Annotated in this window: 47 protein-coding genes; 29 read left to right on the top strand and 18 right to left on the bottom strand. The window is 56.8% G+C overall.

Annotated elements, in window-relative coordinates:
• The first annotated feature begins 369 nt into the window (after nucleotides 1–369).
• Together IBX51_RS05485 and IBX51_RS05480 are read left to right on the top strand one after the other, a co-directional pair.
• The gene (locus IBX51_RS05485) at nucleotides 370–918 is read left to right on the top strand and encodes a cytochrome b (RefSeq protein WP_291829492.1); all 549 of its coding nucleotides are present in this window, start codon (nucleotides 370–372) and stop codon (nucleotides 916–918) included.
• Nucleotides 919–985: 67 nt separating this feature from the next.
• Complete coding sequence (locus IBX51_RS05480; RefSeq protein WP_291829490.1) at nucleotides 986–1,567, top strand: YceI family protein; 582 nt, start codon at nucleotides 986–988, stop codon at nucleotides 1,565–1,567.
• A gap of 113 nt (nucleotides 1,568–1,680) precedes the next feature.
• Here the strand turns inward: IBX51_RS05480 and IBX51_RS05475 are convergent, their stop codons facing one another.
• On the bottom strand, nucleotides 1,681–1,917 hold the full coding sequence (locus IBX51_RS05475) for a hypothetical protein (protein WP_291829488.1): 237 nt from the start codon (nucleotides 1,915–1,917) through the stop codon (nucleotides 1,681–1,683).
• 220 nt (nucleotides 1,918–2,137) lie between these two features.
• On the opposite strand from IBX51_RS05475, the gene parC reads away from it, so the two are divergent.
• Both parC and serB read left to right on the top strand, forming a co-directional pair.
• Nucleotides 2,138–4,432, top strand: a complete 2,295-nt coding sequence (gene parC, locus IBX51_RS05470) for a DNA topoisomerase IV subunit A (protein WP_291829486.1) — start codon at nucleotides 2,138–2,140, stop codon at nucleotides 4,430–4,432.
• Nucleotides 4,425–5,657: a phosphoserine phosphatase SerB gene (gene serB, locus IBX51_RS05465; protein ID WP_291829483.1), complete on the top strand. Its 1,233-nt coding sequence runs from the start codon at nucleotides 4,425–4,427 to the stop codon at nucleotides 5,655–5,657. The genes parC and serB overlap by 8 nt, the downstream gene beginning before the upstream one ends.
• Nucleotides 5,658–5,715: 58 nt before the next feature.
• On the opposite strand, the gene IBX51_RS05460 is transcribed toward serB, so the two are convergent.
• The 3 genes from IBX51_RS05460 to epmB all read right to left on the bottom strand — a co-directional run bounded on the left by IBX51_RS05460 (nucleotide 5,716) and on the right by epmB (nucleotide 11,094).
• A complete protein-coding gene (locus IBX51_RS05460) occupies nucleotides 5,716–7,800 on the bottom strand; it encodes an EAL domain-containing protein (RefSeq protein ID WP_291829482.1) in 2,085 nt (694 codons plus the stop codon).
• Nucleotides 7,801–7,997: 197 nt separating this feature from the next.
• Complete coding sequence (locus IBX51_RS05455; RefSeq protein ID WP_291829480.1) at nucleotides 7,998–9,812, bottom strand: GTPase; 1,815 nt, start codon at nucleotides 9,810–9,812, stop codon at nucleotides 7,998–8,000.
• Nucleotides 9,813–9,990: 178 nt separating this feature from the next.
• Nucleotides 9,991–11,094: an EF-P beta-lysylation protein EpmB gene (epmB, locus tag IBX51_RS05450; RefSeq protein WP_291829477.1), complete on the bottom strand. Its 1,104-nt coding sequence runs from the start codon at nucleotides 11,092–11,094 to the stop codon at nucleotides 9,991–9,993.
• Nucleotides 11,095–11,139: 45 nt separating this feature from the next.
• On the opposite strand from epmB, the gene efp reads away from it, so the two are divergent.
• Nucleotides 11,140–11,715: an elongation factor P gene (gene efp, locus IBX51_RS05445; protein ID WP_291829476.1), complete on the top strand. Its 576-nt coding sequence runs from the start codon at nucleotides 11,140–11,142 to the stop codon at nucleotides 11,713–11,715.
• A gap of 7 nt (nucleotides 11,716–11,722) precedes the next feature.
• A complete protein-coding gene (epmA, locus tag IBX51_RS05440) occupies nucleotides 11,723–12,691 on the top strand; it encodes an EF-P lysine aminoacylase EpmA (RefSeq protein ID WP_291829475.1) in 969 nt (322 codons plus the stop codon).
• A gap of 9 nt (nucleotides 12,692–12,700) precedes the next feature.
• On the opposite strand, the gene asd is transcribed toward epmA, so the two are convergent.
• A complete protein-coding gene (gene asd, locus IBX51_RS05435) occupies nucleotides 12,701–13,567 on the bottom strand; it encodes an archaetidylserine decarboxylase (protein WP_291829473.1) in 867 nt (288 codons plus the stop codon).
• Between the two features lie 189 nt (nucleotides 13,568–13,756).
• On the opposite strand from asd, the gene motA reads away from it, so the two are divergent.
• Both motA and motB read left to right on the top strand, forming a co-directional pair.
• On the top strand, nucleotides 13,757–14,608 hold the full coding sequence (motA, locus tag IBX51_RS05430; RefSeq protein WP_291829472.1) for a flagellar motor stator protein MotA: 852 nt from the start codon (nucleotides 13,757–13,759) through the stop codon (nucleotides 14,606–14,608).
• A gap of 31 nt (nucleotides 14,609–14,639) precedes the next feature.
• Nucleotides 14,640–15,599, top strand: a complete 960-nt coding sequence (motB, locus tag IBX51_RS05425) for a flagellar motor protein MotB (RefSeq protein WP_291829470.1) — start codon at nucleotides 14,640–14,642, stop codon at nucleotides 15,597–15,599.
• A 29-nt stretch (nucleotides 15,600–15,628) separates the two neighbouring features.
• On the opposite strand, the gene rsgA is transcribed toward motB, so the two are convergent.
• Complete coding sequence (rsgA, locus tag IBX51_RS05420) at nucleotides 15,629–16,684, bottom strand: small ribosomal subunit biogenesis GTPase RsgA (RefSeq protein ID WP_291829467.1); 1,056 nt, start codon at nucleotides 16,682–16,684, stop codon at nucleotides 15,629–15,631.
• Between the two features lie 116 nt (nucleotides 16,685–16,800).
• Between rsgA and orn the strand changes: the two genes are divergently transcribed.
• Nucleotides 16,801–17,343 carry an oligoribonuclease gene (gene orn / locus IBX51_RS05415; RefSeq protein WP_291829465.1) on the top strand — a complete coding sequence of 181 codons (543 nt, stop codon included), beginning with the start codon at nucleotides 16,801–16,803 and terminating at the stop codon, nucleotides 17,341–17,343.
• A gap of 14 nt (nucleotides 17,344–17,357) precedes the next feature.
• Here orn and queG read toward each other — a convergent pair whose 3' ends face one another.
• On the bottom strand, nucleotides 17,358–18,446 hold the full coding sequence (gene queG, locus IBX51_RS05410) for a tRNA epoxyqueuosine(34) reductase QueG (protein WP_291829463.1): 1,089 nt from the start codon (nucleotides 18,444–18,446) through the stop codon (nucleotides 17,358–17,360).
• Between the two features lie 132 nt (nucleotides 18,447–18,578).
• On the opposite strand from queG, the gene IBX51_RS05405 reads away from it, so the two are divergent.
• From IBX51_RS05405 to IBX51_RS05355, 11 genes are all read left to right on the top strand, one after another.
• Nucleotides 18,579–20,141, top strand: a complete 1,563-nt coding sequence (locus tag IBX51_RS05405; RefSeq protein WP_291829461.1) for an NAD(P)H-hydrate dehydratase — start codon at nucleotides 18,579–18,581, stop codon at nucleotides 20,139–20,141.
• Nucleotides 20,138–20,635: a tRNA (adenosine(37)-N6)-threonylcarbamoyltransferase complex ATPase subunit type 1 TsaE gene (gene tsaE / locus IBX51_RS05400; RefSeq protein WP_291829460.1), complete on the top strand. Its 498-nt coding sequence runs from the start codon at nucleotides 20,138–20,140 to the stop codon at nucleotides 20,633–20,635. Before IBX51_RS05405 ends, tsaE begins: the two co-directional genes overlap by 4 nt.
• Complete coding sequence (locus tag IBX51_RS05395; RefSeq protein WP_291829459.1) at nucleotides 20,632–21,963, top strand: N-acetylmuramoyl-L-alanine amidase; 1,332 nt, start codon at nucleotides 20,632–20,634, stop codon at nucleotides 21,961–21,963. Before tsaE ends, IBX51_RS05395 begins: the two co-directional genes overlap by 4 nt.
• Nucleotides 21,964–21,983: 20 nt before the next feature.
• Complete coding sequence (mutL, locus tag IBX51_RS05390) at nucleotides 21,984–23,873, top strand: DNA mismatch repair endonuclease MutL (protein ID WP_291829457.1); 1,890 nt, start codon at nucleotides 21,984–21,986, stop codon at nucleotides 23,871–23,873.
• A 7-nt stretch (nucleotides 23,874–23,880) separates the two neighbouring features.
• Complete coding sequence (miaA, locus tag IBX51_RS05385; protein WP_291829456.1) at nucleotides 23,881–24,927, top strand: tRNA (adenosine(37)-N6)-dimethylallyltransferase MiaA; 1,047 nt, start codon at nucleotides 23,881–23,883, stop codon at nucleotides 24,925–24,927.
• A gap of 34 nt (nucleotides 24,928–24,961) precedes the next feature.
• Nucleotides 24,962–25,210, top strand: coding sequence for an RNA chaperone Hfq (gene hfq, locus IBX51_RS05380; protein ID WP_044384232.1), 249 nt, complete (start codon nucleotides 24,962–24,964; stop codon nucleotides 25,208–25,210).
• 92 nt (nucleotides 25,211–25,302) lie between these two features.
• The gene (gene hflX, locus IBX51_RS05375) at nucleotides 25,303–26,604 is read left to right on the top strand and encodes a ribosome rescue GTPase HflX (protein ID WP_291829494.1); all 1,302 of its coding nucleotides are present in this window, start codon (nucleotides 25,303–25,305) and stop codon (nucleotides 26,602–26,604) included.
• 78 nt (nucleotides 26,605–26,682) lie between these two features.
• Nucleotides 26,683–27,879: an FtsH protease activity modulator HflK gene (hflK, locus tag IBX51_RS05370; RefSeq protein WP_291829451.1), complete on the top strand. Its 1,197-nt coding sequence runs from the start codon at nucleotides 26,683–26,685 to the stop codon at nucleotides 27,877–27,879.
• A gap of 1 nt (nucleotide 27,880) precedes the next feature.
• Nucleotides 27,881–28,756 carry a protease modulator HflC gene (gene hflC / locus IBX51_RS05365; RefSeq protein WP_291829448.1) on the top strand — a complete coding sequence of 292 codons (876 nt, stop codon included), beginning with the start codon at nucleotides 27,881–27,883 and terminating at the stop codon, nucleotides 28,754–28,756.
• 174 nt (nucleotides 28,757–28,930) lie between these two features.
• Nucleotides 28,931–30,112, top strand: coding sequence for an ATP phosphoribosyltransferase regulatory subunit (locus tag IBX51_RS05360; RefSeq protein WP_291829446.1), 1,182 nt, complete (start codon nucleotides 28,931–28,933; stop codon nucleotides 30,110–30,112).
• A 75-nt stretch (nucleotides 30,113–30,187) separates the two neighbouring features.
• Entirely contained in the window at nucleotides 30,188–31,483 is a 1,296-nt protein-coding gene (locus IBX51_RS05355; RefSeq protein WP_291829443.1) for an adenylosuccinate synthase, read from the top strand.
• A gap of 86 nt (nucleotides 31,484–31,569) precedes the next feature.
• Here IBX51_RS05355 and cmoB read toward each other — a convergent pair whose 3' ends face one another.
• The 5 genes from cmoB to IBX51_RS05330 are packed head-to-tail and all read right to left on the bottom strand — an operon-like array spanning nucleotide 31,570 to nucleotide 35,159.
• A complete protein-coding gene (gene cmoB, locus IBX51_RS05350) occupies nucleotides 31,570–32,562 on the bottom strand; it encodes a tRNA 5-methoxyuridine(34)/uridine 5-oxyacetic acid(34) synthase CmoB (protein WP_291829441.1) in 993 nt (330 codons plus the stop codon).
• A gap of 20 nt (nucleotides 32,563–32,582) precedes the next feature.
• The gene (gene cmoA, locus IBX51_RS05345; protein ID WP_291829439.1) at nucleotides 32,583–33,341 is read right to left on the bottom strand and encodes a carboxy-S-adenosyl-L-methionine synthase CmoA; all 759 of its coding nucleotides are present in this window, start codon (nucleotides 33,339–33,341) and stop codon (nucleotides 32,583–32,585) included.
• On the bottom strand, nucleotides 33,334–33,690 hold the full coding sequence (locus tag IBX51_RS05340) for a kinase (RefSeq protein WP_291829437.1): 357 nt from the start codon (nucleotides 33,688–33,690) through the stop codon (nucleotides 33,334–33,336). The genes cmoA and IBX51_RS05340 overlap by 8 nt, the downstream gene beginning before the upstream one ends.
• A 21-nt stretch (nucleotides 33,691–33,711) precedes the next feature.
• Nucleotides 33,712–34,731 carry a serine/threonine protein kinase gene (locus IBX51_RS05335; RefSeq protein ID WP_291829435.1) on the bottom strand — a complete coding sequence of 340 codons (1,020 nt, stop codon included), beginning with the start codon at nucleotides 34,729–34,731 and terminating at the stop codon, nucleotides 33,712–33,714.
• Nucleotides 34,732–34,736: 5 nt separating this feature from the next.
• Complete coding sequence (locus tag IBX51_RS05330) at nucleotides 34,737–35,159, bottom strand: hypothetical protein (protein ID WP_291829433.1); 423 nt, start codon at nucleotides 35,157–35,159, stop codon at nucleotides 34,737–34,739.
• Nucleotides 35,160–35,283: 124 nt separating this feature from the next.
• Between IBX51_RS05330 and IBX51_RS05325 the strand changes: the two genes are divergently transcribed.
• Entirely contained in the window at nucleotides 35,284–36,399 is a 1,116-nt protein-coding gene (locus IBX51_RS05325; RefSeq protein ID WP_291829432.1) for an NAD(P)/FAD-dependent oxidoreductase, read from the top strand.
• Here the strand turns inward: IBX51_RS05325 and IBX51_RS05320 are convergent.
• Complete coding sequence (locus IBX51_RS05320; protein ID WP_291829430.1) at nucleotides 36,396–37,124, bottom strand: ComF family protein; 729 nt, start codon at nucleotides 37,122–37,124, stop codon at nucleotides 36,396–36,398. The genes IBX51_RS05325 and IBX51_RS05320 overlap by 4 nt on opposite strands.
• A gap of 51 nt (nucleotides 37,125–37,175) precedes the next feature.
• Between IBX51_RS05320 and bioB the strand changes: the two genes are divergently transcribed.
• The 8 genes from bioB to IBX51_RS05280 all read left to right on the top strand — a co-directional run bounded on the left by bioB (nucleotide 37,176) and on the right by IBX51_RS05280 (nucleotide 46,151).
• Complete coding sequence (gene bioB, locus IBX51_RS05315; protein ID WP_291829427.1) at nucleotides 37,176–38,234, top strand: biotin synthase BioB; 1,059 nt, start codon at nucleotides 37,176–37,178, stop codon at nucleotides 38,232–38,234.
• A 180-nt stretch (nucleotides 38,235–38,414) separates the two neighbouring features.
• Nucleotides 38,415–39,602, top strand: a complete 1,188-nt coding sequence (gene bioF, locus IBX51_RS05310) for an 8-amino-7-oxononanoate synthase (RefSeq protein WP_291829426.1) — start codon at nucleotides 38,415–38,417, stop codon at nucleotides 39,600–39,602.
• A complete protein-coding gene (bioC, locus tag IBX51_RS05305) occupies nucleotides 39,599–40,426 on the top strand; it encodes a malonyl-ACP O-methyltransferase BioC (RefSeq protein ID WP_291829424.1) in 828 nt (275 codons plus the stop codon). Before bioF ends, bioC begins: the two co-directional genes overlap by 4 nt.
• 14 nt (nucleotides 40,427–40,440) lie before the next feature.
• Complete coding sequence (gene bioD, locus IBX51_RS05300) at nucleotides 40,441–41,145, top strand: dethiobiotin synthase (RefSeq protein WP_291829422.1); 705 nt, start codon at nucleotides 40,441–40,443, stop codon at nucleotides 41,143–41,145.
• 50 nt (nucleotides 41,146–41,195) lie between these two features.
• The gene (locus IBX51_RS05295) at nucleotides 41,196–41,441 is read left to right on the top strand and encodes a flagellar basal body rod C-terminal domain-containing protein (protein WP_291829420.1); all 246 of its coding nucleotides are present in this window, start codon (nucleotides 41,196–41,198) and stop codon (nucleotides 41,439–41,441) included.
• 17 nt (nucleotides 41,442–41,458) lie between these two features.
• Nucleotides 41,459–42,094 carry a putative metalloprotease CJM1_0395 family protein gene (locus IBX51_RS05290; protein WP_291829418.1) on the top strand — a complete coding sequence of 212 codons (636 nt, stop codon included), beginning with the start codon at nucleotides 41,459–41,461 and terminating at the stop codon, nucleotides 42,092–42,094.
• Nucleotides 42,095–42,327: 233 nt separating this feature from the next.
• Nucleotides 42,328–44,127: an acyl-CoA dehydrogenase C-terminal domain-containing protein gene (locus tag IBX51_RS05285; protein ID WP_291829417.1), complete on the top strand. Its 1,800-nt coding sequence runs from the start codon at nucleotides 42,328–42,330 to the stop codon at nucleotides 44,125–44,127.
• Nucleotides 44,128–44,360: 233 nt separating this feature from the next.
• Entirely contained in the window at nucleotides 44,361–46,151 is a 1,791-nt protein-coding gene (locus IBX51_RS05280) for an acyl-CoA dehydrogenase C-terminal domain-containing protein (RefSeq protein WP_291829415.1), read from the top strand.
• Nucleotides 46,152–46,284: 133 nt separating this feature from the next.
• Here IBX51_RS05280 and IBX51_RS05275 read toward each other — a convergent pair whose 3' ends face one another.
• The 5 genes from IBX51_RS05275 to IBX51_RS05255 form a co-directional block, all read right to left on the bottom strand.
• The gene (locus IBX51_RS05275) at nucleotides 46,285–46,920 is read right to left on the bottom strand and encodes an endonuclease (RefSeq protein ID WP_291829413.1); all 636 of its coding nucleotides are present in this window, start codon (nucleotides 46,918–46,920) and stop codon (nucleotides 46,285–46,287) included.
• A gap of 190 nt (nucleotides 46,921–47,110) precedes the next feature.
• Nucleotides 47,111–47,374 carry a hypothetical protein gene (locus IBX51_RS05270; protein WP_291829411.1) on the bottom strand — a complete coding sequence of 88 codons (264 nt, stop codon included), beginning with the start codon at nucleotides 47,372–47,374 and terminating at the stop codon, nucleotides 47,111–47,113.
• Nucleotides 47,375–47,491: 117 nt separating this feature from the next.
• Entirely contained in the window at nucleotides 47,492–48,505 is a 1,014-nt protein-coding gene (gene holA, locus IBX51_RS05265) for a DNA polymerase III subunit delta (RefSeq protein ID WP_291829409.1), read from the bottom strand.
• Nucleotides 48,502–49,080, bottom strand: coding sequence for an LPS assembly lipoprotein LptE (gene lptE, locus IBX51_RS05260; protein ID WP_291829408.1), 579 nt, complete (start codon nucleotides 49,078–49,080; stop codon nucleotides 48,502–48,504). The genes holA and lptE overlap by 4 nt, the downstream gene beginning before the upstream one ends.
• Before the next feature lies 1 nt (nucleotide 49,081).
• The coding region (locus tag IBX51_RS05255; protein ID WP_291829405.1) for a class I tRNA ligase family protein at nucleotides 49,082–50,122 on the bottom strand (1,041 nt) is incomplete at its 5' end.

The raw sequence follows: 50,122 nt of genomic DNA, 5'->3' as shown, positions 1-50,122 counted from the left end.
ATTTTTGGAGCTTTCAGAAAGAATGTACCCCGGCTTGGGCCGGGGTACATATTAAGCAAGATCAGTTGTTGCTGGGTACGGCAACGGATTCGTCGAATTCCAGTTCCATGTCGTTTCCTCTCGGTCACTGAGGCCCCCGACGGGGCGAATTAAGTATGGGTAAAGTGTATCCAAGCTATAGATTGGAGCAATCCGTAAAACCCGTATTCGACCAAGGTGGGCAAGGAGTCGCGTTGCCACTTGATCAGATAATTTGATGCTTCCCGGCAGAATATTTTGGTTTTAACCGCCCAGTCACGAACCTAGACTGGCCTTAGCAAGTGCGCATACTCGCCTGCCCGATACCAAGGATGGAGGACCCTGCCCGCCATGAAATTTTTGAACACTCATGCCCGTTACGGGATCGTCTCGATCAGTCTGCACTGGCTGGTGGCTCTGGCCGTAATCGGCCTGTTCGGGCTCGGCTGGTGGATGGTAGAGCTGTCCTATTACGATCCCTGGTACCGGAGGGGGCCAGACATTCACCGCAGTATGGGTATTTTGCTGTTCATCGCCATGGTGGCAAGGTTGTTATGGCGGTTGCTTAGCCCGCAACCCAAGCCGCTGCCGGAGCATCGGCGCTGGGAAGTTGTTGTCTCGCACGCTGTGCATGGGCTGCTGTACGTATTGTTGTTTGTAGCCATGATCAGCGGTTACCTGATTACAACGGCGGATGGCTCTTCAATCAGCGTGTTTGGCTGGTTTGATGTGCCCTCGGTGACCGGAAGGGTTGTGCGCATGGAGGACACCGCTGGTGCTGTGCATTACTGGAGCACCCTGGCGCTGGTCAGCCTGGCAGGGCTGCACGCTTTGGCTGCGCTCAAACATCACGTTATCGACCGGGACTCAACCCTCAAGCGCATGCTGGGGCGCGGCTAACACGGTTGACTGCGTTGCACAAAAAGTTCGTCACAAAATAGTCTGGAACGAAAAACAGGAGAACATCATGAAAAAACTATTGCTTGCCTCTGCCGTATCGATTGCGTTGATCGGCACCGCGAACGCCAACGAGCACAGCGGTACCTATGCGTTCGATAAAGAAGGTGCGCACCAGTTCGTCACCTTCAAGATCTCGCATCTGGGCTACAGCTGGTTGTATGGTCGGTTTAACGATTTTGACGGTGAGTTTGTGTACGATGCAGAAAACCCGGAAAACAGCTCTGTAACGGTCACCATCGACACCGCGAGCGTAGACTCAAATCATGCCGAGCGGGACCGGCACTTGCGGAATGAGGATTTTCTGTACGTAAACAAATTCCCGCAGGCCACCTTCAAGAGCACTCGAGTGGTTCTTGGTGATGATGGTGAGGCCGATATTATCGGCGACTTCACGCTTCGTGGTGTGACGCGTGAAATCACGCTTGAGGCAGAAATGCACGGCCACGGCCAGGATCCCTGGGGTGGCTACCGTATGGGTTTTGACGCCGAAACAGAGCTTCGCTTGAAAGATTACGGCATTCCGATGGATCTTGGTGAAGCCTCTGAGACGGTCGAAATCAAAATTTCTATTGAAGGCATCCGCCAGTAATCAAGGCGAGTAACGCTGTTTTAGCAGGTTCCGGGCCTAGCTCCGGAACCTGTTTTCCGCTTTGCAAACTCCGTTGTGTACCCTTCTGAAGACTGACGGCTTGATCGCTTGAGTCAGTGCTGCTGTGTGTTTCCGGTTTGCTGGTTGGTCCGGCACAGGTGTCGCTGGCGCCAGAACTGACCAATAAAAATAACCACCCCGATCAGGAAGCCGGCCCAGAGATAGGCTGCCGGTACCTGAAAGGTGCCGCTGATGGCAAACTCGACCAGAAGCATCAAGGTTACGGCCAGAGCAGCATTTACCAGGGCAGTAACCATGGCGTGCCCGCAGGCTTTGAGGTTTGGTTTCATAGGTTTCCGCATGTTAGGAGATACAACGGCCTTCTATTCACTATGTCGAGAATACGGGGCACGTTACAGAGTCTCCATGCGGGAATTCCGCTATTGGAAATTGGTGTATCGGTGCTTGCGTCCATATAATGAGCGCCACATTGCCCGGTATATGTGCCGGGGGCAGCGGGCGGCGTTAAAGCCACGGTTTAAAACAGGCAGTTAAGGCAAAGAGGCATCTATGCCAGAGTTTCAGACAACGGATGAAGGATTCGAACGAGTAGCGGTACGCGATTATACCGAGAAGGCCTACCTCGATTATTCCATGTACGTCATCCTCGATCGTGCATTACCTAATGTGGGCGACGGTCTTAAGCCGGTTCAGCGACGCATCGTGTATGCCATGTCGGAGCTGGGATTGAAGTCCACCTCCAAATACAAAAAGTCTGCCCGCACTGTGGGTGATGTGCTGGGTAAATTCCATCCGCATGGTGACAGTGCTTGTTATGAAGCCATGGTCCTTATGGCTCAGCCGTTCTCATACCGTTACCCACTGGTGGATGGCCAGGGTAACTGGGGTGCGCCGGATGATCCCAAATCCTTTGCCGCCATGCGTTACACCGAATCCCGATTGGCCCGTTTTGCGGATGCCCTGCTGAGTGAGTTGGGGCAGGGCACGGTGGACTGGGTGCCAAACTTTGATGGCACTATGGAAGAGCCCTCGGTATTGCCGGCTCGCTTGCCGCACGTACTGTTGAACGGCACGACCGGTATTGCGGTGGGTATGGCCACCGATATTCCGCCCCATAACGTGCGAGAAGTCACCGCAGCCTGCATCCGCTTGCTGGATGAGCCCGGGGCAACGGTTGATCAGCTTCTGGAGCACGTCAAGGGTCCGGATTTTCCAACCTATGCGGAGATTATTACCCCCCGTAAAGATCTTCGGCAGATGTACGAAACTGGCCGTGGATCACTGCGCATGCGGGCCCGTTGGGTTCGAGAGAGCGGAGAAATCGTTATAACGGATTTGCCGCATCAGGTATCGGGTAATCGGGTACTGGAGCAGATTGCGCATCAGATGCAGGCCAAGAAACTGCCTATGGTGGCCGATCTGCGTGATGAATCCGACCATGAGAACCCCACGCGCCTGGTTATTGTGCCGCGCTCCAATCGGGTAGACCTCGACGGCTTGATGGCGCACCTGTTTGCCAGCACCGACCTTGAGAAAACGTATCGCGTTAACATTAATGTGATCGGTAATGATGGTCGCCCCGGCGTAAAAGGTTTGCACCAGATGCTGACCGAGTGGCTGGCATTTCGGAAGAGTACGGTCACCCGCCGGCTACAGCATCGCCTGGACAAGATTCTGGCGCGACTGCACCTGCTGGAAGGTTTGTTGATTGCCTATCTCAATATTGATGAAGTGATTGAGATTATTCGTACCGAAGACAAGCCGAAAGCCGAACTGATGGCCCGATTTGGCTTGTCGACCGACCAGGCCGAAGCCATCCTGGAGCTGAAGCTGCGCCATTTGGCCAAGCTTGAGGAAATGAAAATCCGCGGTGAGCAGGATGAACTGTCCGCAGAGCGGGACGAACTGCAATCGATTCTGGGGTCAGAAGATCGCCTGCGTGAGCTGATCAAAACTGAGCTGGAGCAAGACGCAGAGAGCTTTGGCGACGATCGTCGCTCACCGATTGTGGAACGGCAAGAAGCCAAAGCCTTCAGCGAGACAGATCTGGTGACAAACGACCCGGTCACGGTGGTGCTCTCGGAGAAAGGTTGGGTACGTGCGGCCAAGGGCCATGATATTGATCCGACTGGCCTCAGTTACAAAGGCGGTGACCGCTTTGCGCTTGCGGCTTGCGGTCGCAACAACCAGCAAGCGATTTTTCTGGACTCGACTGGTCGCGCCTATTCATTGATGGCGCACAGTTTGCCTTCTGCCCGGGGCCAGGGAGAGCCGTTAACCGGCCGGATCAATCCACCTTCAGGTGCCAGCTTCTCCGGGCTGTTGATGGGGCCGGCAGATCGTAAGACGTTACTGGTGACCGACGGTGGTTACGGTTTTGTGACGTCGCTGAATGACATGGTGGGCAAGAATCGTGCGGGCAAGGCTGTGGTCAGCGTGCCCAAGGGTGCCCGGATCATGCCACCGGTCATGATTCCTGAAACGGTCTCAACGCTTTATCTGGCGGCGATTTCCAATGAAGGACGAATGCTGGTGTTCCCGCTTAGCGAGCTGCCCGAACTTGCCAAAGGCAAGGGTAATAAAATCATCAGCATACCGTCTGCACGTGTACAGAATCGTGAGGAGTATGTGGTGGCGATCGCCGTATTCGGCGAGGAAGACCAGCTTGAGATCAAGGCCGGCAAGCGCAAGCTTGGCTTGCGCTTTGGTGATCTTGAACATTATCTGGGTGAGCGTGGTCGTCGTGGCCACAAATTGCCGCGAGGGCTACAGCGTGTAGATGGGATTGATGTGATTCCCTCAGCAGCACGTGCCCAGGAAGAGGAGAGTGCCGACAGTGAGTGAGCTGGTTCTGGTGAACGTATCCGGGCGCGACAAGCCCGGCTTGACCTCGGAAATAACCGGAATCATGGGGCAGTATGATGTCCGGATTCTTGATATTGGTCAGGCGGTCATTCACGACCACCTGACCTGGGGCATCCTGATCGAGATTCCGGACGAGTCCAAGTCGTCTCCGGTGATCCGCGATCTGCTGTTCCGGCTGCATGCTCTGGATCTGCAGGTGCGATTTGCGCCGATCACCGTTGAGGACTATCAGACCTGGGCTGAAGCCCGCAACCGGGCCTGTTATATCGTTACGCTGCTGTCTCGGGACATAAAGGCTGAACAGATTGCCCGGGTGTCTGCCATTACCGCCCGGCATGGTCTGAACATTGACAACATCACCCGTCTATCGGCCCGACCATCGCTGAATCCTGGTGAAAACCGGATTGCCTGTGTCGAGTTTTCTGTTCGTGGCACGCCGTCGGATCTGGAGCAGCTGAGGGCAGATTTTTTGCAAATTGCTGGTGAAATGAACGTAGACATTGCGTTCCAGGAAGATTCCATCTTCCGGCGCAACCGCCGTCTGGTGGTGTTCGATATGGACTCCACCCTGATCGAGGCAGAAGTCATCGATGAGCTGGCCCATGAGGCAGGTGTAGGCGAGCAGGTTGCCGAAATCACCGAGCGGGCCATGCAGGGTGAGCTCGACTTCAGTCAGAGCTTTGCCGAGCGCCTGGCGCTGCTCAAGGGCCTGGACGAATCGGTACTGGAAGGCGTCGCCAACCGGCTGCGTATGACCGAGGGTGCGGAGCATCTGATTCTTAGTCTCAAGGCTTTGGGTTACCGGACAGCGATATTGTCTGGGGGTTTTACCTACTTTGCTCGCCACCTTCAGAGAAAGCTTGGCATTGACTACGTGTACGCCAATGAGCTGGATATCGTGGGTGGCAAGGTGACGGGCCAGGTGAAAGGGCAGGTGGTCGATGGTAAACGTAAAGCGGAACTGTTGCTGGAGATCGCTGATAAGGAGCACATCTCACGGGAACAGGTTATCGCTGTGGGCGATGGCGCAAACGATCTGCCGATGTTGAGTCAGGCCGGGTTGGGTGTGGCCTTCCGCGCCAAGCCTCTGGTCAAGGAATCGGCGCGGCATTCCATTTCGACGCTGGGGCTGGACGCCATTCTTTATCTGATTGGTTTTCGTGAGAGTGAGACCAATCAAACCCTGAAAAACGCCGGTCTCTGAACGCACAAAGGGCGAGGTTTTGATGCCTCGCCCTTTGTTGTTCGATCGCGGCTGCCGGTTAGCTGTCGCCGAAGTCGTAGTTCATCTCCGGTACCGGGGCCTGCAGATAGTAACCCTGTATGTAATTAACACCCGCCTGCCATAGCGTGGCCAGCACACCAGCATTTTCCACCAAGGGAATGATGGTGAGTTTGCCGGCGCTCTGCAGGCTCTTCACCATTTCTTTGACCTGCTCTTTGGCGTCATCGCTCTTCTGAATTTCTTCGGTAAAAGAGCCGTCGATCTTCACATAGTCCGCATCGATGTGCTTGAACGTGTTGAACGGATTGAGGGCGCAGCCGAACTGGGAGATCGACACCTTGCTGTGGAGTTCGTGCACCGCCTTGGTGAACTCCTTGGCTTGTTTCATGTAATTGTTGGCATCGCCTTCGCGAATCTGGAAGATCAATGAATCGCCGGGCAGGCGTGCGGCCTTCAAGGCAACACTGAGCCAGGGCGTAAACGTCTTGTCTTGCAGGGTTTCTGCCGTGATGTTCAGGAATAGTCGGGTATCGTGGCCTCTTGAACGATGGCTGGCCAGTTGTTTGATGGTCTGCAGAATGACCCAGCGGTCAATCTTGATGGCGGTGTCGCTTGGCCCCATGGGCGGCAGGAAGTCGTAGGGAGAGACTTCCTCGTCGTCCTTGCCGAGCATCCGAACAAAGGCTTCGTAGTGCTCTTCGCCTTCGCCCCTGAGGTTAATGATCGGCTGGAACAGCAGGCGGAAGCGATTTTCGTCCAGAGCCTTAAGGATAGCTTCGACCGAATTGCTCTCATCCAGTGCCTCGTATTCGACCGGATTATAAACAACCACACCATTGCCACGCTCATGGCCTTCCAGTTTCTTGACCTCTGCTGAGGCGGTGTGGGCCCGGCTCATTAACTCCTCGGCTTTCGGGGAGTTTTCGGTGATGGCGGCAACGCCAATGGAGACCGTTAGCGGTACGGTCTTGCCATTGATATCGAACAAGTGGTCTTCAACCGCTTTCCTGACACGCTCAGCAATGTTTTCCATGCTTTTCTCATCGCACGGCAGACACATCAGACAGAACGCGTCATCGCTCAACCTGGCCAGTATGATCTCGTCGCCAGCCTGTTCGCGTAACAAAGTAGCCAGGTCGCCCAGCAGTAAGTCAGCTCCGGAGATGCCCACCTGGCCTTTCATGCTGATGAAGTTGTCCAGCGCGATGTAGGCCAGGGCGCCAGTCTGGTTATTTTTGCCAGCCGTGGCAACCGCCTGCGCCAGTGCATCCATCAGATACTGGCGGTTGAACAGGCCCGTTAACAGATCCTGGCTGCTGATTTGCTTGAGCTTCTCTTCCAGCTCGGCGTCGCTGTGTTCCGGTTGCAGTACAATCTGGGTGCAGGCTTCGCCATCGTAGGTAGCAGCAGAAACCGACATAGTGACGTTAAGCTCTTGGTCGTCACTGCGGCAGGCAGTGCAGTTGAGTGTTACGCCGTCTTTGCCGTTTTCCGCAAAGGTCTTCATGAAGTCTTTGTATTTGCGCTGGCTTTCCGGGGTCAGGGTATCGAGAACCGGAATGCAGATCAGGTCGTCGATGTCGTCGTAGCCAAGGAATTCCATGTAGGACTGGTTGGCGTAGATATGCATGCCTTCGTTGATGTAGGCGATGGCGTCTTTTGAGCTTTCCAGGAGTAGCTGGCAGCGTTGTTCAGCCTCGCGCAGATGCGACTCGAGAAGCCGGCGCTTGCGGCGCTCATCCAGTGCTGCAAGCTCGCGTTTTACCACCAGCACCATAAGATCTTTGTATTCGAAAGGGACAACGTCTTGTCCACCTGCGCGGATGATGTTGACGGTTCGTTCTCGGCTGGTTTCTTCAGTCAGAAGGATGAACGGAATGTCTTTATCCATTCGCTTGATCATGGCCAGCGCATCGTCCGGGCCAAAATCCTGCTCCAGGTCCCTGGCCAACAACAAATCCCAGTTGCCGGTTTTAAGCGCTTCTTCAAGATCCTCTTCAGAGGTAATCCGGTGGGCGCGGGTTGCCTTGCCTGAATTGCGGAGCAGGCTGATCATTGATTCCGCATCATTTTGAGATGGATCAAGAATCAACAGGTGTACAGTCGCGTTTTTTTTCTGCATTCGTAAGACGTCTCATGGATACGCATTGATGCTGGCCGGCACAGCACGGGAAAAATCTCATGCTCGGCAGGGGGTTGCCGTAGAGTTCCTGTGTGTGCTCAGGACCAGGCGGTCATATACGCTGAATGATGCAGGGGTTGACGGTCAATAACAACCCTGACGGTAGTGGCCGTTCACACTCTTTGTGAACGCTCGCGTTACAGCGATGGCCACAGAGAATCGAATTCATCTTCCGTAGTGCCGGGCGAGGACGGTGGTCCACCATTAGAGCCCTTCATAACCACCGTGCTTTGCAGCTTCAGTTCGAACTGGCTGATACTGCCCGTGGCCGACACCTTCTTTAGAAGTTGGCCCTGGTCTTCACGCCCATCGTGTAGCAGTGAGATGCGACTGCCATTCTGGAACGGTAATCTGGGGGTGATCAATGTCGCGGCCTGATTGACCACGCTGATTTCCGGCAGCAACAGGCCGCGAAGGTATTCACTGCTGTTGCCAACCTTCTGTATCAGCCGAACGCCGCACGGCGCTGCACTGGGTGCCAGCAGTTCAATGCCGACTTGTGTCCCCTGATTACGTACCTGACGCAACCAGCGCACCACGGCAATACTCCAGGGGTGCGATTTCTGCTCCCGGACACCCAGAATTTCACCCGCTTGCAGGGACGCCGGCAGGTTGCTTTCCCAGGCTACACAGTAACCTCCGGGGCTGGTGTTGATCAGCAGGGCCTGAGTGGCGCGCGGACGGTTGCGGTCGGTATCTGATGGTACCGCAGCCCCGGTATTGCCTTTGAAGTTTATCGGTGTGTCTGTTGAGTGCAGTCGGTCTTCATTGGGGCCGGCATCGTGGGCGCTCGACCAGGCGTCGCTTTTGCGATTGGCGTCGCGAATGAACAGGTTGTCCTGCTCCGGGTGGGCGTTGTTGTTATTGCCGTCCAGAAACTCCGCAAAGGTCTTTTCCCCGGCAATAAAATAATGCGCTGCCGTCAGGCCGGCACAGATTTCAAGGGTCCCCTGGCTTGCAATGCGGTTGAAGTTTCGTTTGGCGAGAATGCCCAATGCTTGTACCAGATGTGTCAGCAAGGTGTCGCTGACCTTGGGTGATATCTGTAGCCGGGAGACTTCCTTGCCATGGTTTTGCCGGGCGTGCAGAGCTTCTGACAACTGGGTAGAGAGATCTCGAGTGTCAAAACCGAAACTTTCGTCCCCGGCCTTATGCTCCAGCAGACTCCGATATACCGGTGAGCTGTCGGTTTCCATATTGATGACAAACAGGCTGTCTGTGCCGATATCGGGACCACACTGGCTGAGTTCGGTCCAGGATTCCAGCAACTCGTACACCAGGGCCAGTTCGCCTTGCCTCAATTGGTTGGGGCGCGCGCAGCCGAGAAGCAGAATCCGTTTGTAGCTGTCTGCCACCGTGCTGGAGCGTCGGTGGGTCAGCGTGTCGTCGTCAACCTCTTGGGTGCTCAGCTTGTTCCGATGCGCAAAGCGATACAGTCTGTGGCACTCCAGCCAGCTCTGGGCGGGGCTGGGGCAGTACAGCTGATGTGAACGAACAATGGTTGCGGCCAGTTCGGAAATGGCCCTGTGAATCGCAGTAGCTACTTGTCGGCGGTTTTTTTCGAGGCCGCCGTTGTCGAGGTAGTCCAGCACGCACAGTTTATACCCGCTGGCGAGGTGCAGTTGAAGAGCCTGCGCCAGGTTGGCAATTTTGCGTTGCTTTTCCGGAAGCGCGACGGCCAGCCCCAGAAAGTGCCGGGACAGCTCGTTGCAAACGAAGTGGATCTTGTCGCGGATGAGCTCGAGAAACTGCATTCGCTGCTGGGGCGACAGGAACAGGTGGTTCAGTTCGATGACGGCATGGTAAAGCTGGCGGGATGCCTCGCCGATGTTTGCCATAGGCAACTGATCGACCCATAACCGGAATGCTTTGGGTGTCGTGTCGCAGAACGACAGACTTGCCGTTTTCTGTTCAGGAACCTTCAAATCAGGTTTCAGAATGTTACCTTCCATGTTTTCACGCCAGTGTCTGAGCCGCTTTAGGTATGTATCGACCGAAAGTGCCGAAAATACATGCTTTTATTCTGTGTCGCCATCGAACTTTAAGATAGCAAAGCGGCAACGAAAAGCGAGAAGATCATGAGTTGACAATGTTTGACAAGTCATAACGGGCCAGCTTGTCCGGCGGGTGTCAATCCGTCGTGTAATGTACGGGCAAGCCATTGATGGCAATGGGTGTTTTACTGGCCTTGCCCGGGAGCTCGCGCACCAGTTTCGGAACCAGGAACCCCGGCAGTCGGGTCATCAGCTCGGCGACCAGGGCAGCGGCGTTGCGGTCACTGACATCAAAGTGGTGGGCTCCAGAGACGGGGTCGAAAGCGTGCAGGTAATAAGGCAGCACGCCAGATGCAAACAGGTCCTCGCTGAGCTTGGCAAGTGTGTTCACCGAGTCGTTCACGCCTTTTAGAATGACGCTCTGGTTAAGTAGCGTAACACCGGCATCTCTCAGGCGCGAAAAGGCCCGGCTGGTCTGTGCATCCAGTTCGGCAGGGTGGTTGACGTGTACCACCAGCACCTTCTGAAGAGGGCTTTCCCTGAGCCAGTTGAGCAGTTCATCGCAGACTCGCTGAGGAATAACGACGGGTAAGCGGGAGTGAATTCTAAGCCGCTTGATGTGTGGCACTTCAGCCAGGGCCCTGGCCCACTGTGCCAGCAGTCGGTCATTAACTGCGAGTGGATCGCCACCGCTGAAGATGACTTCGTTGATGTTCGGGCTTGCATGAAGGCTGCTCAGGACCTGTTGCCGGTCCTCTGGCCCCAGTCTTTGATCGTCGTAGGGGAAGTGTCGGCGAAAACAGTAACGGCAATTGATGGCGCATTGCCCGGTCACCATCAGCAAGGCGCGGCTCTCATACTTGCGTATCAGGCCGGTGGTCTGGATGGCCGAGCTTTCTTCAAGGGGATCGCGAACATAGCCTGCCTGATGCAGCGCTTCGTCGGCCACAGGCAGCACCTGTCTTAACAGGGGGTCGTTGCTGTTGCCATGCTGCATTCGCCGGATAAAGGGCTCCGGCACGCGCACAGGAAACAGTTGATGGCCGGCATTGGCGCCCTGTAACCATGGTTCCTGGGGCAAGCCCAGCCGGGCCAGAAGCTGCGCCGGGCTGGTCACCGACTCGGCCAGAATCTGCTGCCAGCTCTGCTCTGCGGCACAGGATGGTTCTGGCCCGACAGTAACGTCAGCAACAGGCTCTTCGTTACGGGCTTCTATACGGGCAGGGGTTCGCTGTATCATAGCGACCTTTGAAATTTTAACGACAGTCTGTCAGGTGGACATTTCATGGCTTCATATTCTACCAACGAATTCCGTAGCGGTCTCAAGGTTTTGCTGGATGGCGACCCTTGTATCATCCTGGAGAACGAATTCGTCAAACCCGGCAAGGGCCAGGCATTCAATCGCGTCAGGTTGCGCAACCTGATGTCCAACAGGGTCTGGGAGCGCACCTTCAAGTCCGGCGAAACGTTGGAAGCCGCCGATGTCATGGATCAGGACATGGAGTATCTCTATACCGACGGTGAATTCTGGCACTTCATGCTGACCGATGGCTCCTTTGAGCAGTACCCCGCCGACGCCAAGGCGGTGGGTGATGCGGTGAAATGGCTAAAGGAGCAGGACGTCTACACGGTCACCCTGTACAACGGTGCGCCACTGTCGGTAACCCCGCCGAACTTTGTTGAACTGGAAGTGGTGGATACCGATCCTGGCATGAAGGGCGATACCGCTCAGGGTGGCTCCAAGCCAGCAACGCTGTCCACTGGCGCTGTCGTCAACGTGCCGCTGTTCATCGTTATCGGTGAAGTGCTTAAAGTCGATACCCGCTCCGGCGAGTACGTTAACCGCGTCAAGAGCAGCTGATCCCGCAATGACGAATCAGCCTGTCTGGCGGCCCACTGCCTCGCGGGAGAATCTGAAAAGCCGTGCACAACAATTGGCGTTTGTGCGCGGCTTTTTTGCTGAGCGAGAGGTGCTGGAGGTAGAGACACCCTTGTTGGGGCGTCACGGCGTGACGGACGTGAACCTCGAAGGTATCGCAGCGCAGGTTGAGGTGGCCGGTGTCTGCGGTGGTTGGTTGCAGACGTCACCGGAATACCACATGAAGCGGCTGCTGGCGGCAGGCTTCGGGTCTATTTTTCAGGTGGCCCGAGTGTTTCGGAATGGCGAGCGAGGTCGTCGTCATAATCCCGAATTCTCCATGCTGGAGTGGTACCGGGTTGGTCTGGATGACACCGCATTGATGGCCGAAGTGGCCGATCTGGTCTGTGGTTGGCTGGATTGTGAACGCCCGGACGTGTTGACCTATCGTGACGCGTTGCGTGTTATTGCGGGTTTTGATCCGATGACAATCTCCGATCACGATCTTTACCAGTACTGTGAACAATGGCTGGAGCCAGAGCAGCTGGCGGGCATGAGTCGCGACGATTGCCTGGATCTGGTGATGAGTTTCAGGGTAGAGCCGGAACTGGGGCAGAAGCGGCCGGTCTTCATCACCCGCTATCCGGCATCCCAGGCGGCCCTCGCCAGGGTGTCGTCAGATGACGGTTACCCGGTGGCTCATCGTTTCGAGCTTTATATTAAGGGTATCGAGTTATGCAATGGCTACTGGGAATTGACCGACCCCGCCGAGCAGCGGGAACGTTTTATCGCCGACAACCGCCAGCGCAGAGCCAGCGGCAAGCCGGAGATGATGGTTGATCAGGCATTTCTGGCGGGGCTGGACGCCGGTCTGCCCGAGTGTTCCGGAGTGGCGCTCGGACTGGACAGGTTGCTGATGCTGAAGACGGGCGCGGCCAGCATTGAAGAGGTTCTTGCTTTCCCCATAGAGCGGGCTTGAAGGCAAGGGTCAGGAAACGACAGTGGCCAGCTTGCCGAACGCCTCACCCATACGGACGGTTTTGCCGGCTACTTGTTCCGGTCCCCATTCCACGGCCCCTTTGGGCATCACCAGAACCACGGTGGAACCCAGTCGAAACCGACCCATTTCCTGGCCTTTCTCAAACTGGATAGCCTCTTCGCCCTGGTAGCTCCAGCGCGTTAATTTGGCCGGGTTCGGTGCAATCACGCCGGCCCAGGTGGTTTCCATGCTGCCAACGATCATAGCGCCCACCAGGACCATGGCCATGGGTCCGGAATCGGTATCAAAAATGCAGACCACCCGCTCGTTTCTGGCAAACAGGTTAGGGACATTCTGTGCCGTTACCGGATTGACCGAAAACAGGTTGCCGGGCACGTAGATCATTTCGCGTAGTTTACCTGCCATTGGCATGTGAATGCGGTGATAGTCCTTGGGCGACAGGTAAATGGTCGAAAACTCGCCCCCCCGGAAGGGTTCCGCGCCGGCGTCGTCTCCGCCCAGCAGTTCAGTTAGTCCGAATGACTGGCCTTTCGCCTGGAACACCCGGTCATTGCTGACTTGTCCCAGCTGGCTGATGGCGCCATCTACGGGGCTGACAAAGATGTCACTGCCTTCGGCAATGGTGCGAGCGCCAGGCTTGAGCGCGCGGGTGAAAAACGCATTAAATGAGGGGTAAACGGTCGGGTCTTGTTCAGCCGCTTCGCTCATGTTTACGCCGTACCGGCCGATAAACCAGTTAATAACACGGTTTTTCAAGGCGGGCGTGCGGGTGCTGTCGGCCAGGCGCCCAGCCAAGTGGGAGACGGTGCGCTGGGGCGTAACGTATTGGCTCAGAACAAACAGTTTATCAAACATCAAAGGGCTCTCGGCAGAACAAAGCCGGCAGTCTAGCAAACACTGGGCTATGTATAGAAATTGTTTCATGGCTTCGCGGTTGGCGCAGAGGCTTGCTATGATCAAAGCGCTGTGCTGTGCTCAGGCGTAAACGACTCATCCTGGCTAGCGGTAGCGGTCAACCAGACAACAAAAGGCGTACATTCACCCATGCTGCTGATTATTGGTGCGGTAATAGTTGTAATGAGTGTGCTGGGCGGGTACGTCCTGCATGGCGGTCATCTTGCAGTCTTGTGGCAGCCGACTGAGGTTTTAATCATTGGCGGCGCGGCGGTGGGCTCTTTTATCATTGCCAACCCGATGCATACCGTCAAAGAAGTGGGCAAGGGCGTCATGCGCCTGCTCACCGGCTCGCCGTTCAACAAGTCCTATTACATGGACCTGCTCAGCCTGCTGTATGAAGTCTTCGACAAATCCCGAAAGCAGGGCGTGATGGCGATCGAGGAAGATATCGATAACCCCGAGAACAGCCAGATCTTCACCCGCTACCCGGCCATCATGAAGTCGCGTCATTTGCTTGATTTCATTACCGACTATCTGCGCATCATCAGCTCGGGCAACATGGCGCCCCATGAGCTCGAAGGCATGATGGAAAACGAAATCGACAGCCGTCAGCATGAGCTGGAAGAACCCTCCCACGCCGTGAACAAGATTGCGGATGCCCTGCCAGGCCTTGGTATTGTGGCCGCGGTTCTGGGCATCGTCATAACCATGAACTTCCTGACCGAGGGTCCGGAAAAGATCGGTCTGAGTGTGGCGGCGGCCCTGGTCGGCACCTTTCTGGGTATCTGGATGGGTTATGGCTTTGTCGGGCCCATGTCCATCTCCATGGAACACTCCGCTAAATATGAGCTCAAGGCCTATGAATGTGTGAAGTCGGCTGTGGTAGCAACTGTGTCTGGGCAGGCGCCGCAAATGGCCATTGAGTTTGGTCGTAAAGCGCTACCCACCGACAAACGCCCTGGCTTCCAGGAATTGAACGATCACGTGCGCTCCAAATAGTTATCGGAGCAGCGGCAGCCGGAGTTAGGGTGTGGAAGAACAACCGATCATCATCAAGCGTAAAAAGGTCGTTGCAGCCGGGCACCATGGTGGCTCCTGGAAAGTTGCGTTTGCCGATTTTGCCACCGCCATGATGGCGTTCTTTCTGGTGCTCTGGCTAACGGCGACAGCGTCTCCAGAGCAGAAGCTGGCGATTGAGGGGTATTTCAAAGATCCTATCGGCTTTATGGAAGGTGGTTCGTCCAGCCCGGTGGACCTTGGTGGCAGCGCTTCGGTTATTAACGAAGCTACTCAGGATATCGACTCCAGCCGTATCCAGATTCAGGATGAGGTGGTAGATCAGTTGGCAGACACACTGGAACAGCGGCGAATGCAGCAGCTGTTCCAGGAGCTGCAAGAGCGAATCGAACAAAACGAGACCTTGCAGGAATTCAAGGATCAGCTGCTCATTGATATTACTGATGAAGGGCTGAGAATTCAGATTGTGGATCGCTCCGGGCGGCCCATGTTCGACAGCGGGCGGCCAGAACTCAAGTATTATTCCCAGGACATTTTGTTCGAGCTGGCCAATACCCTGGGTTCGGTCAACAACAAGCTCAGCATTACCGGTCATACCGATGCCACGCCTTTCAGGGGGCGGCCGGGCTATACAAACTGGGAGCTTTCTTCAGATCGCGCCAATACGGCGCGCCGGGCACTGGTCGCTGGCGGTGTGCGCCTGGAGCAGATTGCGCGTGTGGTGGGGTTGAGTGATTCTGTACTGTTCGATAAAGAAAACCCCGTCGCGCCGGTCAATCGACGTATTTCCATCATTGTTCTGAACAAGAAAACCGCCGACGGTATAGAAACCGGCGCGGGACGGTCCGATCAGCCCGTTATTGATCTGACACGTCCTAGTGAAGAAGAACAGCAGGAAGCGACAGATCGGCTGGAAAGAGGTGACTGGTTCCAGGAACGTCAGCAACCCGAGCCCGGCGAGCTGAACTGGTAAGTCCGGCGCGCACCCGGGCCTGGGCGTGATCAGGTCAGCTTGAGCCCCCGGGCTTGTTGCTCGGCCATGCCTTGCAGGATCCGATGAAAGCTCTTCAGTCGCGCCCGGGACACGGTGCCGGCCTCGGCTGCGGCATCCAGTGCACAGCCGGGGTCGCCCATATGACGGCAGTTCCGGAATTTGCACATGCCGATCAGCGGGCGGATCTCCCGGAAGCCATACTCTACCTCTTGCGGCGTCATGTGCCACAGTCCAAATTCGCGAATGCCCGGGGAGTCAATCAGGTCGCCCCCGGCTGGCAGGTGAAAGAGCTTTGCGGTGGTGGTGGTGTGTACGCCTTTGCCGGTGCTTTCGGATACCGCGCCCACCCGTAGCAGCTCATCCGGCAGCAGGGTTTGAATAATCGACGATTTGCCGACTCCGGACTGGCCCACAAACACCGTGGTTTGATCCCGCACCAGCGCCTCCACCTCCGGTGCGGGTTTGCCGTCACCAGCCGTGGCGGAGGTCCTGGCAACCTTGTAACCGAGTGCTTCATAGCGGGCCAGCAGGGTGTCAATCTGCTCTTGATTGTGATCGTTGATCAGGTCGGTCTTGTTAAGCAGAATCACCGCAGGAATGTCTGAGCTCTCGGAGGCGACCAGGTAGCGGTCGATCAGATTGTCATGGGGCTCGGGCTCCGGTGCAATCACCAGAATAATGTGATCGATGTTGGCGGCAACCGGTTTGAGTGCGCCGAAGTTGTCGGGCCGCTGCAGCAGGTTGTCTCGCTCACAGCGGGCAACGATGACCCCGGTCTCACTTTTCCCCGGGCGCCAGACTACGCGGTCTCCGGTCACCAGGCTGTCAATATTGGCCCGCACAAAACAGCGGAATACCCGCCCAGGCTCGTCGCCTTCCAGGGCTTCAATGTCCAGCTGCTGCCCGTAGTGGGCAATGACTAACCCCTCCTGCTCCGGCCCCAGTTCTCCGGCCTCAGCTTGTTCCTCAACGGCTTTTTCCCGGCGAGCCATACGGGTGGTCCGCTCGTTCTGGATTTTCTCGATGCGCCATTGCTGGCGTTTGTTCAGTTTGCGCTTGGCCATTGGGTTCCGTGCGTTGCGGGAAAGTGGTGTGACACATGATACGTGAATCATGGACAATAGGCAGAACTTGATGGTGCCAGATCCGCACCCAACCGCAATGACACAGGTGTTTGACTATGAGTAACGGCGACCGACTGGTATGGATAGACCTGGAAATGACCGGGCTGGACCCTGAGCAGGAAAGAATCATCGAGATGGCCACAATCATCACTGATTCAGAGCTGAACGTCGTGGCGGAAGGTCCGGTCATTGCCGTGCATCAGCCAGACGAGGTGTTGGCGGGTATGGACGAATGGTGCACCAACACGCACGGCGCCAGCGGGCTGACCCAGCGTGTTAAAGCAAGCACCATCAGCGAAGCCGAGGCCGAACAACACACTCTCGATTTCCTGAGGCAGCACCTGGCGAAAGGGCAGTCTCCGCTTTGCGGTAACAGCATTGGCCAGGACCGACGGTTTCTCGTCAAGTATATGGCTGAGCTGGAAGACTTCTTCCACTATCGGAATCTTGATGTGTCGACCATAAAAGAGCTGGCACGGCGCTGGCGCCCCGACGTCCTCGACGGCGTCAAGAAAAAAGGCAGCCACCTGGCGCTTGACGACATCCGCGATTCCATTGAGGAATTGCGTCACTACCGTGAGCACTTCTTCAAGCTGTAAGCCCAGGCGGGGCGTTACAGTCCGTGCTGGCGCAAGGCCCAGGCTACATGCTCCCGCACCAGTTCAGAGGGGTGGTTTGCCCGCTGTTTTAATGCCTCGATCACCGGGATGGTGGACGGGGCGTTGCCCAGTCCCACTGCCAGGTTGCGCAACCAGTTCTCATAGCCCGTTCGGCGTATGGCGGAGCCTTCGGTGCGCTTCATAAATTCTTGTTCGCTCCACAAAAATAGCTCAGCAAGGGCGGAGTTGTTGAGGTTGTGACGGGGTAGAAAGTCGGATTCCCGGGTTGGTTTGCTGAACTTGTTCCAGGGGCAGACGAGCTGGCAATCATCGCAGCCAAACACCCGGTTCCCCATTTTTGAACGCAGCTCTTCCGGAATCGGGCCTTTGAGCTCAATGGTCAGATAACTGATGCAGCGGCGTGCGTCCAGTAAGTGAGCGCCCACAAAAGCGTCGGTCGGGCACACCTCAAGGCAGGCCGAACAGGAGCCGCAGTGTTGGCTATCAAACGGCGGATCGACAGGCAAGGGCGCGCTGGTGAATATCTCACCCAGAAAAAAATACGATCCGGCCTTGGGGTGAATCACCATATTGTTCTTGCCGATCCAGCCTAACCCGGCCCGTTGTGCCAGTCCCCGTTCCAGAACCGGTGCGCTGTCAACGAAGGCCCGGTAATCGTAACCGCTGACCGCCGCGTCAATCTGCTTGGCCAGCGTGGCCAGCCGCTTGCGCATCAGTTTGTGATAATCCCGTCCCAGGGCATAGCGGGTGATATAGGCGGTTTCACGGTTGGCTAGCACTCGACCGGGGTTGTCCGGGGCAGTCAGGTAGTCCATACGGACTGAAATCACCCGCAGAGTACCCGGCACCAGAGAATCCGGGGTGTAGCGTTTGTCGCCGTGATCAGCCATGTAGGCCATATCGCCATGGTAGCCCGCGCTCAGCCACTGCTGCAGGCGCTCGGCATGAGGGCCGGTGTCAGCATGGGTAATACCGGCGTCGGCAAAGCCCAGTGCTTTTGCCCACTGCCGGATCTGGCCTGGCAGCGTGGCCAGGTTCGGATGTTCCGTCGCTGAGTCATCAGATTTCTGAGTTGATGTCATGAGTGCGATACTGGTGGTGTAGCCTGCGAAGATTTAATTTGATTAAGTTATGACCTTTTTTCCTGTTTTGCTATTCTTTACAGGTATCTGGCCAGTTTTCTTAAACTGGATTCTTTATCGGAGCTCCGGCGAATGCCTATGCACCTTGCGAACAGTCTACCAGAAGCCCTGTATTCCGCCGATTCGGTTCGGGCGATGGATCGTTATCTGATTGATCAGCAAGGTGTTGATGGATTTCAGTTGATGCAGTCGGCGGCGCGCTCGGCGTTTCGTCAGTTGATCAAGCGCTGGCCAACACCCGGTCCGATACTGATATTTTGTGGCTCGGGTAACAATGGTGGCGATGGTTATCTGGTGGCGGCCAATGCGCACCGGCATGGTTTGCCGGTGGAGTGCATTGCCGTTGCACCTGTTGAGAAGCTCCAAGGCGATGCGCTGAAAGCATTGGATAAGGCCCGGGCTGAGGGGGTGTCGATTGTCGGCTTGAGCGAGCTCAGCGAGGGCGGTCTGGATCACAAGCTGTCATCGTGTGGGCTGGTGGTGGATGCATTATTGGGGACGGGCGTTACCGGAGCGCCCCGAGAGCCATTTGCCGGGGTTATACAGCAGATTAATCGGGCTGCGCTGCCTGTGCTGGCCGTGGATCTTCCGTCCGGGCTGAATGCCACCACCGGCTCAGCCGAAGGGCTCGTGGTTCGGGCGGAGCTGACGGTTACCTTTATTGGTGCCAAGGCAGGCTTGTATACCGGCGTGGGTGCCGATGTGTGTGGCCGTGTGGTTTTCGAAACGCTTGATGTGGATGACGGCGTCATCGAAAGCGGTGAGCAGCCGATGGCCCGGCTTTTTGACTGGCAGGCTTGCCGCCACTGGTTGCCGGTCAGGGCGCTGAACGCCCACAAAGGCCATTTTGGCCATGTGCTCGTGGTAGCGGGTGATCGAGGGTTTGGTGGGGCCGGGATTATGGCTGCGGAGGCGGCGTCCAGGGCTGGGGCAGGCCTGGTATCGCTGGCGACCCGGCCGGAGCACGTAACCGCTGCCTTGGCTCGATGCCCATCGGTGATGACCCACGGGGTGATTCACGGCTCTGAACTGCCGGCTTTGTTGGCGAGTGCAGACGTTGTGGTTTGTGGCCCCGGGATAGGTCAGTCTGCGTGGGGCCAGCAGATGCTGCAACAGGTGCTGGCAAGTGACAAGCCCAAAGTGCTCGATGCCGACGCACTTAACCTGATGGCAACCCGTGTGCCGGTGGTTGCAGATAACCATATTTTGACGCCGCATCCGGGTGAAGCTGCTCGGCTTTTACGGTGTGATGTCCGCGAGATAGAGTCGGATCGCTTGGCGGCCGCCCGGCGGATTCAGTCAATCTGGGGTGGCGTGGTGCTCTTGAAAGGTGCGGGCACCGTCGTGGCCGGTGGTTCTGGTCAGCCTGCAGTGATTGCTGGTGCTAATCCGGGCATGGCGACCGGTGGCATGGGGGATGTCTTGTCGGGAATTATTGGCGCATTGGCAGGCCAGATGAGCGACCCCTCGCAGGTTGCGGTGATGGCTGCAGCGCTGCACCTGGCAGCGGCAGATCGTGCCGCCCAGGATTGCGGATACATGGGCCTGATGCCTGGCGATGTGATTGAGGCCATGCCACGCATCCTGAGAGAAACCGAACAAGTAGACCGTGGTTACGACCGGGAGGGGTTATGACTGTCTTTGGCAATGAACGCCGGTTGTTTCTGGAGAATGAATCGGAAACCGAAAAACTGGGAGGTGAGCTGGCAGCTCTGGCTCAATCCTCTGATCAAAGCATTACCGTGTTTCTTGAAGGTGATCTTGGTATGGGCAAAACGACCCTGAGCCGCGGAGTCATGCGAGGCCTGGGGCACAAGGGTGCGGTAAAGAGCCCCACTTACACGCTGGTTGAGCCCTACGAAGAGCTGGACCCGCCGGCCTATCACTTTGACCTTTATCGCCTGGGCGATCCTGAAGAGCTGGAGTACATGGGCATCCGGGATTATTTCTCAGGCCGAAATTTTTGTCTCATCGAATGGCCAGAGCGGGGCAAGGGCGTGCTGCCCGACCCGGACATCGAGATTCACCTTGAGCGGCAAGGTGAAGGGCGTTCGGTGGTGTTGCGCGCCCGCTCGGAGCTTGGGGCGGCGCTTTTGAACGATATTGAGTTGATAGGACCGGATTCATGAAAATTGTTCTGCTGTTAATGCTCGCCCTGGCGGCGAGTCTGGTGCAGGCCGGTAGTCAGATCGAAGGAGTTCGGATTTGGCCGGCACCGGATCATACCCGCCTGGTACTCGATACCGAAGGTAGCGTGGATCACAATGTGTTTGCGCTCTCCGGGCCGTCCAGGTTGGTGATTGATCTGAAGAACACCTCATTGAAGGCCGACCTCAGCACGGTCGATCTCAGTGGTAGCCCGATTCAGCGCATCCGCAGCGCCCCGCGGAATGGTGGTGATCTGCGAGTCGTTCTTGATCTGAAAAGTGATATCAAGCCCCGCAGCTTTGTGCTGGAGCCCAATCAGCAATACGGGCACCGGCTGGTGGTTGATTTGATTGATGAAAAAGGCAGTCGCTTGGAGCGTGCAACCAGCCCGACCGTGACGCAGGATGCCGCTGGCAAGCGGGATATTGTGATCGTGGTTGACCCAGGCCATGGTGGCGAAGACCCGGGAGCGATTGGTCCGCGGGGTACGCGAGAAAAAGACGTTGTCTTGAGTATGTCGAAAGTTTTGGTGGATCTGATCAATAAGCAGCCAGGCTTTACCGCCAAAATGACTCGTACCGGGGATTATTACATCGGACTGCGTAACCGAACGCTGCTGGCTCGCAAGTACAACGCCGACCTGTTTGTTTCGGTGCATGCTGATGCGTTTCGCACGCCGCAGCCAAGCGGTGCCTCAGTGTTTGCGTTGTCGCAACGGGGAGCGACCAGTGAAACCGCTCGCTGGTTGGCGCAAAGCGAGAATCGATCTGACCTGATCGGTGGTGCCGGCGGCTTATCGCTGGAGGGTCGTGATGATGTGCTGGCCGGTGTCTTGCTGGACTTGTCCATGACCGCCAGTATCAATGCAAGTCTGGGTGTTGGCAGCTCAGTATTGGGCAAGTTGGGGGACGTGGCCAAGCTTCACAAGCCGGGGGTTGAGCAAGCTGCGTTTGCCGTGTTGAGATCTCCGGATATCCCATCCATCCTGGTCGAGGCAGGTTTTATCTCCAACCCGACAGAAGAGAAGAACTTGGGTTCTCGGGCCTACAGGAACCGCTTGGCCCATGCTGTTATGGATGGAATCAACGAATATTTTCACCGGACTCCCCCGCCTGGCACGCTGTTAGCCTGGCAGAAAGATAATCAGCGGGGCGGTGGTCAGGTCAGTCAGTATCGTATTCAGCGCGGCGACACCTTATCGGGTGTTGCCAGGCAGAATCAGACCACCGTTAGCGAGCTTATGCGCTTTAACGGGATGAGCGACGATCGTGTTATGGTAGGGCAAACCATTCGTATTCCCTCATCCTGATCAAGAGGTAGTTCCCGGATATGCCCCACATTCAGTTGCTCTCGCCCCGGCTCGCTAACCAGATTGCTGCTGGTGAGGTGGTGGAGCGCCCTGCATCAGTGGTTAAAGAGCTGGTGGAGAACGCGCTGGATGCCAGTGCAAGCCGGGTTGATATCGAGGTGGAGCAGGGCGGCGTCAAGCTGATTCGGGTTCGTGACGACGGCTCCGGTATCGACGAATCCGATCTTCCGCTGGCGTTGAGCCGGCATGCCACCAGTAAAATTCTTACTCTGGACGATCTTGAGGCGGTTGGCACGCTCGGATTCCGGGGTGAAGCTCTTGCCAGTATCAGCTCTGTATCTCGCCTGTCGCTGACGTCGCGTACGGAGCATCAGGAAGCCGCTGCACGAGTGGAAGTGGAAGGCCGTGATATGGATGCACGAATATCCCCGGCCGCTCATCCAGTTGGTACCACCGTCGAAGTCCGTGACCTGTTTTTCAATACCCCGGCACGGCGCAAGTTCATGCGCACTGAAAAAACCGAATTCAATCATGTAGAAGAGTGCATTCGCAGGCAGGCTCTGAGTCGCTTTGATGCGGGTTTCACGTTGCGCCATAACCAGCGTGTGGTGCAGAGCTTACGGCCCGCAGAGTCTGCGGTAGACAAAGAGCGGCGGATTGGCTCTTTGTGCGGTCAGCAGTTTGTCGACAACGCCGTCATTATCGATGCGGAAGCGACTGGCCTGAGGTTGTGGGGTTGGGTGGCCTTGCCGACTTTTTCGCGCAGTCAGTCTGACCTGCAGTATTTCTTTGTGAATGGTCGGGTGATCCGCGACAAGCTTGTCGGCCATGCTGTGCGCCAGGCTTATCGGGATGTGCTTTACAACAACCGCCATCCTGCCTTTGTCCTGTACCTGGACGTTGATCCCGCCACCGTAGATGTCAATGTGCACCCGACCAAGCATGAGGTCAGATTTCGTGACGGTCGCCTGGTCCATGATTTTATCTTTCGGACGTTGCATCGGGCGTTGGCGGATGTGCGACCAGATGATCAGCTAAGAGGTGCGGCGGCCCAGTCTTTTGGTCGGGAGCCTGCCATGCCATCAGCGGGCTCGCCTGCACCCGCACTCGCAGGCTATGGCGCTCAGCCGTCCCCGGTTTCAGAGCAAGCGTCTGCGCAAGGCGGGTTTGGCCATTCCGCACCCCTGCCGCGCCAGCAGGAATGGAAAGCCAGCGACCAGATGGGGTTCTATCAATCCCTGAATGAAGGCGGCGGTGTTGCACCGGCGCCGGGCGGTTATACGCCGCAGCCTATGTCGATCACCCCCCCGCAAGACAGTGCCGATGAGCCACCGCTGGGTTATGCCATCGCCCAGTTGCACGGGGTTTATATTCTCGCCCAAAGCCGGGCCGGAATGATCGTTGTTGACATGCACGCGGCTCATGAGCGCATCACTTATGAGCGGATGAAGCGTGCATTGGTCGAGCAAGACCTGAAGAGTCAGCCTTTGTTGGTGCCCTTGTCGCTGGCGGTCAGCCAGAAGGAGGCTGCGCTGGCAGAGACACACGGTGAGGAGTTGCAGCAGTTGGGGTTGCAGATTGAGCGAATCGGACCGGAAACCCTGGCGGTAAGGCAAATGCCTGCTTTGTTACGGGGAGCGGATACCGAGCAGTTGGTGCGTGACGTACTGGCTGATCTGATTGAACACGGTCAGAGCGACCGGGTTGAAGCCGTTACCCATGAATTGCTGGGGACCATGGCGTGCCATGGCTCGGTGCGGGCAAACCGGCAACTGACGATCCCCGAAATGAACTCGTTGCTGCGCGACATGGAGGCCACGGAGCGCAGTGGCCAGTGCAATCATGGCCGTCCAACCTGGACCCTGGTCACACTCTCTGAGCTCGACAAACTGTTCCTGAGGGGGCGCTAGCCTGGCCATGTCTGAATCAGAGGTGCACATCCCCGGGCCCCTTCCGCCAGCGATCTTTTTGATGGGGCCGACCGCCTCGGGCAAAACCGATCTTGCCCTTGAGCTTTGCCGACGGTTGCCTTGTGACATTATCAGTGTGGACTCTGCGATGATCTACCGCGGCATGGACATTGGCACCGCCAAACCCAGTGCTGACGAGTTGGCAGCCGCGCCACACCGATTGATAGATATCTGCGACCCCGCCGAAACCTATTCTGCGGCAGATTTTCGTCGCGATGCTCTGATTGAGATGGCTGAGATCACAGGCCGTGGCCGTATTCCGCTACTGGTCGGAGGCACCATGATGTACTTTAAAGCGCTACTGCATGGTATGTCTGATCTGCCTGCAGCCAGTCCTGAGCTGCGGGCACAGCTCGAGCGAGAGGCCGCTGAACACGGTTGGGAGCAGTTGCACCGTGAGCTGAAGGCTAATGATCCGATAGCGGCCAGGTTGATTCACCCGAACAATCGCCAGCGTTTGATGCGCGCACTTGAGGTCATCCGATTGACCGGAAGGCCAATTTCAGACATTTGGCAGTCGCAGTCGGGAACTTCTGTGCAGGGCGATCGGTCAGGCATTGAGGATTACACCTATATTACTCGTTGGCAGGCAGACGAAAGCCCGAGCCTGCCGTATACTGTTTTCCAGTTTGCCTTGGCGCCAGTCGAGCGTTCCTGGCTTCATCAGCGAATACAGCGCCGCTTTCAGGCAATGCTCCAATCAGGATTCCTGAATGAAGTGCAAGCCCTGATGGCGCGAGGTGATCTCAATCCAGACATGCCATCGATGCGCTGCGTTGGTTACCGTCAGGCCTGGGATTATCTGTCGGACTGTTGTGATTATGAGACGTTCGTAAGTAAAGGCGTAGCTGCCACCCGCCAACTGGCCAAGCGACAGCTCACCTGGTTACGAAAATGGCCGAATGTTCACTGGCTGAACCTCAGTGATCCACAAGTGGTGATTGATGCCTTGAAAAAAGCCGGGGTTCGCACCACATTTAATTCAGTAGAATGACGATCTGCACTTACTCATAAACAGGAGAAAACACATGTCAAAAGGGCATTCTTTACAAGACCCTTACCTCAATGCTCTGCGCAAGGAGCGCATTCCGGTTTCAATCTTTTTGGTCAACGGCATCAAACTGCAGGGTCAGATTGAATCCTTTGACCAGTTTGTAATTCTGCTGAAGAATACCGTCAGCCAGATGGTTTATAAGCACGCGATCTCTACTGTCGTGCCTGCGCGCAATGTGCGCCTGCCGCCGCAGAACCCGGCTGAGGGTGAGTCTGAAGACTGATCTTTGCAGACTTTCCGGTTTCTACACCCGCGTTCCAGGACAGCCGAAGAGCTCGAATGGCCGCGGGTGTTTGTTTTTATGGAGCTTGATATATCTTGTTTGAACGTCCTGACGTTGGAGAACGGGCAGTTCTCGTACACATAGATTTTACCGCCCACGATGATGTTGAAGACCCCGGTGAGTTCCGGGAGCTGGTGACGTCGGCCGGTGTTGAGCCGATGACCATGGTGACCGGTTCGCGCAAGCAGCCAAACCCAAAGTTGTTTGTAGGTGATGGCAAACTTGACGAAATTCGGGATGCTGTAGCGGCCTATGAAGCCGATGTGGTTCTGTTCAATCACGCCCTGAAACCAAGTCAGGAGCGAAACATTGAACGGGAGCTCCAGTGCCGGGTGTTGGATCGCACCGGAGTCATTCTTGATATCTTTGCCCAGCGGGCCAGAACTCACGAGGGTAAGTTGCAGGTTGAGCTGGCCCAGCTTGAACACATGTCTACCCGACTGATTCGTGGCTGGACCCACCTTGAACGCCAGAAAGGCGGTATTGGCCTGCGCGGCCCGGGTGAAACCCAGCTAGAGACCGATCGCCGTCTGCTCAGAGAGCGCATCAAGTCCATTCACAAACGTCTCGAGAAGGTCCGTAAGCAACGTGATCAGGGGCGCAGGGCGCGAAAGCGGGCGGATATTCCCACCTTGTCACTGGTCGGCTATACCAACGCCGGAAAGTCTACATTATTCAACCGAATGACCACCGCCAGCGTATATGCTGCTGATCAGTTGTTTGCCACGCTGGATCCAACGTTGCGCAGGCTGGAACTTCCGGACATAGGACCGGTCGTAGTGGCCGACACCGTGGGCTTTATTCGGCACCTGCCCCACAAGCTGGTTGAGGCGTTCCGGGCAACCCTTGAGGAGACCACGCAGGCAACGCTTTTGCTGCATGTGATCGACAGTCACGACGCGCGCCGTGACGACAACATTGAACAAGTGGAAAGTGTGCTCACGGAAATCGGCGCAGACGAAATTCCCATGTTGCAGGTGTTCAACAAGATTGATTTGCTGGACGGGTTTGAGCCGCGCATAGACCGAAACGAAGAAGGTGTTCCGGTTCGTGCCTGGGTGTCGGCAGTGACCGGGCAGGGACTTGAGTTATTGTTCGATGCCGTTGTGGAGCGCCTGGCAGAGGACGTGGTGCATCACTTCGTACTGCTGGGGCCGTCAGACGGCAAATTGAGAGCACTGTTGCACGAAGCGGGCTCGGTGATTAGTGAGGAGCACCGGGAAACCGGTGATTCTGTGTTGGAGGTGCGGCTGCAAAACCGCGACTGGTTACAGTTGCTGAGCCGTGCTGGAGTAGCCGCTGAATCGATCCGATTGGAAGATCGTTCAGTTTGAATACCTCAAACTGTTGCCGGGGCCTTGATAAATCCCTAGTATTTGCAGCCATTCGATAATATATGAACGGAGAGAACTATGGCCTGGAATGAACCGGGTGGAAACCGCAACGACAACGACCCCTGGGGAACCGGTGGCGGTCGTCGCGGCAATGATCAGGGGCCGCCAGATTTGGACGAGGCGCTGAAAAAAGGGCTTGATAAGCTAAACCGGATGCTCGGGGGTAAAGGCGGCAAGTCTGGCAAATCTGGCGGAGGAAGCAGTTCTGGCGGAAGTGCGGGTGGCTTTGGTGCCATTCTCGCGATCGCTGCCATTCTTGTTGTCGGGTACGTTGTGGTTCAATCGTTCTACACCGTAGACGAACAGGAGCGCGCCGTTGTGCTGCGTTTCGGTGAGTTTAGCACCACTGAAAATCCAGGTTTGCGTTTCAAGGTGCCTCTGATTGACCGCGTTTACAAGGTTGGTGTAACCAATGTTCGTACTGCGCAATCCAGTGGCCAGATGCTGACCATGGATGAAAATCTGGTGACCGTGGACTTGCAGGTCCAGTACCGGGTGGGCGACGCCCGTGATTATGTGCTGAATGTCCGGGATTCCAACGAAGCACTGGCATATGCCACCGACAGTGCGCTGCGTCATGAAGTGGGCAGTTCATCCCTGGATGAAGTGCTGACCGAAGGCCGGGCGGAACTTGGTGTCAGGGTTGAGCAACGCTTGCAGAGCTTCTTGCGCGACTACGGTACCGGCCTTGAAATCGTCCGGGTCAACGTCGAGAGCACCCAGCCGCCATCGGCTGTACAAGATGCGTTCCGTGAAGTTCAGCGGGCCCGTGAAGACGAGCAGCGTCTGAAAGAAGAAGCTGAAACTTACCGTAACCGGATCGTACCTGAAGCCCGTGGTCAGGCTCAGCGGATGATCGAAGAGGCTAACGCCTATCTGTCTGAAGTCGTCGAACGTGCACGTGGTGAAAGCGCTCGTTTCACCCAACTGCTGGAGGTCTATCAAATTGCCCCCGCGGTCACTCGCGAGCGTATGTACATCCAGACAGTCGAGCAGGTGCTGGCGAACAGCAGCAAGATCTTTATCGATACCGAAAGCAGCAGCAACATGATGTACCTGCCGCTCGACCGGCTGATGCAGGGTACCAGTGGCTCAGCCAGTGGCACCGGATCATCTGGTGGCAGAACCAGCCAGGCCGAGATTGGCACTCTGGCCGATCAGGTTCTGCAGGAGTTGCGCACGCGTCAGGACAACAACATTCGGAGGAGCAGATAATATGGGACCCAAAGCTGTAGTGGGCCTTGCAGGCGCTCTGATTGTTGTCCTGCTTGTGCTGTCGAGCGTGTATATTATCCCGGAAACCCATCGCGGCGTGAAACTGCGCTTCGGTGAGCTTGTGCAGACCGATATTCAGGCTGGCCTTCACTTCAAGGCCCCGGTTATCGACCAGGTGCGTGAGTTTGACGTTCGGGTTCTAACCATGGATCTTCCTTCCCGTCAGTACCTGACGGTCGAGAAGAAACCGCTGGATGTGGATTCATACGTTGCATGGCGTATCCGTGACGTCGACCAATACTACCGTGCGACCGGTGGCGACGAGTTTCGCGCTCGGTCGTTGCTCCAGTCTCGCGTAGACAACGGTCTGCGTGACGCGTTCGGTATTCGTACCATGCATGAAGTGGTTTCGGGTCAGCGTGATGAGCTGATGCACACCTTGCGTGACCTTACGAACGAAACCGTTGGCGACGAATTCGGGATTGAAATCCTCGACATTCGGGTTAAGGGTATCGAGCTTCCCGGGCAGGTGAGTGAAAACGTTTTCCGCCGCATGGCGACAGAGCGTGAAAAACTAGCCCAGGAATTCCGTTCGCGCGGTCAGGAGCTGGCTGAAGGCATCCGGGCAGACGCCGATCGTCAGCAGGTTGTCGTTTTGGCGAACGCCTTTGCGGAAGCGGAGCAAACCCGTGGTCAAGGTGACCGTCAGGCGGCTGAAATTTACGCCAACGCCTATGGTTCCGACCAGGAGTTCTACAGTTTCTACCGTAGTCTGCAGGCGTACCGTAATACCTTTGCGGGTAAGGATGACATCATGGTTATCGACTCAGACAGCGCATTCATGCGGTTCCTGAAGGACCCGATGGGCGCGAACTGATCCCTCGCGAAGATCAAAAACCGGAATACCTTGGTATTCCGGTTTTTTTGTGCCTGTCAAAGGTGTAGAATTTTGCGGGTTTTGCGTCGGGCTTTTTCATGCCCGGGCATCCTAAATCCTGAGTCATTCCCCCGGTTATTTGGCCGGCGCGGGAAAAACGGACGACAGAATCTCATGACTGTATCTGATCGCTGGTTACTGCCTGACGGGGTGGAAGACATTCTGCCGCCGCTGGCCGGACAGATCGAATCCCTTAGGCGGGATGTAATGGATACTTGCCAACGCTGGGGCTACCAGCTGGTGATTCCGCCACTGATTGAATATCTCGAATCACTCTTCACTGGCACGGGTCACGATCTGGAGCTGCAGACCTTCAAGCTGACCGATCAGTTGACCGGCCGCATGATGGGCCTGCGCGCGGATATGACGCCCCAGGCTGCCCGGATTGATGCCCATACACTTGGCCAGGAGGGTGTTACCCGCCTGTGTTATGCCGGGCACGTGCTGCATACGCGTCCGCGCCATATGCTGACTGGCCGTACGCCCATTCAGGCCGGTTGTGAACTGTTCGGCAGTGCATCCGAAGCCGCCGACCTGGAAGTCATCAGCCTGATGCTGGCGGCCCTGAGGGTAGCCGGTTTGCGCCGGGTCCACCTTGATCTTGCCCATGTCTCGATATACGAAAGCCTGATCAATGAAGCCGGATTTGACCGTGACACCGAAGCCGCCGTATTCGATGCCATGGCCCGTAAGTCTGTGCCGGAGCTGGACGCTCTGCTTGGTACTTGTCCTGCAGGTTCCGCCGGTGCCCGATTGCGGGAATTGGCGCGGGTCAGCGGTGGCGTTGAGGCATTGGCGACCGCACGCGAGATTCTCGGCGGCGCCTCGAGTGCGCTGGATGCGGCTCTGGAACAACTGGGCCGGGTAGCCGATATGTTGGCCCGGGATTTTCCGGAAGTGGATTTGGGTTTCGACTTCTGTGAGTTGCGCGGTTACAACTACCACACCGGTCTGGTTTTTGCGGCCTACGTACCGGGGCACGGTGATGCGATTGGCAAAGGTGGTCGGTATGACGCCATTGGCAGCGATTTCGGTCGTGCTCGTCCGGCGACCGGTTTTAGCCTGGACATCCGCGCGCTGGTAACCTTGGGAGAAAGGCCGTCCAAGCGATCTGGTGCCATTTGGGCGCCTGCAGTCGATGATTCATCCCTCGAAGGGGTGATTTCCGGCTTACGAATGACCGAGACGGTGGTGCGTGCCCTTCCGGACGATGCTGGTGTAGACCCGGCCGATCGGGGTTGTGACCGCCAGTTGTGCCAGCAGGATGGCAAATGGGTTGTCGAAACGCTGGTTTGACCCGCCGGGCGACTGTTTTTTCGATTTAAATTTGCAGGATTTGAGCCTTCGGCTCGTCTGAATTGAGAGAGAATCATGGGTAAAAACGTTGTTGTGCTGGGTACCCAGTGGGGTGATGAAGGCAAGGGCAAAATTGTTGACCTTCTGACAGACAAAGTGTCTGCAGTGGTCCGTTTTCAGGGCGGTCATAATGCCGGCCATACGCTGGTGATTGAAGGCAAAAAAACGGCTTTGCACCTGATTCCCTCAGGCATCCTGCGCAAGAACGTGCACTGCCTGATCGGCAACGGCGTGGTGCTCTCTCCTGAGGCGCTTCTGAAAGAGGTCCGCGAACTCGAGGCCAATGGTGTTGCGGTGCGTGATCGCCTGAAAATCAGCCTGGCCTGCCCGATTATCCTGCGCACTCATGTTCGTATTGACCAGGCTCGCGAGCGCGCCAAAGGTAACGACAAGATCGGTACGACCGGTCGCGGTATCGGACCGGCTTATGAGGACAAGGTGTCCCGTCGGGGTGTTCGCCTGGGCGATCTGTACAACATGGCCAGTTTTGAAATCAAGCTGCGGGAGATCATGTCGTACCACAACTTTGTACTGACTGAATATTTCAAGGAAGAACCGGAAGACATCGACGCTGCGTTGGCCGAGCTGAAGCTGATGAGCGAAGAAATTCTGCCCATGGCGGCTGATGTGACCGATATCCTTCACGACTACCGCAAGCGTGGTGAACACATCCTGTTTGAAGGAGCGCAAGGCTCGTTGCTAGACATCGATCTGGGCACCTATCCTTTCGTGACTTCCTCCAATACCACCGCGGGTGGCACGGCCACCGGCTCCGGTTTTGGCCCGTTGTATCTGGACTACGTGCTGGGTATCACCAAGGCTTACACCACCCGGGTAGGCTCAGGTCCGTTCCCCACGGAACTGTTTGATGAAATGGGCCAGCATCTGGCGATCAAAGGCAATGAAGTGGGCACGACCACTGGCCGATCGCGCCGCTGCGGGTGGTTTGATGCGGTCGCCCTGCGCCACGCTATTCAGATCAACAGCGTGTCTGGTATTTGCCTGACCAAGTTGGATGTTCTGGATGGACTGGAAACCGTTAAGGTCTGTGTGGGCTACAAAACCCCGAAGGGCGAGATTACACGCCCTCCGATTGGTTGCGACAGCTATAACGACATCGAACCGGTTTACCAGGAACTGCCAGGCTGGAGCGAGAGCACCGTGGGCCTGACCAAGGTCGAGCAGTTGCCGGAGAACGCGAAGGCTTACATCCGTTTTCTGGAAGAGCAAATCGAAGCGCCGATTGATATTATCTCCACCGGCCCTGACCGGGTTGAGACGATCACCCTGCGTCATCCGTTCGGAGAGTAATCTCCGGCACAAAAAAAACCGCCTGCGGCCTGCGCCTCAGGCGGTTTTTTTTGTGTACGGGCATCACTCGATCGGTAAGGCGTGAGTCAGGGCTTTTCTGCGATGATGGTCGCCCGTTTTGGCCCGGGATAGCCTTCGATAGTTTTGCTCGGGTCCTTCGGATCAAGAAAGTCCGCCAGTGAGTTAAAGCGCATCCAGTCGGTTTGCCGTTGTTCCTCGGTGGTGGTTGTGCTGACGTCAACCACGCGGACGTTACGAAACCCTGCTCGATCCATCCACCTTAACAGAGTGGGGCAGCTGGGCATGAACCAGACATTGCGCATCTGACCGTAGCGGTCTTCAGGCATAAGGCTGTGGCCTTCAGGCCCATCGACCACCAGTGTTTCCAGCACCAGTTCACCGCCGCGCCGAAGAGTGCCTTTTAGCTCCAGCAGATGATCCAGCGGTGATCGACGATGGTAGAGCACGCCCATAGAGAAGGTAGTATCGAAGCTCTCCAGATTCTCTGGCAGGTCTTCCATCTTAACCGGTATCAGGTCCACCGGAACCGCGCCCAGGTATTTTTTGACGGCCAGAAACTGGAACATGAACAGTAGGCCCGGATCAATTCCGACCACCCGTTTGGCGCCTGCGCCGGCCATGCGCCAACAGTGATAGCCGGAGCCGCAGCCAACGTCCAGAATGGTGCGGTCGTTCAGGTCGGCCAGGTGCGGAGAAACCCGATCCCATTTCCAGTCTGAGCGCCACTCGGTGTCTATAACAGTGTCGAAGAAGTTGAACGGCCCTTTGCGCCAGGGCATCAATCCGCGCAGGCCTTGCTGCAGGTGATCGTTCTGATCGCCTGTCAAAGCATCGGGCGCGGTCAAGGTCACGGCCGGGCGATCGAGCGCTGCGGATGCACCGTCGATCAGCGGTAGAGACGCCAGGGCTGCCTGCCAGCGGCCCACATCGCCATGGGGGTGGTCCTCAAACCGATGAGTCAGCTGCCGGGTGAGCAGATCGGCCCAACGGCTTTGATCGGATTGTTGCAGGTGCGTGATGAACGGGGTGAAGTGTTGTCGCCAGTCAAAAAATGCCATGGGTCTGTCGTGTCCTGGAATCAGCGGTTTTTGATCGCCAGTATGGAAACAAAATTAAAGCACTGGTACCAGACCAGCACCTGATCGAAACCGGCTTCAAGCAGGCGTTCTCGGTGTTCTGTCAGAGTCTCAGGAATCAGGACTTTTTCAATCGCTGCGCGTTTCTGGCTGATTTCCAGGTCAGAATAGCCGTTGGCTCGTTTGAACTCATGGTGCAGGCGGGTCTGGATCTCTTGCTCGTGGTCAGACTCAAAACGGATTTTCTCCGACAGAATCAGGGCACCACCCGGGAGTGTCGCGTTGGCGATTCGGGTGAGCAGATTCAGCCGGTGTTCTGGTGGTACAAATTGCAGGGTGAAGTTCAGCGTGGTTACCGACGCGCGGCTCAGCTCGGTTTCCAGAAGATCTTCACAGCGCAGAATGACCGGAAGCTCGTGATCGTCCAGGGCTATGTAATGCTCACAGCGTTCAATCATGGCTCTGGAATTGTCAACGCCCACCAGTGTGCAATCGGAGTAAGGGATGCCATGGCGCATGGCCAGGGTAGAAGCGCCCAGCGAGCAGCCAAGATCGTAACAATGGGAGCCAGGCTGCACATGCTGCTCGGTGATCACCTCGATCATTGGAATAATCGTGGTGTAGCCAGGGACCGAGCGGCGGATCATGTCCGGAAAGACACGGGCGACGGAGGCGTCAAACCGAAAGTCCTCTGGATTGCGTTCGGTGGCAAAGAGCCGGTCTGTTATCTGCTCCGGTGGCTTGCCTTTGCCCTCAGTCATCGCTGCCCTCGGAGGCCGGGCCCATCTCGGTGGGGGCTGGGCGCTGGCACCTGATTCCACGATTTTTGTAATCGACGAGTATGCCGCGGAACGACGGGTCAACGTCAGCGGCGATGGCCAGATAGCCATTTTCGCAGACGGCGTGCAGCTCCGATGATTTGCGAGACATGCGGAAGCCTTCGCCGGGCTGGACATGAATGGCTTTGAAATCACCGACCGGCACATGATCCTTGTGTTCGGTGTGATCAATGCGACCGCTGAACTCCAGCGCCAATACCGTGACAATGATGGTCGCGATGCCGGTAGCAATAAGGCTTCGGATGGTGTAGCGGGCTTCGTTATCGCTCATGGGTACCTCTTGTCAAAAAGTTTAAAACTGCCCGGGCAGGCTGATTGCGGGTTCTTGTAGGGCGCTCAACTGCTCACGCAGAGCCAGGATTTGGTCGGACCAGTACCGAGGTTGCGCAAACCAGGGGAAAAAGCGGGGGAAAGCCGGGTCTTCCCAGCGCCGCGCCAGCCAGGCGCAATGGGCAATCTGGCGGTAGCAGCGCAGCGGCTCAATCAGATGGCGCTCACGGCGGTTGAAGTCCCGGAACATTTCATAGCCTTCCAGCAGTTCGCCCAGTTGATGACCTTTCTCGACCGATTCGCCGTTCAGTAACAGCCACATATCCTGCACGGCCGGGCCGGTGCGGCAATCATCCAGGTCGACAAACAGCATGGTCTCATCCCGGCACAGAATGTTGCCGGCGTGGCAATCACCGTGAATTCTCAGGGTCTCGACCTCGCCGGCATCAGTCATGCGTTGCTGGCACCCGGCAATCAGGTCGGGAATCAGGCTGTCCCAGGCCGGGCGCAGGTCATTGGGAATCCAGCCGCCAGTGACCAGCAGTTCGTTGTGTTTGATGATGCCGTCAATCAAATCAAACCCGGGCCGGTGTTCAAAGGGGCTGCGAGATCCAAAGTTGTGCATCTGGCCGAGCCATTGGCCAAGGCGGTACAGGGTGTCGGTCACGCTGGTATCGGGGGCCTGGCCACCACGTTGGGGGAAGACCGCAAACAGGAAATCCTTGTGCTGTCCCAGCGAATCGCCACCAGGCATGACCAGCGGCGCGATGACCGGGATGTCAGCTTGTTGAAGCTCAAGGGAAAATGCATGCTCTTCCCGAATGGCGGCCTCAGACCAGCGCCCGGGACGGTAGAACTTGGCAATGACCGGCGGGCTGTCTTCCAGGCCTATCTGGTAAACCCGGTTCTCATAGCTGTTCAGGGCAAATAATCGTCCGCTTACGTCAAAGCCCGCCTCTTCAAGGGCGTCCAGAATGACTTCAGGCGTCAGCGAATCGTAGGGGTGGGTTGATGATGTCAGGTTAGAAGGCTCATGTTGCATAGAGTTCAGAAGGCCGTGTCGTATCTCGATTTCATGAATTGCAGGTGGTACCAGTTTTCGTCCAGTTCCCACCGAATACGTTCAATGCCGGGTGCTGCCAGCACTACATCCCCGGCCCGGGCCTGAACCTGCGCCAGTTCACGCTCAGCCTTCTGCCAGTCCCGATGCGTATCGGCGAGGTGTCGCATGCTCGGGAAAACCGCAGACACTGCCTGCTGTGTTGATACCGAATGGGATCGGAGCGAGCTGATCACTGCAGTGCCTCCCTCAACCCGAAGTACCCGGTGTTGGTAGGGGTAGCTGGCGACCGATGTGTCGGCCATGAGCTGATTGTTCAGGCTGATCACCTCAAAGCCTCGCCAGCCAATCCAGCTGACAAACAGCGCGGCAACCACCATAACCGTTATGAACTGCTTCCTGTCTGACATAACCCAAGCTCCCTGCATCCTGTTGCGCTCCTGTAAAGTATAACGGTTCTGAGGGTGCAGGTAATGCAGTCAGGGCTTATCTAGGGTAATTTCCCGGTTTGGCAGGAATAAATGGTCAGATATCGTGAGTAAAGAAAGCTACAGCGTGCAAACGGTGGTGATTGGTGCGGGTGTGATTGGCCTGGCCATCGGTCGTGAACTGGCCAGATCCGGCCGGGAGGTGCTGGTACTTGAAGCCGGGCCGCGGTTCGGCGAAGGGATCTCTGCTCGTAACAGCGAAGTGATTCACGCTGGCCTGTATTATCCCGAAGGTTCGCTCAAGGCCAGGCTCTGTGTGCGCGGTCGTCACTTGCTGTACGACTACTGCGCGAGTCACAAAGTCAGCCATCAAAAGTGTGGTAAATGGATTGTTGCGACCGACCAGGCTCAGGTTGATCAGATCGAGAACATTTGGCAGCAAGCTGAACGTAATGGCGTCGCCCTGGAACCTGCCGATGCCAGGGCACTCCGCCAGCGGGTTCCTGGAGTAAATGCGACTGGCGGCCTGTGGTCGGCCGAGACCGGCATCATTGATAGTCACGGACTGATGCTGTCTTTGTTGGGTGAGCTGGAGGATGCCGGTGGCACGCTGGTGCTCAACAGCCCTGTCTTGCAGGGGGAATCTACCGAACGTGGCCACCGGCTAAGCCTGGCGGGTGCGTCGGCGGTTGTGCTGGAGGCGCAGGAGGTCATTAACGCCGCAGCCCTCGGCGCTCCGGCACTGGCCGGCAACTGGCTGGGCCTGCCGGATTTTGCCAGGCCTGATCAGTGGCTGGCACGGGGCGTCTATTTCAGTTATAGCGGTAAACACCCCTTCAATACATTGATCTATCCACTGCCGGAATCCGGGGGCCTGGGTGTGCATCTGACTCTGGATCTGGCCGGTCAGGCCCGTTTTGGCCCGGATGTGGAGTGGATAAGTGAAGAGGATTACACGGTAAACCCTGAGCGGGTTCACGCTTTTGCCGATAGTATCAGGAAGTGGTGGCCGCGCCTTGATCCGTCCCGGCTAAATCCCGCCTATGCGGGCATCCGGCCAAAGCTGACCGGGCCTGAGGGGGCGTTCTTCGATTTTCGAATCGACGGCCCTGCACAACACGGTATGGCCGGTCTGGTTAATCTGTTTGGCATTGAATCGCCAGGGTTGACGTCATGTCTGGCTCTGGCCGGGCATGTCCGGTCGATGCTGGATGACGGTTAACCGGGCGTTCGGGCAAGTGCCCATACCTGAATGTCACGGGCGCCGGCTTCAGCCAGTGCGCGGCTGAGCACCCGAACCGTCGCGCCGGTTGTGACCACGTCATCAATAATAGCAACCCGCTCGGGCATGGCTTCACATACTTGAAACACGTCGGCCAGATTGGCCAGCCGGCCTGCCCGGGATAGCCCTCGCTGGGTGCTCGCTCTACGCTTTCGTCGAACAGCGTGCGCCGCTACCGGGATGTCCAGCCGGGTGCCAACAAATTCTGCAATGTCTTGAGCCTGATTGAAGCCCCGCTGCCATCTTCGCAGCCAATGCATGGGCGCAGGGATAAGTAAATCTGGCCGATCCTCGGGCTGCAGTTGCTGTGCCAGAAATTCACTGAAATCGGTCAGTAGTGGCCGCGCAAACTTGCGATGACCGTGGTACTTGTAACGGCGAATCATGCCGTCGACCGGAAACTGGTAGCGCCAGGGGATCAAAGATCTGGTAAAGGGTGGAGGCGCAGTCTGGCATTCGCCGCAGCGCATGTTAGGCAGAGCAAAGGCAAGGGGTAGGGCGCACGTGTGGCAGTGCCAGCGGTTGATGGGCAAATCGCCCCGGCAACCCAGGCAAAGGCCCTGAAGGCTGTGCGGCGAGAGGCAGGTCACGCAGCGACCGCCTTTGTTGGCGCTGTTAACCTTTCGTTTAATGAAGGTTGACAGAGAATTCAGTCCGTTTATCATCTCGGTTTATCCGTAAACCAAAAACCTCGCGAAGGTTAACAGGACTTTGCCATGACCGCCACAGCACTGCGTCACGACTGGACACTTCAGGAAGCCAGGGATCTGTTTAACCTTCCCTTCAATGATCTTTTGTTTCGGGCTCAAACGATTCACCGTGAGCATTTTGATCCGAATGAAGTACAGGTCAGCACTCTGTTGTCCATCAAGACCGGTGCCTGCCCGGAGGACTGCAAGTATTGCCCTCAGAGCGGCCATTACAACACCGGTCTGGAGAAGGAAAAGCTGCTGGAAATTGAGAAGGTGGTGGCGGAAGCCCGCGCAGCGAAAGACAAAGGTGCGTCGCGGTTCTGTATGGGCGCTGCCTGGCGCAGTCCTTCAAAAAAGGATATGCCGTACGTGCTGGACATGGTCAAGCAGGTGAAGTCGCTGGGCATGGAAACCTGTATGACTCTGGGCATGCTGAAGGAAGAGGACGCGCAAGAGTTGGCAAGCGCCGGGCTTGATTACTACAACCACAATCTGGACACCTCGGAGAAGTATTATAGCCACATCATCACCACACGCACCTATCAGGATCGTCTGGATACTCTGGATAACGTGCGTAAGGCGGGTATGAAGGTGTGCTGTGGCGGCATTATGGGCATGGGCGAAGACGAAGATGACCGGGTGGGTCTGTTGGTGCAGCTGGCCAATCTGCCGCAGCATCCGGAGAGTGTGCCGGTGAATATGCTGGTGAAGGTTAAGGGTACGCCACTTGAGAATGTTGAGGACCTGGAACCGTTTGATTTCATCCGGACGCTGGCGGTGGCTCGGATTATGATGCCGGCGTCTCATGTGCGATTGTCTGCCGGGCGGGAGCAGATGAACGAGCAGATGCAGGCTTTGTGTTTCTTCGCCGGGGCCAATTCGATTTTCTATGGCGAGAAGCTGCTGACCACGTCGAACCCGGAAGCGGATGCGGATATGCAGTTGTTTGCCAAGCTGGGTATTCGGCCTGAGCAGCGGGAGCAGTGTGCGACCGAGGCTCAGGAAGAGGAAGTGCTGGCAGACGCCGTCGAGTATGAGGCGACCAAGCATATGTTCTATGACGCCACTCGAGAATCAGCCTGATCGTGTAAAGGGTGCATGTGGAGACCGAGGCGTGCCTTCCAGGACACGCTACGAGCACATCCATGTGCGCTTGTTTCGGGCCGTCCTTGGCCCTCAACAGTCCTGGAAGGCACGCCTCGGCCTCCACGCCAACGCAGGCAGGGTTTTCAGGTACCATTGATCGGGTAGCCGGTGTTTCAAATGCGCGATTTTGCCCACGAAATTGAACAACGGAAACAGGCCGGCCTCTACCGGACCCGTCGGCTGGTATCCGGCCCCCAGCAGCCGGAGCTGATCGCGGATGGCAAGCCGCTGTTGTCGTTCTGCAGTAATGATTATCTCGGCCTCGCCAATCACCCAGACAATATCGACGCCCTGACCCATGCCCTGCCGGAAACCGGGCTTGGCGGTGCGGCGTCGCATCTCGTCTGTGGTCACCATCAGTCCCATCACCAATTGGAGCAGCGCCTGGCGGACTTTACCCGGCGCAGTGCGGCGTTGTTTTTCTCCACCGGGTACATGGCCAATATGGGTGTGATTTCGGCGCTGGCGGGGCGTGGGGATACGATTTTTTCTGACCGGCTTAATCATGCTTCGATTATTGATGGCTGCATTCTGAGCCGGGCGCGCGTTCGGCGTTACGCCCATGGCGACGTTGCTGCGTTAGAGTCGATGCTGGCGGAGACCTCGGGCCACAAATTGGTGGTGACAGACGGGGTGTTCAGTATGGATGGCGATGTGGCGCCGCTGAAGGCATTGGCTCGGGTCTGCAAAGCCCATGACGCGCTGCTGGTGGTGGATGATGCCCACGGTGTCGGGGTGTGTGGTCCGCAGGGCCGGGGCAGTGTTCTGGAGGCCGGTTTGTCGGAAGACGACGTGCCGGTGTTGATTGGTACCCTGGGTAAGGCGGTGGGTACCAGTGGTGCGTTTGTGGCCGGGCCTGCGGTGTTGATGGATTATCTGGTGCAGAAGGCCCGAACCTATATTTATACCACGGCAATGCCGCCTGCATTGGCGGCGGCGACCTGTGTGAGTCTGGACCTTATTGAGGCCGAGGAGTCGCGGCGCGAGCATTTGCGTGAGTTGATTGCTCGTTTTCGTGCCGGAGCCGAGCAGCTTGGCTATGAGCTGATGCCATCCCAGTCGCCGATTCAGCCGATCATGGTGGGTGGCAATCAGGAGGCGCTGGCGCTGAGCCAGGCTCTTGAACAGCATGGGATTCTGGTGACCGCGATCCGGCCGCCGACCGTACCGGCAGGTGAAGCAAGATTGAGAGTGACGTTGAGCGCTGCCCATACTTGTGAGCAGGTGGATCAGCTGCTGGTGGCTCTGGCGCAAAGTCGGGAATTGCTTTCGGGTAGAGAGTTTCCGCCGGTGGCATTGGCATGAGTGTGTTTGAGGACCTGATGGCGATCAATGGTGCAGAAGGTGGCACAGGGTCCAAGCAGTCTATTGCCCGGGGCTTTGGCGGCGCTTCCTGTACTTACGACAGCGCATCCCGCTTGCAAAAAAGTATGGGCGACACGATGTTGGCGCGCATTCCGGCTGAGCTAAACCACGGCATTGTGCTTGACCTGGGTTGCGGTACAGGCTGGTTTACTCGCAAGCTTGCGGAAAGGTATCCGGATGCTGGGATCACCGGCGCCGATCTGGCACCGGGAATGCTGGCTCAGGCTAAAACCGCAGGCTCAGATGCGGTGACTTGGCTCAACGCTGACGCCGAGCAATTACCGTTGGCGGATCAGAGTGTTGATCTGATTTTCAGTAACCTGATGATTCAGTGGAGTCCACGCCCCGAAGTTGTTCTTGCAGAGTGCCGGAGAGTGATGAAACCCGGTGGTTTTTTGGCTGTTTCTACCTTGCTGGATGGCACCTTGCGGGAGCTCAAGCAGGCTTGGGCAAAGGCCGATCCGGGGCAGGCTCATGTTAACCGGTTCGTCACACACAAACATTGGCGAGCTCTGACGGCAGATACTCTGCCCGGTTCAGGGCTTGAGGAGGGCGTTATCGTGTTGCCCTATGACTCGCCAATGGCACTGAATCGGGAGCTCAAGCATCTGGGAGCGGTGTTCAAGGGCGAGGAAAGGCGTCGGACGGTAACGGCGCCGGGCCGTTTTCGGGCGATGTGCCGGGCCTATCCTCATGGCGGTGATCACCAATACCTGGCGACTTACAAAGCGGGCTGGTTGTATTGGTGCAAGCCTGCACCTTGAACAGGACGACTGAGATGGCAAAGAAAACGTTTTTCGTGACCGGCACTGACACTGGCGTGGGCAAAACCATTGCCGCTGCGGCGATTCTGGAGGCGGCAAAAGCCGCGGGTAAGCGCACCATCGCTATGAAACCGATTGCCTCGGGCTGCGACAAAACCGACGAAGGGCTGCGAAATGAAGACGCATTGATGCTGCAGGCTGCTATCACCGAAGAGCTCGCTTACGATTCGATTAACCCGATTGCCTTCGAGCCGGCCATCGCCCCCCATGTGGCCGCGCAACAGGCCGGTAAGAGTCTCAGTGCCCAACGCCTCATCGGCTTTTGTCGCGGTCTCCAGATTCGCCCGGCGGACCTAATGTTGATTGAGGGTGCGGGTGGCTGGCGAGTCCCCCTGAACGATCGGGAAACCTATTCTGCGGTCCCCCGAGAGCTGGGGCTGGATGTGATTCTGGTGGTACCTCTCAAGCTGGGCTGCATTAACCACGCGATGCTCACTGCCGAAGCCATTCGCGCCGATGGCCTGTTTCTGGCCGGTTGGGTTGCCAATCACCCCCAATCCGAATCCATGGACTGCGAGCAGGAAACCCTGAACTACCTCAGTACACACCTGGGTGCGGCGTGTCTTGGCGTGTTGCCCTGGATAGACTCCACGGCAACAGACCGGTTACCCGGGAGCTTGGCTCCGTTCCTCAATATCAAGCCTTTGATTGAAATTTGACCAGGTTTGTGAGTAAATAGAGTCAATGTTTTGTCATGGGAAGCTTCGGCATGATTAACAACAGCCTGTCTGTGGGTGTGCAAGGCATCCAGAGCGGTATGGCCGGTATCGAAAATGCCGCCAAAAAAATTGCCCGGGGTGGTGTTGATGGTCCGCAGGGCACAGCCGCTGGCGTTGGCAATTTGGCTGAGCCGATGATTGACATGATTTTGTACGAGCGCAGCGTTGAAGCCTCTGCCCAAGTGGTCAAAACGGCCGATGAAACCCTCGGTACTCTGCTGGACATCCGCGCCTGAGCGGCCTCGCTGGCACCGTGAACGTTTCTTCCTCTATTCCTGCAATTTTTCCTGTCGTCTCGGGGGCTTCACCCACCGTTTCCAGTACGGTTTCCTCTGCGGAGGACGCCGCGCCAGAGACAGGCTTCGCCGACAACCAGGACAAGGATGCCCGCTCGAACCCTCAAGGGCTTGACGAAGCGCAACTCAAGCAGCTCGCGGAACTCAAGGCGAGGGACCGTGAAGTCCGGGCCCATGAAGCAGCGCACCAGGCTGTTGGCGGGCAATACGCCGGAGCCATGTCATTCACCTTTCAGCGGGGGCCTGACGGTGCCCAGTACGCGGTAGGTGGTGAAGTGCCCATCGACGTTGCGCCGGTGGCCGGTGACCCTCAAGCAACCATCGAAAAAATGCGCATTGTGCGTGCTGCAGCCATGGCGCCAGCGCAACCTTCGGCACAGGACCGGGCAGTGGCTGCTCAGGCCATGCAAACCATGTTGCAGGCACAGTCTGAACTGGCGGCCGGCGACGATAACGAACAATCGGATTCGCCAGCGGCCGGGTCTGACCCGGTCGGGCAGACCGCCAGTGGCCGGCAGGCCAGCGAACTCTACCAGAGTGTCTTCGCGATGCAGAACGATGCTTCCGGTGCGATCACGTCCGTGTTTGCCTGAGCGCCCCTGTTCCTCAGCGTTACCAGGCTGTTGCAGCGTCTTTTCCCCTCTGTTGAATACACTTCGCTACACAATTTTTAATCAAGGCTATTGACAATTCTGTGCTGCAAAACGTATGTTTCAAACAAGTGTTTAATTAAGGCTGTGATGCAGTGCATCATGGTGTCTGAGCAAACCCAAGGCCAAAGGCTGACATTAAGCGTCAGCCGAGACCGAGAACCGAGGTGGAACCAATGCCTGATTACAAAGCGCCCCTGCGTGATATCAAGTTTGTAATGACCGAGCTGCTGAACAGCGAGCAGCACTACGCCAATCTGGAAGGTGCCGAAGATGCCACTCCGGATATGGTGGATGCCATTATCCAGGAAGGTGCAAAGTTCTGTGAGCAGGTATTGTCTCCACTGAACCGTGTGGGTGATATCGAAGGTTGTGTCTGGAGCCAAGATGGCGTCAAGACCCCGACCGGCTTCAAAGAAGCTTACCAGCAGTACGTAGACGGCGGATGGCCGTCCATGACCGCCGATCCCAATTACGGTGGCCAGGGCCTGCCAAGCTCTCTGGGCCTGGTTATGAGTGAGATGGTTGGTACCTGTAACTGGTCTTTCGGTATGTATCCTGGCCTTAGCCACGGTGCCACCAACACCATCGAAGAGCATGGTACCGAAGAGCAGAAGCAGACCTACCTGACCAAGCTGATCAGCGGTGAGTGGACCGGCACTATGTGTCTGACCGAGCCGCACTGTGGTTCTGACCTCGGCACCCTGCGCACAAAAGCTGAGCCAAGCGCTGATGGCACCTACGCGATTACCGGCACCAAGATCTTCATCTCGGCCGGTGAACACGACATGGCCGACAACATCGTTCATATCGTTCTGGCTCGTTTGCCGGGCGCGCCCGAAGGCACCAAGGGTATTTCTCTGTTCATCGTTCCCAAGTGTCTGCCGAACGAAGACGGATCTGCGGGTGAGCGCAATGCCGTTACTTGCGGCTCGATCGAGCACAAGATGGGTATCCATGGCAACGCCACCTGCGTAATGAACTTCGACGGCGCCAAGGGCTGGCTGATCGGGCCTGAGAACAAAGGCCTGAACTGCATGTTCACGTTCATGAACGTTGCCCGTATCGGTACTGCGATTCAGGGTCTGGGTGCGGCCGAGCTTGGCTTCCAGGGCTCTCTGACCTACGCCAAAGACCGTCTGGCCATGCGTTCGCTGAGCGGCGCCAAGAACCCGGAAGGCATCGCGGATCCGATCATCGTTCACCCGGACGTGCGTCGTATGCTGCTGACCCAGAAGGCGGTTGCCGAAGGCGCCCGTGCTCTGATCTACCTGACGGCTCAGCAGGCTGACGTTGTTCAGCGCGGAAAAACTCCGGAAGAACGCAAAGCGGCCGACGAAGCCCTGGGCTTCCTGACCCCGATCGCCAAAGCGTTCCTGACCGAGATCGGCTACGAAGCGGCTAACCTCGGCATGCAGGTATACGGCGGCCACGGTTTCATTGCCGAGTGGGGCATGGAGCAAAACGTACGTGACGCCCGTATCGGCATGATCTACGAAGGCACCACCGGCATTCAGGCGCTGGATCTGCTGGGCCGTAAGGTTCTGATGACCCAGGGTGAGTCGTTGAAAGGCTTCACCAAGCAGGTGCACGTGTTCTGCAAAGAAAACGCAGATAACGAGCAACTGAAAGAGTTCATCGAGCCGCTGGCTGCGATCAACAAAGAGTGGGGCGACCTGACCATGAAGATCGGTATGACTGCCATGAAGGACCGCGAAGAAGTCGGTGCCGCTGCAGTTGACTACCTGATGTACTCTGGTTACGCCGTATTTGCTTACCTGTGGGCTCGCATGGCCAAGGTAGCGCTGGACAAGATGGTAGAGGGCACCTCGGAAGAGATGTTCTACAACGCCAAGGTCCAGACAGCTCGCTTCTACTTCAAGCGTCTGTTGCCGCGCACCAAGACCCACGCAGAAACCATGCTGGCAGGTTCTGCTAGCCTTCTGGACATGCCAGAAGAAGCCTTCGCCATCTAAGGCGGGGGTTGCTATCTGCCAGATGGCACAGAAAAAGCCCGTGCTCCATCAGGAGGCGGGCTTTTTTCATGAGTCGGTGGCGTGTTTTGAGGTAGAATAGCGCGCCACAGAACAACAACCTTGTTTCGGACACATAGCCGAGCGGGTGGACATAAACCGGCCTTCATCGTTCAGGAAGGCACTTGTCGGATAGTCCCCCCAAAGAGACTGACTGAATTTCTGGAGAGTTTTACATGGCTGATTATCAGGCACCCCTTCGTGACATGCGTTTCGTACTCAACGAAGTGTTTGATGCACCCTCAATTTGGGCGTCACTGCCCAAGATTGCAGACAACGTAGATCCGGAAACAGCGGATGCGATTCTGGAAGAAGCCGGCAAAATTACCGGTGGCGTCCTGGCTCCGCTCAACCGTGAAGCCGATGAGCAGGGCTGTAAGTGGAATAACGGCGATGTCACCAGTCCGGAAGGCTTCAAAGAAGCCTACCAGACCATCGTTGAAGGTGGCTGGAACGGTCTGGGCGGTAACCCCGACTTCGGCGGCATGGGCATGCCGAAAACCCTGGTGGCCCAGTTTGAAGAAATGATGCAAGGCGCCAACATGGCCTTCGGTTTGGCCCCGATGCTCACCGCTGGTGCCTGCCTGGCTCTGGATGCCCACGGCAGCCAGGAACTGAAAGAGAAATACTTGCCCAACATGTATTCTGGTGTCTGGTCCGGCGCTATGGATCTGACCGAGCCGCACGCAGGTACCGACCTGGGCATTATCCGTACCAAGGCCGAGCCCAACGATGACGGTTCTTTCAACGTAACCGGCACTAAAATCTTCATCACCTGGGGCGAGCACGACCTGGCGGAAAACATTATTCACCTGGTACTGGCGAAACTGCCAGATGCACCGAAAGGCCCCAAGGGCATTTCCTTGTTCCTGGTGCCCAAGTTTATGGTGAACGACGACGGGTCCCTGGGTGAGCGTAACAGCTTCAGCTGCGGTTCCATCGAGAAGAAAATGGGCATTAAAGCCTCCGCTACCTGCGTGATGAACTTCGACGGCGCCAAAGGCTGGTTGGTTGGTGAAGAAAACAAAGGCCTGGCCGCCATGTTCACCATGATGAACTATGAGCGACTGGGCGTTGGCATTCAGGGCATCGGTGCGGCGGAAGCCTCGCTGCAAAATGCCCGCGAGTACGCCAACGACCGCATCCAGAGCCGCGCGCCCACTGGCGCCCAGCAGCCTGAGAAGGCCGCAGACCCGATCCTGGTTCACCCGGACGTGCGTCGTATGCTGCTGACCATGAAAAGCTACGTTGAAGGTGGCAGAACGTTCTCCACTTACGTTGCCCAGTGGCTGGATATTTCCAAGTACGCTGAAGACGATGAGCGCCGTCAGCACGCTGAAGGTATGGTTGCGTTGCTGACGCCCGTGGCCAAAGCCTTCCTGACCGACCGCGGTCTGGAAACCACCATCATCGGTCAGCAGGTCTTCGGTGGTCACGGTTTTATTCGGGAATGGGGTCAGGAGCAGTTGGTGCGTGACTGCCGCATCACCCAGATCTACGAGGGCACCAACGGCATCCAGGCGATGGACCTGATGGGCCGTAAGGTTGTTGGTAGTCAGGGCAAGTTCTACGAACTGTTCGCGCAAGACGTCGCCAGGTTTATCGAAGAAAACAGCGGCGAGGCAGCCCTCAAGCCCTATCTGGAGCCGCTGGCAGCTGCCCTGGAGCGCTTGTCTGATGTCACTGAGCACGTGATTAACCAAGCTGGTGACAGCCCCAACGCCATCGGTGCTGCGGCTGTCGATTACCTCGACATGTTCGGCTACACCGCCCTGGCATTCATGTGGGCCAAGTCGGTCAAAGCGGCTGCACCGAAAGCCGAAGGTGACACCTCAGGCTTCTACACTGGCAAGCTGAAAACTGCACGCTTCTATTTCGATCGTCTGTTGCCAAAGACCGTGTCTCTGGCCGAAGGCATTCGGAGCGGAAGCGAGTCGATGATGGCTCTGGCGGCCAACGAAATCTGATCAGCTTTCGTTAATTCGCTCACCAAAAAAGCAGGCCAGAATGGCCTGCTTTTTTTGTTTAAGGGCAACTCAAAAGTTAGCGCGGGAAAGCTGTATCTGCATTCCCGCTTGCACCGTAGGTCAGATCAATAGCTTAAAACCGATCCATCAACCCTGGATTGGTCACAAACGGATTCTCATTACCCTGCAGTTCGGCTATCTCGCGATGCCGGGTAAGCTCTTTGTCATCGGGTGGGTCGAGTTCATTCCAGCTTTGAAACACCGACGTTGCCCCAATCCAGGGAAGCCCGTAAGTATCAACCATATACGCGACAGTACGAGCGACATCGCCCTTTACCTGCTCAGGGGGCTCGAAAAACTGCGCACTCTCACGTATGCCACATTCATCACTCCTGACCGAATGGCCCAGATCCTCGTAGCGAACGCTCCGGCGTCGCATCTCGACCCGCGTTCGTACCGGTACGATATTATGAAGATCAGAACTGATCTGGCGGTAGCGGTTATCTTGCAAGCACTGCCTTGATGTGCCGCAATCCAGTGCAGTACGGACGTCTGACAATGGGTAAACATACCCATCGGTCATCACGAAACCCTTACTGGTAAAGGGCGTGTCACAGAAAAAGGAACTGCCACCGTCAGCGTAGAGGTTGCCCCAGAACTGGTCACGAACAACCGTTTCAGGATCACTGAAGCGAATGTTCTGGCCAATCACCAGGCTTGTTGACAGGGCAAGTGCAAGGGTTATCGGAACAGCAATTATTTTTTTCATAAGACCGTTTTACCTCACATCGTATGCCAAAGGCCGTGGCCACCGCGACGAGCGGTTGATGGCAAAATGAACAGCCCGACAAAAGTATGACGACCTGTTCACTCTTTAATGTGAAGTATGGCACAGCGGTAGCGCAAGTTGAGCCCCTGTGCCAGTCTTTCCTGTAGGAAATTGTTAACTGGTTAACAATTTATTTCAGTTTGTTTCGGATGTTCTGATAGCCCGTCTTCACCTCTTCGCCCAGTTTTCGAGCTGTTTCGCGGGCTTCCTGACTGGCATCTTCAGCATCATGGATGACCTGATCGAGCTTCTGACGAACCTTGCCCCATTCTTGCTCCAGGTCATCCCATTCGTCTTTCACATCTTCCTTGGCAAGGTGCAACTGAACCTTTGCTTCATCGCGGTACTGCTTGATTTTTTCGGACAGTTTTTTGAAATCGTCTTGCAGGTTCATAGCGAATCTCCTTCCCTGATACAGTGATTTGGAAAGGCTACAATGCGCCTAATTGTAAAAAAGTGTCAAGAAGTGGGCGGGGTCGGGCTGCTTGATCTGATCGGATATTGATTCAGGTCAGCTGAGACGGGCGCCTGCCAACACAAGGGACAGGTCTCTGAGGTGGTGCCAGGGCGACAAATCGTCAAAACCCTTTGCTGAACGATCAGTTGTATTGCAAAGGCTGATGGCCTGGTGCAGTTGCGTCAGGTTCAAGCGCCGAGCTGCTTGCTGGATGGCTGACGCGCGACGGGGTTGAAATACCCCGCGCTTTTTAAGGAAAGCCGAGGGGTTTTCACCGTGAGGCAGCGCGGATTGCAGCTCGATAATGAGATGAATATCCCGTACCAGAACACTCAGCAGGCCCAGTGGGTTTTCACCCTCTTGTTGCAGTATGCCGATGATCTTTCCGGCATGGGCTGCCTTGCCGGAGAGCAATTCCGAGACCAGTTCAAAACCGTTAAAACGGGCGCTGTCCTGAACCGCCTGCTCAATGGTTTCTTCGTTAATGGTCTTGCCATCGGTGAGCAGTGCCAGTCGATCCAGCTCTTGGCTGGCGGCCAGAAGATTGCCCTCCAGTCGCTCAACCAGCATGGCCAGGGCACCCCGGGTCAGGCTCAGGCCCTGATTACTGGCGCGCTGCTGGAGCCAGCCTGAAAATTTTTCGGGCTCTACCGGCCAGATCGGCACATGAACACCGGTGCCCTGAAGCTCCTTGTACCATTTGCGTTTGGTTTCGGCCGCATCCAGCCTCGCACTGATCAGCAAGAGAATCACATCTTCTGGTGGCGCCTGTAACAGCTGCTCCATAACTTTACGCCCGTCGCCCAGTTTACCGCTGGGCAGGTGGATTTCGATGCGGCGCTTCTCCGCGAACAGCGACAGGGCGTTACATTCGTCCGCGACGGCGTTCCAGCTCAACTGGTTGTCAGCGTGATAGGTGATTCGATCCTGATAACCCGCCTCGCGGGCCGCTTTTCGAATCTGATCACAGCACTCCTGGACCAGCAGGGGCTCATCACCGGAGACAAGGTACACCGGCGCCAAGCCTTTCTTCAGTAGCTGAGGGAGCTGGCCAGGTTGGGTTTTCATGGTGACTCTTCGGTGCCCTGGCTGGCTGAATGCGACTCAATGGCAGCCTCTATGCGCTCACGGGTCATTGGAGCCAGTCGGAAGATAACCTGTTGAGCCAGACGGTTCCCCAGTTGCTGGCGGAGCTCTTCCTCTTCCCGCTGTTTGGCGAGCACATTGGTTTCGTCAAAACGATAGGTCTCACTGGCGCTCAGGTCGGTTGCAGCGATAAGCGGAACCCGGTTGGCGGTGAACAGTTCGATGGTAACGGTATGGCGCAGAAGGTACTCGGCAGCAGCCGCCTGGGCAGTTATGGCTGAGGCCCGGCGATCCTGCTGATAGTTCCGCAGGCGCAACACATAATCAGCTTGGGCCGGATCCTGGAGCTCAATGCCACCCAGTGTCAGCTGGTCGCGTACCGATTGGCAGAACCGCCCGGGCAAAGCGTCGGGGCAATCCACGGCCAGCGGCTGCAACGCGGTCGGCACCGGCGAAGTGCCCCGTAACTGAAAACCGCACCCCGTGAACGTGATCACGGCCAGTACCGTTACCAACGGAACACGAAGTACTTTCAGTAACGAGGCCGCCCGGGGCATATCAGTTAGCCACCACGTTCACCAGTTTGCCGGGAACCACGATCACCTTCCGTACGGTTTTGCCATCAGTAAAGCGCATGACGTTTTCGTTCTCCAAGGCCAGTTTTTCCAGGTCGTCTTTCCCGATGTCAGCCGGGACGCTCTCTTTGGCCCGCACCTTGCCATTGACCTGAAGTACGACCTCAATTTCACTGCGCACCATGGCGCTTTCGTCTGCCACTGGCCACTGTGCATCAACGACCAGCTCGGTATGCCCCAGCGCATGCCAGAGGTTGTGACAAATATGAGGCACGATCGGTGACAGTACCAACACTGCCACGTCCAGCGCTTCCTGGCGAACGGCGCGCGTTTGCGGCTCGTCGTCGGCCAGTTTGCTGACGTCGTTCAGCAGTTCCATGACCGCTGCAATGGACGTGTTGAAGGTCAGGCGGCGGCTGATATCGTCACTGACTTTGGCAATGGTTTCGTGGGTTTTGCGGCGCAGGCCCCTCTGGCTGTCGGTCAAGTTGCTGACGTCCAGAGTCGGGACATCGCCACTGGTCGTGTGTTCATTCACAAGACGCCAGAGCCGTTTCAGAAAGCGATGAGCCCCTTCCACACCGCTGTCTGACCACTCCAGAGACTGCTCCGGTGGCGCGGCAAACATCATGAACAGACGCACGGTATCGGCGCCGTGTTGGTCTATGATGGACTGCGGGTCGATACCGTTGTTCTTGGATTTGGACATCTTGGTGACGCCGCCAATCTCAACCGGCTGGTTATCGGTGTTCAGTACGGCTCGGATAACCTGGCCTTTGGCATCACGCTCAACGGTTACGTCGGCCGGGTTAAACCAGGTCTTGCCGCCGTTGTCTTCGTTGCGGTAATAGGTTTCGGCCAGCACCATGCCTTGGCATAACAGGCGGTTGAAGGGCTCGGAGCTGTCCACCAGGCCGACATCCCGCAGCAACTTGTGGAAGAACCTGGCGTAGAGCAAGTGCAGAATCGCGTGCTCGATACCGCCGATGTACTGATCGACTGGCAGCCAATAATTGGCGGCTGC

It is taken from the genome of Marinobacter sp., assembly GCF_014859525.1.
GTDB lineage: Bacteria > Pseudomonadota > Gammaproteobacteria > Pseudomonadales > Oleiphilaceae > Marinobacter.
Note: the sequence above shows the minus strand (reverse complement) of the source record. Positions and strands in the feature narration are given on the sequence as shown.

Excerpts from the sequence above, each read along its gene's own strand:
- IBX51_RS05320 (WP_291829430.1), bottom strand. The coding sequence starts at position 37,124 with ATGATAAACGGACTGAATTCTCTGTCAACCTTCATTAAACGAAAGGTT.
- epmA (WP_291829475.1), top strand. The coding sequence starts at position 11,723 with ATGACGAATCAGCCTGTCTGGCGGCCCACTGCCTCGCGGGAGAATCTG.
- queG (WP_291829463.1), bottom strand. The coding sequence starts at position 18,446 with ATGACATCAACTCAGAAATCTGATGACTCAGCGACGGAACATCCGAAC.
- hfq (WP_044384232.1), top strand. The coding sequence starts at position 24,962 with ATGTCAAAAGGGCATTCTTTACAAGACCCTTACCTCAATGCTCTGCGC.
- cmoB (WP_291829441.1), bottom strand. The coding sequence starts at position 32,562 with ATGGCATTTTTTGACTGGCGACAACACTTCACCCCGTTCATCACGCAC.
- IBX51_RS05280 (WP_291829415.1), top strand. The coding sequence starts at position 44,361 with ATGGCTGATTATCAGGCACCCCTTCGTGACATGCGTTTCGTACTCAAC.
- hflK (WP_291829451.1), top strand. The coding sequence starts at position 26,683 with ATGGCCTGGAATGAACCGGGTGGAAACCGCAACGACAACGACCCCTGG.
- IBX51_RS05460 (WP_291829482.1), bottom strand. The coding sequence starts at position 7,800 with ATGCAGAAAAAAAACGCGACTGTACACCTGTTGATTCTTGATCCATCT.
- efp (WP_291829476.1), top strand. The coding sequence starts at position 11,140 with ATGGCTTCATATTCTACCAACGAATTCCGTAGCGGTCTCAAGGTTTTG.
- motA (WP_291829472.1), top strand. The coding sequence starts at position 13,757 with ATGCTGCTGATTATTGGTGCGGTAATAGTTGTAATGAGTGTGCTGGGC.
- holA (WP_291829409.1), bottom strand. The coding sequence starts at position 48,505 with ATGAAAACCCAACCTGGCCAGCTCCCTCAGCTACTGAAGAAAGGCTTG.
- IBX51_RS05475 (WP_291829488.1), bottom strand. The coding sequence starts at position 1,917 with ATGAAACCAAACCTCAAAGCCTGCGGGCACGCCATGGTTACTGCCCTG.
- lptE (WP_291829408.1), bottom strand. The coding sequence starts at position 49,080 with ATGCCCCGGGCGGCCTCGTTACTGAAAGTACTTCGTGTTCCGTTGGTA.
- bioD (WP_291829422.1), top strand. The coding sequence starts at position 40,441 with ATGGCAAAGAAAACGTTTTTCGTGACCGGCACTGACACTGGCGTGGGC.
- tsaE (WP_291829460.1), top strand. The coding sequence starts at position 20,138 with ATGACTGTCTTTGGCAATGAACGCCGGTTGTTTCTGGAGAATGAATCG.
- hflC (WP_291829448.1), top strand. The coding sequence starts at position 27,881 with ATGGGACCCAAAGCTGTAGTGGGCCTTGCAGGCGCTCTGATTGTTGTC.
- bioC (WP_291829424.1), top strand. The coding sequence starts at position 39,599 with ATGAGTGTGTTTGAGGACCTGATGGCGATCAATGGTGCAGAAGGTGGC.
- IBX51_RS05355 (WP_291829443.1), top strand. The coding sequence starts at position 30,188 with ATGGGTAAAAACGTTGTTGTGCTGGGTACCCAGTGGGGTGATGAAGGC.
- IBX51_RS05335 (WP_291829435.1), bottom strand. The coding sequence starts at position 34,731 with ATGCAACATGAGCCTTCTAACCTGACATCATCAACCCACCCCTACGAT.
- bioF (WP_291829426.1), top strand. The coding sequence starts at position 38,415 with ATGCGCGATTTTGCCCACGAAATTGAACAACGGAAACAGGCCGGCCTC.
- bioB (WP_291829427.1), top strand. The coding sequence starts at position 37,176 with ATGACCGCCACAGCACTGCGTCACGACTGGACACTTCAGGAAGCCAGG.
- IBX51_RS05405 (WP_291829461.1), top strand. The coding sequence starts at position 18,579 with ATGCCTATGCACCTTGCGAACAGTCTACCAGAAGCCCTGTATTCCGCC.
- IBX51_RS05360 (WP_291829446.1), top strand. The coding sequence starts at position 28,931 with ATGACTGTATCTGATCGCTGGTTACTGCCTGACGGGGTGGAAGACATT.
- orn (WP_291829465.1), top strand. The coding sequence starts at position 16,801 with ATGAGTAACGGCGACCGACTGGTATGGATAGACCTGGAAATGACCGGG.
- IBX51_RS05285 (WP_291829417.1), top strand. The coding sequence starts at position 42,328 with ATGCCTGATTACAAAGCGCCCCTGCGTGATATCAAGTTTGTAATGACC.
- IBX51_RS05485 (WP_291829492.1), top strand. The coding sequence starts at position 370 with ATGAAATTTTTGAACACTCATGCCCGTTACGGGATCGTCTCGATCAGT.
- IBX51_RS05395 (WP_291829459.1), top strand. The coding sequence starts at position 20,632 with ATGAAAATTGTTCTGCTGTTAATGCTCGCCCTGGCGGCGAGTCTGGTG.
- epmB (WP_291829477.1), bottom strand. The coding sequence starts at position 11,094 with ATGATACAGCGAACCCCTGCCCGTATAGAAGCCCGTAACGAAGAGCCT.
- asd (WP_291829473.1), bottom strand. The coding sequence starts at position 13,567 with ATGTTTGATAAACTGTTTGTTCTGAGCCAATACGTTACGCCCCAGCGC.
- IBX51_RS05295 (WP_291829420.1), top strand. The coding sequence starts at position 41,196 with ATGATTAACAACAGCCTGTCTGTGGGTGTGCAAGGCATCCAGAGCGGT.
- rsgA (WP_291829467.1), bottom strand. The coding sequence starts at position 16,684 with ATGGCCAAGCGCAAACTGAACAAACGCCAGCAATGGCGCATCGAGAAA.
- IBX51_RS05270 (WP_291829411.1), bottom strand. The coding sequence starts at position 47,374 with ATGAACCTGCAAGACGATTTCAAAAAACTGTCCGAAAAAATCAAGCAG.
- cmoA (WP_291829439.1), bottom strand. The coding sequence starts at position 33,341 with ATGACTGAGGGCAAAGGCAAGCCACCGGAGCAGATAACAGACCGGCTC.
- IBX51_RS05480 (WP_291829490.1), top strand. The coding sequence starts at position 986 with ATGAAAAAACTATTGCTTGCCTCTGCCGTATCGATTGCGTTGATCGGC.
- IBX51_RS05340 (WP_291829437.1), bottom strand. The coding sequence starts at position 33,690 with ATGAGCGATAACGAAGCCCGCTACACCATCCGAAGCCTTATTGCTACC.
- miaA (WP_291829456.1), top strand. The coding sequence starts at position 23,881 with ATGTCTGAATCAGAGGTGCACATCCCCGGGCCCCTTCCGCCAGCGATC.
- IBX51_RS05330 (WP_291829433.1), bottom strand. The coding sequence starts at position 35,159 with ATGTCAGACAGGAAGCAGTTCATAACGGTTATGGTGGTTGCCGCGCTG.
- IBX51_RS05275 (WP_291829413.1), bottom strand. The coding sequence starts at position 46,920 with ATGAAAAAAATAATTGCTGTTCCGATAACCCTTGCACTTGCCCTGTCA.
- mutL (WP_291829457.1), top strand. The coding sequence starts at position 21,984 with ATGCCCCACATTCAGTTGCTCTCGCCCCGGCTCGCTAACCAGATTGCT.
- IBX51_RS05455 (WP_291829480.1), bottom strand. The coding sequence starts at position 9,812 with ATGGAAGGTAACATTCTGAAACCTGATTTGAAGGTTCCTGAACAGAAA.
- parC (WP_291829486.1), top strand. The coding sequence starts at position 2,138 with ATGCCAGAGTTTCAGACAACGGATGAAGGATTCGAACGAGTAGCGGTA.